Below are 55,703 nucleotides of genomic sequence, written 5' to 3'. Positions count from 1 at the left end.
TGGGAATTAATAACTCTGCAACAAGCATCTGTGCCGGTGACTGAGCGAGTCGGGCAAAGGAAACTGACGCCCGTGAGCATTTCTGCGGGAATTGGATTTGTGCCACAGGCCGAGAAGTTCGGCCGGGACATCTCGGGCAACCAATACCAACTCTACACTTTGGTCAGCGACGGCGACTTCGTTTACAACAAGGGGAACTCGCTAAAATTCCCGCAGGGTTGCGTTTACCTTTTACAAGGATGGGGTCAGGTAGCGGCACCAAATGTATTCATTTGTTTTCGCCTAAAAGATGGTTACTCGAATGTTTTTTTTCAGAACTGCTTCGAGCAAAATTTGCATGGCAAGCAGCTCAAGAAGCACATCACGAGCGGGGCGCGAAGCAATGGCCTGTTAAATATCAGCAAGGAGAATTTCTTTAGCGTAGAAATCCCAACGCCAAGTCCCCCCGAACAACAAAAAATCGCCGACTGCCTCGCTTCCCTCGACGAACTGATCACCCTGGAGGCGCAACAGCTTGACACGCTCAAGACTCATAAAAAAGGGCTGATGCAGCAGCTTTTCCCCGCTGAAGGCGAAACTCTGCCCAAACTTCGCTTCCCCGAGTTTCGGGATGCGGGGGAGTGGCACGCCGATACTTTAGTGCGAATTGCAAAATTTCGCCGCGGAAGTTTTCCTCAGCCTTATGGTTTGCCGGAGTGGTATGACGATGAGAATGGTGTGCCATTTGTACAGGTTTTTGATGTTGATGAAAATTTGCGATTAAAACCTAAAACAAAGAACAAAATTAGCAAGCTAGGTGCGGAGCAAAGTGTTTTTATTGCGAAAGGAACTTTGATTGTTACTTTACAGGGTTCAATTGGGCGGGTGGCAATCACCCAATATGATGCCTATATCGACAGGACGTTACTAATTTTTGAGGAATTCTTTAAGCCAACCGAAAGGTTATTTTTCGCTTATGTAATTCAAAATCTCTTCGAGATAGAAAAAGAAAAAGCTCCTGGTGGAATAATTAAAACTATTACAAAGGATTCACTTAGTGATTTCGTCGTTAGGTTGCCGAGCCCAGGCGAACAACAAAAAATCGCCAATTTCCTCGCTTCCCTCGACGACCTCATCACCGCCAAAACCCAAAAGCTTGCCGCGCTCAAGACCCATAAAAAAGGCCTGATGCAGCAGCTTTTCCCGGTGCTGGGCGAGGTTGCCGCATGACGCAGCTCATTCTCTACACCAGCGAAGACGGCCAAAGCCAGGTGCAACTGCGGGCCGACCGGGGCACGGTCTGGCTCACGCAGTTGGAAATGGCGGAACTGTTCAATGCCAGCAAGCAGAACATCTCGCTGCATCTGAAGAACCTGTTTGAGGATGGGGAGTTGCACGAGGAGTCAGTTGTCAAGGAATCCTTGACAACTGCGGCGGACGGCAAGGCGTACCGGACCAAGCTCTACAACCTGGACGCTATTCTGGCCGTCGGCTACCGCGTGCGCTCGCCGCGCGGGGTGCAGTTTCGCCGCTGGGCCAGCACGGTGCTGGCGGAATACCTGAAGAAGGGTTTCGCCATGGACGACGAGCGGCTCAAGAACCCCGATGGCCGTCCGGACTATTTCGATGAGATGTTGGCGCGCATCCGCGACATTCGCGCCTCGGAAAAGCGCTTCTATCAAAAGGTCCGCGATCTGTTCGCGCTGGCTGCCGATTACGACAAGACCGATCAGGCCACTCAGCAGTTTTTCGCCACGGTGCAAAACCTACTACTGTATGCGGTGACGGAACAGACCGCCGCCGAAATCATTCTTGCCCGCGCCAACCCTGACGATGCCCATTTTGGTTTGCTCGCCTGGAAAGGAGCCCAGGTGCGCAAGCAGGACATCCTGGTGGCGAAGAACTACCTGACCGAGGAAGAAATCGACACCCTCAATCGCCTGGTGGTGATCTTTCTGGAAACCGCCGAGCTGCGCGCCAAGCGGCAGACCATCACCCACATGGCCTTCTGGCGCGAGAACGTCGGGCAGATCATCGCCGCCAACGGTTTCCCCCTGCTGGCGGGCGCGGGCTCGGTCAGCCATGCTCGGATGGAGCAGCAGATTACCCCGATGTTTCTGGACTACGACCAGCGCCGCAAAGCCCAAGAGGCGCAAGCGGCCGATGCGCAGGACGAAGCTGAGCTGAAGGCGCTGGAAAGCAGGATCAAGCACCGCAAAGGGAAGATGTCGTGACCGTGTCACAAGATTTTGACGATCTGCCCGCCCTGGCCGCGTCCCTGCGGAACGAGCTGGAAAGCAAAAAATTTATCCTGCTCTACGCTTACAACGGCACCGGTAAAACGCGCCTTTCGATGGCCTTCAAGGACATCGGCAAGCAAGGCGACGCAAGGGATACGCTCTACTTCAATGCCTTCACCGAAGACCTATTCACTTGGGACAATGATCTGGACGGCGACAGCGCGCGGGTGTTGAAAATGAACGCAGCTTCCCGTTTTTTCGCGGGACTAGAAACGTTGGAGATGGAAACCCGCATTCGCCCCTTCCTGCACCGTTACGCCGATTTCGATTTCAGTATCGACTACAATGACTGGACTATTCGGTTCTCGTGTGACGTTCATGCGGGAGAAACTACGCAAACCTTTGAAAACATCAAGGTGTCTCGCGGTGAAGAGAACCTGTTCATCTGGTGCTTTTTTCTGGCCATCGTACAGCTCGCCATGGATGGCGCGGAAGCCTATCAGTGGGTTAAATACATCTACATCGACGATCCTATCTCTTCGCTGGACGAGCACAACGCCATTGCGGTGGGCAATCATTTGACGCAATTCCTGAAACGAAAAGATCACTCTATCAAAACGGTGATTTCATCTCACCACACGCTTTTCTTTAACGTGTTATGGAATGAGCTGCGCGAAATTGATCGTAAGAAGTTCGCCCCGCACTTCCTGTCGCATACTCGAAAGACCGGCCAGTACCATCTTTCTTATACCGGCGACACGCCTTTCTTCCATCATCTGACGCTGCTCCAGGAGATTTGGCGGGCAAAAGAGTCTGGAGAAATCTACACGCATCACTTCAATGCCCTGCGTAGCCTGCTTGAAAAGTCATCCATCTTCCACGGCCACAAGAAATTCACGGTCTGCATAAAGCAGCAGGATGATGACCCGGATGACACCCTTTACGGCAGGCTCGTCAACATCCTGAGCCACGGCAATTATTCGTTCTATGACCCAGTGGAAATGCTCCCGGAGAACAAGGAGCACTTTGAAAAAATACTGGCTGACTTTCTTGAGTTCTATCCCTTCAATCCAGAGCTGACTCCCGAAACGCAAGAACAGGTAACTACTTCATGACCGATCAAGACCAAAAACAACTCGGTAATACCCTCTGGGGGATTGCCGACCAACTACGCGGCGCGATGAACGCGGACGACTTCCGCGACTACATGCTCTCCTTCCTCTTCCTGCGCTATCTGTCCGACAACTACGAGACGGCGGCGCAAAAGGAGCTGGGGCCGGATTACCCCAAGCTGGCAGCAAACGACCGCCGCACGCCGCTGGCGGTTTGGTACGGGCAGAACCCGGACGACACCGCCGAGTTTGAAAAGCAGATGCGCCGCAAGACGCATTACGTGATCCAGCCCGCCTATCTCTGGGGCAGCATCGCCGAGATGGCGCGCACCCAGGACGGGGAATTGCTGCGTACCCTGCAAAAGGGTTTCAGCTACATCGAGAACGAATCCTTTGCCAGCACCTTCGGCGGGCTGTTCTCCGAGATCAATCTGAATTCGGAAAAGCTGGGCAAGGGCTACGAGGCCCGCAATGCCAAACTCTGCACCATCATCAAGGCCATTGCCGAAGGTCTGGCGCAGTTTTCCACCGACAAGGACACCCTGGGCGACGCCTATGAATACCTGATCGGCCAGTTTGCCGCCGGTTCCGGCAAGAAAGCGGGCGAATTCTACACGCCGCAACAGATTTCCAGCATCTTGTCCGGCATCGTCACGCTGGACAGCCAGGAACCCGCCACCGGCAAAAAAAAGCAACTGGAGAGCGTCTTCGACTTTGCCTGCGGCTCGGGCTCGCTGCTGCTCAATGTGCGCCACCGCATGGGGCCGCACGGTATCGGCAAGATCTACGGACAGGAGAAGAACATCACCACCTACAACCTGGCGCGCATGAACATGCTGCTGCATGGGGTGAAGGATTCCGAGTTCGAGATTTATCACGGCGACACGCTCACCAACGACTGGGACATGCTGCGCGAAATGAACCCGGCCAGGATGCCGAAGTTCGATGCGGTGGTCGCCAATCCTCCCTTCAGCTACCGCTGGGAGCCGAGCGAGGCGCTGGGTGAGGATATGCGCTTCAAGAATTACGGCCTGGCGCCCAAGTCAGCCGCCGATTTCGCCTTTTTGCTGCACGGCTTTCATTACCTGAAGCCCGAAGGGGTCATGGCGATCATTCTGCCCCACGGCGTGCTCTTCCGAGGCGGCGCGGAAGAACGCATCCGCACCAAGCTGCTGAAAGACGGCAATATCGACACGGTGATCGGTTTGCCCGCCAACCTCTTCTTTTCCACCGGCATTCCGGTCTGCATTCTTGTGCTGAAAAAGTGCAAGAAGCCGGATGACGTGCTCTTCATCAACGCCGCCGAGCATTTCGAGAAGGGCAAGCGGCAAAACCGTCTATTGCCGGAGCACATCGACACGATCCTCGACACCTACCAGTTCCGTCGCGAAGAAGCGCGGTATGCTCGCCGCGTGTCGATGGAAGAGATCGAAACCAACGGCTACAACCTGAATATCTCGCGCTATATCAGCACCGCGCAACCGGAGGAGGAAATCGACTTGCAGGCAGTCAATGCCGAACTGGTCACACTGGCAAAAAAATCGAGATGGCAAGGGACAAACACAACGCGTTTCTTAAAGATTTAGGCTTGTCGATCTTGCCGTAATGTGGCCAGGCCAGGAGCTATGGGGCCGGGGGAGATTTGCCATACAACGTACCCTGATAAGTTTCCGGGACAGCACATTCAAGGTCTTTTTTACGAAAAATCGCCCGAATCAAAGCCTGACCTGCGGCAGCTCTTCGGCAATCTCCAGAAAACGTCCGGCATTCCCTTTGATCTTTTCGATCAGCTCTCGGGCAAAATCCTTTTCTTCCGTGCTCCAATCATTCCCCAACGGCAAATCTTCCATGCGCTTCAGGATCGCCGTGCCGAGATTTTTCAGACGGGTCGCCACCTGGCGCGGCGGCAGCCGGCAGGTATCGCAGAATTCCGCCAGGTCATAGGGTAGAACCTTCTCGGCGCTGAACTCGTCGCCGACGGCCATGGCCAGGTCCCGCTCGAACTCATCCCCATAGATGTCGATGTTCAACAGGTCGTAGCTCGGCGCCAGGTCGAGCCCCGCCTTGCCGACGAAGAACGAAATGTTCTTGCCGTGCGCGTCGCTGTTGCCGATCAGCAACTGGAACAGCGTCCAGTTCAACAGATCGCGGATGGCCAAGGCCGGAACGCGGCAGTCGCGACAGGCGGCAAAGAGCTTCGGCAGACTGGCGCCGGTGCGGATGCGGGCTCCTTCGCCGGACTTGCCGAAAGGGCGTTCGTACTTGTAGGTCGGCGGCAGATCGAGCATCTGGCAGCCGTCGATCAGATGCAGCCGGTCGACCCTGTCCCCAAGCCGGCGCCGGTCGAACCGCTCGACGACCAGAACCGGTTCGCCGAAACGTCGGAGCGAGACCCCGGCGACCGGCAGCTTGACCAGTTCCGCCAGTTTCATGCAGAGAAACTCGTTGATCATCATGTGCATGTCGGGCCGCCGACCGAACTTCAGGATATGCGTCGATGCCAGCTCCCCCTCGCCGAACCCCATGCTGCCGTCGGGCCGGATCAGGATCGGCAGCTTGTCCTGTACGCCGGCGATGGAAAGGCGGGGTTTGCCGTCCCAGGTGGCGATGGAGAGATGTTGGCGCTGAGCGATCCGCTCCGTCAATTCCCCGGCGCCGACTTTGCGGAATGCGGTCGGTCGAGGTTTCTCGCCGCCGTCATAGCGAAAAGTCAGCGCGCCGGTCGTCTCCGCGCCAAGCAAGGCAATCAGGCCAAAGATATTGCCCTTCGAAATCTGGTGGTCGACCGAAAGTTCTTCCAGCCACTTTCCTTCCGGCAAGAGGTTGGCGAGAAAGCGCTTCACCTGCTCGGATCCACACGCCCCCGGTTGCAGGTGCGGCGATACGGCATACCCCTGGCCGTCGAGCCAAGTCGTGGCGTACTCCAGCCCGTAGCGATCGTCCTTTCCCTCAAGGGTCAGCCGGCCGAGCGGCTCGCGATTCAGAAATACGGAGAGGGTCTGCGCCATTATCCCTCCCAGGGCTCAACCATGAGACGGATGCCGAGCATGCGGCAGACCGTCAGGATGCTGGAGAGCTTGACGTCGCCCCTGGCCGTCTCGATCTTGGTCAGGGTATCGACGGCGACTCCGCAAAATGCCGCCGCTTCGTGTATTCCCAGCCCCGATTGGGTCCGGCGGGCACGTATGAACTTGCCCAGGGTTTCGGCATCGAGTGGTCCGCTCTGCTCGGGAGTAGGCATCGGCTTGATCGTTTTGGGCATTTGTCTCTCCATCAAAATACTATTTAAGCAGTATTTATGATATGGAGATACGTTCGTCAAGCATTAAATATCGCCCGGGCAGTATAAAAAGACCTGAGGGGTTTTGAACGACAATAAATACTATTGAGACAGTATTTATTGTCGTTGTTGTTGGCGAATAAGGTTGGGTGGGGATCGGCGCGAGCGAAAGGGCCGATCATGGGCGGGGATCAAGATGCCGGGCGGGGAAGTAGAGAGCGGGAGGTGTCGGAGCCGTTGTGGGCGCTCGGACAGATGGCGCCTGGTTGCCCGACGAAAGAGGGGGGACGCTTGCGTCCCCCCCCTCGTTGTTTACAGCCCGGCTTTTTTCAAGGCTTCGAGCAGTTCTTTCTGTTTTTCGGTCAACTGTTTGGGGACGGTTACGTCGATGGTGGCGTAGAGGTCGCCCTTGGCGCCGCTGGAGCGGGGGACGCCGAACCCGGCAAGGCGGATCTTGCCGCCGGCGGCGATGCCGGGGGGGACTTTGACGCGTTTGGGACCGTCGAGGGTCGGCACGTCCACCGTGGTGCCGAGACAGGCGCCGGTGAAGGGGATTTCCAGGCGCACGTGCAGGTTGTCCCCCTCGCGGCTGAAGACCGAATCGGCTTCGACTTCGATTTCCAGAAAGAGGTCGCCCGCCGTGCCGCCCATGGGGCTGCTGCCCCCCTTGCCGGCGACGCGCAGGCGTTGGCCGTTTTCGACTCCGGCGGGAATCCGCACTTGTAGCTGCTCGACCGTGCCGTCGCGGCGGTAATCGACGCGACGCTCCCCGCCGAGGACGGCGAGGCGGAAGGGGATGGGCAGGCGCATGACGAAATCCTGTCCCTTGACCACGCGGCTGCGGGAGGTGCCGCCGCCGAAAGTGCTGCGCCGACCGCCACCGCCGAAGAGGTGGCCGAAGATGTCGTTATCCCCCAGGCCGAATTCCCGGAAGAGATCGCCCACGTCGAAGTTTCGATAGATGTCTTCCTGGCTGAAGCGCTGATGAAAGCCCGATTCGCCGAACTGATCGTACTGGCGCTTCTTCTCGGGATCGGAGAGGACGGCGTAAGCCTCGGTGATCTCCTTGAATTTTTCCTCGGCCTTTTTATCGTCGGGGTTTTTGTCGGGGTGATATTTCAGCGCCAGCTTGCGGTAGGCTTTTTTGATCTCATCCGCTGAGGCGTCTTTTTTCACGCCGAGCTGGGCATAGTAATCCTTGGCCATTGGTTCTCTCCTGGTTGGGGCGCAAATGCGTTGACAATATAGTGACGGCGCGGGCTCGCGTCAAGGGGCGCCGCGCCTTTGCTGGTTCGGGCGGGCCAAGGCCAGGCCCGAGAGGAGGGCGCCGCCGCCAATGGCGAAGATCAGTTCGAGCCCGCCCCATTCGCCGAGGTAACCGAGAATCACGGCCCCGGCGAAGGCGCCGGTGTCGATGCCGCCGGTGAAGATGCCGGTGATCTTGCCCCGATTCTGGGCCGGTTCGTCGCGCAGCGCCAGGGCGTTGAGGGTGGGAAAGAGCAGCCCGTGTCCGGCGCCGGCGAGAAAGCCGGCGGCGAAAAAGGCCGGACCGCTTTCGACGAAGATCAAGGCGAGCAGGCCGCCAGCGGTGATCACCAGGGCGTAGGGAAGGATGCGACCCTCGCCGATGCGGTCCGCCAGACGCCCCCCGACCAGACGGATGAGGACGGCGGCAGTCGAGTAGGCGATGAAGTAGAGGGAGACGAGGGGCAGGTTTCGCGCCTGGGCGAGGGGGGCGACGAAGTTGCCCGAGGCCGCCAGGCCGAAGCCGAAGAGCAGCGAGAGCAGGGCGATGGCGAGGTGCTTGCGCCGCCCGAGCAGGGTAAAGAAGCCGGGCCCGGGTTGCTCTTCCCGAGGGGCGTAGGTATCGGCGAGGCTCAGGGTGATGAGCAGGGCGACCAGGGCGGGCAGGCCGGCGGCGATGAAGAAGGCGTCGAAACCGTAGCGGCGCAGGACGATTTCACCGATCAGCGGGCCGATGGCCGTACCGATCAGCCCCGAGGCGCCGAAGATGCCGATCCCTTCGTTGAGCCGTCCCGGGGGGATGATGTCGGCGACGAAGGTGAAGATGGCGGTGAAGCAGATGGCCAGGCCGACGCCGTGGACGATGCGCACAACGAGGAGCGGCAAGTAGAAGCCCGCCAGATTTCCGGCGAAGGTCAGATAGAAGAGGGGCATGACGGCCATGATCAGGCAGCCGATGAGATAGCTCTTTTTGCGCCCCAGTCGGTCGATCATGTCCGCCACCCAGGGGCGGCAGAGGGCCGAGGCGAGGGCGAAGCCCCCCATGATCAGGCCGATGTCGCTTTTGTCGCCGCCATGCTCGGTGATGAAGAGGGGGAAGAGATAGAAGGCGCCGAAGCTCGAGACGGTGCAAAAGTTGGCCAGGAACATGGCCACGAAAGCGGGGGTGTAGAGCATACGCAGTGCAATCCTCAGGAAAAGCCGTGTTCGGCCACTCTTTATAGGCCTTGCCTCCGCCGCCGTCAATAGCCAAGACCGCCGGTGCAGACCAAGTACACCTTGGCGAATGCCCGGGAATGATGTTATGCTGGTGCGCGATTTTAACCCGGCCCAAGCGGGCCGCTCACGGAGCCGAAAAACGACTTTTATGAAGAGTGAAAAGCCAGAAAAGAAGAAAGAAGACAAGGGCTTGTTCAGCGGGGTCATGGTCGCCTACCTGGTCCTGCTGCTGCATGTGTTGCTGCTGGTGCTGGTGGCGGTGGCGGTCGTCTTTTTCCGGGGGGTGGTCGAATACATGCCCTGGATTCTCGGCGGCGGCTTCGCCCTGATCCTCCTCTCCGGCTACCTCTTTTTTCGCAAGTTCCGCAAGAACGCCGAAAAACTCCGCGAGGTCCTCAGCGATCCGGTCTTTCGTGATCGGGCGGTGGAGGTCAAGCTCTTCGGCGGCGTCGCCTCGTTGCGGCTGGGGCAGCCGGTGGCGAGCGGCAACCCGGCGGAACCGATCCTGCTCGATCGGGTGCCGGTGATGCAGCTCGAAGATCCCGAAGCCCAGCGCCTGCGTCGTCTCGACCAACTGGTGCGCCTGCTCGATCAGGGGCTGATCAGCCCCGAAGAATTCGGTCGGCTGAAGAACGAGCTCCTTGCCGACCCGACGATGCCCATCATCAATCCCTGACCCGCCTTCCCGAATCCCGAGAGGGGACGAAGGGCGGCCTTTTTCCGAGGAGCGTCGACATGACCCGCGTTGCGATTATCGGGGCCGGAATTTCCGGCCTTTCCGTTGCCTATGCCATCGAACAGGAAGCCCAGGCCGAAGGTCTGGAAGTGAGCACGGTGGTGCTCGAAAAGAAAGAGCGCACCGGCGGCAAGGTGTTGAGCATTCAGGAAGAGGGATTTCTCTGCGAGTGGGGCCCCAACGGCTTTCTCGACAGCAAGCCGATGACCCTGGAGCTGTGCGACAAGCTCGGCATCCGCGAGCGCCTGCTGCGCTCCGACGACAACGCCCGCAAGCGCTTCATCTATTCGGGCGCCGAACTGCACCGGCTGCCGGAAAATGGCCCCTCCTTCCTGAAATCCAAGCTCATCTCCTGGCCCGGCAAAGTGCGTCTGGCCGGGGAGCTGTTGGTTCCCACCGCCACCGGCGACAGCGACGAGACCCTCGCCGACTTCGGTCGCCGTCGGCTCGGCGCCGAGGCCCTCGACAAGTTGATCGCGCCGATGGTCTCCGGCATCTTCGCCGGCGACCCGGAAACGATGAGTCTGAAAAGCTGCTTTCCCCGCATCTATCAGCTGGAGCGGGAATACGGCGGTCTGCTCAAGGCGATGGCCAAGATGGCCAAAAAGAAACGGGAGGAACGCAAGGCGGGGAAGGTGGTGGCGAGCGCGGCCGGTCCCGGCGGGGTACTGACCTCCTTCACCGGCGGGATTCAGGAGTTGACCGACCGCACGGCCGCCGCTCTGGCCGGCGAGGTCCGTACCGGCGCGGGGGTGGTTGCGATCGTTAAAAAGGCCGACGGCTTCGAACTGAAGCTGGCCGATGGTGGCAGCGTCGACGCGGAAATCGTCGTCAGCGCCGCCCCCGCCCATGCCCTGGCGGGGATGGTGGAGGAACTCGATGGGGGGATGAGTGAGATCCTGCGGGCGATTCCCTACGCGCCGATGAACGTGGTCTGCTTCGGCTACGAGCGGGAGAAGATCGCCCGCGACCTCGATGGTTTCGGCTATCTCATTCCCAAGAAGGAAGGCAAATCGATTCTCGGCACCCTCTGGGATTCGAGCATCTTCCCCAACCGGGCCCCGGCGGGCAAGGTGCTGCTGCGTTCGATGATGGGCGGGGCGACCAATCCTAACGCCATCGCCCTGAGTGAGGAGGAGGTCAAGTCCCGGGTGATGGTCGATCTCAAGGAAATTATGGGGATCACCGTCGCGCCCGATTTCGTGCGCATCTTCCGCCACGAACAGGCGATTCCCCAGTACACCGTCGGCCACGCTCGGCGCCTGGCGGCGCTGGACGAGCGCCTGGCCGCCTGTCCGGGGCTGGTCTTCACCGGCAATTCCTTCTACGGCGTCGGCCTCAACGACTGCGTCAACGCTTCGAACCAGGCGGCGGCCAAGGTGCTGCCCCTGCTGCGGCGAAAGTGATGCTGAGGCTCAGCGGTTTTTGCGGCGGAAGACGTCGGTCTTGAGGTTGGAAACGCGGTCGAGAAAGAGCATGCCGTCGAGGTGATCGAGTTCGTGCTGGATGGCGACCGCCTCGAAGCCGCTGGCGCGGAACACCTTGTCCTGCCCCTCGCGGTCGGTGAACTGGACGAGGATATTCTGCGCGCGCGTCACGTTGCCGGTGAAGTCGGGGACGCTCATGCACCCCTCGCGCATCGTTTCGCAGCCTTCCCGTTCGAGGATTTCCGGATTGACCATGACCATCAGGCCATGGTTGTTCTCCTTGCCGAGCTTGCTGTGGGAGACATCGACCACCACCACTCGGCGGCAGTCGCCGATCTGTGGCGCGGCCACTCCCACCGAGTGACCGGCAGCGACCATGGTGTCGATGAGATCCTGTATCAATGATTGCACGTCGTCCAGTTCCGCGACGGGGGCGCAGACGGTTTTAAGCCGGGGATCGGGGTAGGTCAGTATCTCTTGTACAGCCATGAATCAGAGCTCCACCGGGGTGATGGAGCGGACCGAGATGTCCACGTGCAGCTCCCCTTTCAGGCGGTTCATGATCTCTTTCAGCTCAGCTTCTTCCAAGTCGGCCGGCAGCACCACTTCGAGCATCATCACGTAGACCGGACGGGCTTCCGTGCCGATCAGCTTGGTGTTGAGGTCGGTGATGTTGACCTGGCGGTCGCCGAGTTCCTTGGCGACGCGGTAGACGATCCCCGGTTTGTCGGCGCCGTAGACGGAGATCAGGCAGATTTCGCCGGGCAGTTGTGGGCGCTGTTCGCCGCCCGGCTTGAGGGCGCGGATGAAGACCGACAGCCCGCTCTCCTCCAGGGGGGCGAAGGCATCGCCAAAATCGCTCTTGTCCTTGATCTCCGGATTGGAGATGATGAGGATCATGGAGAACTGGCCGCCCAGGATCGACGAGCTGGAGTCGGCGATGTTGCAGCCGAGATGGTAGAGGATTTCGGTGACTTGCGAAACGATGCCGGCGCGGTCGCGGCCGATGATGGTCAGGGCGAAATGGCTCATGGCGTCTCCGTGAAAAGGGGATGGGGGCCGGTTAAAGTCGACGAAGGCTTGTCCTGTGAAGTCTTTTCTTCTAGCATGGATCCCGAAAAATTGCCAGCGGGAGGGTCGAAGTGACGGACGAAACCCCTGTGTACGAGGAAAAAGATCTGGTCATCAGCTACTTCAAGTCCTCCGGACCGGGCGGACAGAAGAAGAACAAGACCGAATCGGCGGTGCGTATCCAGCATCTGCCCAGCGGCATTATCGTCACCGCCACGGAATCCCGTTCGCAGCTGACCAATCGCCAGACCGCCCTGGCGCGCCTGCGCGAGCGGTTGCTCGCCCTGCGCCGGCGGCGCAAACAGCGGGTGGCGACCAACCCGACCCGGGCTTCCCGGGAACGGCGGCTGGAGGGGAAAAAACGCCAGGCCGCCATCAAGAAAATCCGTAGAACAACCGTGCGGAGCGAGGAATAGGACATGGATGAATTGCGGCAACGAGTCGATGAACTGGAAATCCGCTACACCCATCAGGGGCGGATGCTGGAGGAACTGAATCTGGTGGTCGCCGAAAGCGCCCAGCGGATCGCTCGGCTGGAGCGGGAACTGGTGCACTATCGCGAGATGCTTGGGTCGCTTGCGCCCGGCATGATCGAGTCCCCGGACGAATGAGGTGTTTATGATCCCGGGAATCCGGACCATGGTAATTGAGGCCGGCGTGATTTTCGCGATCGGCGTGGTGCTCGGCCTTTCCTTCAATGCACGGGTGGTGCTGGATGCCTTTGCCGGTCGTCTGAGCACAGTCGCGGCGCCGTCTTCCAGCGGCGAAGGGGTGCAATCCACCGTGGAGTTCCAGGCATTTCCCCTGCCGGTGATGTTGGAGGAAGTCCGCGAACTTCTGGCGGGTGGCGCCTTGGCGGTCGATGCCCGAGCCGCCGAAGTGTACGCCGAAGGGCATCTGCCCAAAGCCTTCGTCTTTCCCATTGGGGAATATGAGCAGATGTTGCCGGAATTTCTCGAGCGGGTGCCGAAAGATACGACACTGATTCTCTATTGCAGCGGTTTCGGCTGCCCCGACTCCTTCGATCTCGGCGAACGGTTGCTGGCCGAAGGCTACCTCGACGTGCGGGTGTACGAAGGGGGCTTCCCCGAGTGGCGGGATGCCGGGCTGCCGGTGGAAAAGGAGGCGCCATGAGCCGCGCCGGTACCTATTTCTATCACTTCTGTCGATTGGCCCTGGGCGGGGTCTACCTCTATGCCGGCATCGTCAAATCCGCCGATGTCGTCGTCTTTGCCCGTGACGTCGCCAATTATCAGCTCCTTCCCTATGCCTGGAACTATCTGGTGGCGGCGACTCTCCCCTACGTGGAGACGGTGGCCGCGCTGCTTCTTCTCTGCAACCGTAAGGTGCGGCCGGCGGCGCTGGTTCTGACCGGGCTGACCCTGGTCTTCATAGTCGCCTTGACCACCGTTCTGGCGCGGGGGCTCGATATCGACTGCGGCTGTTTCAACCCCGGCCAAGGCCATACCTCCGCCGGGATCGCCCTGCTGCGCGATGCCTTCCTGCTCATTCCGGCCCTGGTGACCCTGCGTCTGTCGGGGAGAATGTCGAAGTCCTAAGTGGATGTGCTGCTGATCAACCCGCCGGCGGGCAAGCCCAGCGAGCCCCCCCTGGGACTGGCGGTGCTCCTCGGCCATCTGCGCTCCCAGGGCCTGACGGCCGACGCCATCGACGCCAATCTCGACGCCTGCCTTTTTCTGCTTGATGAAGACCGCTTGCGCCGCGCCGCCGGAGCCAACCCACCGACGGCGTTGCGCCGGGCGGTCAAGCATGCCGCTCGCTCCCTGGCCTTGCTTCGCTCCCCCGCCGCCTGCGTCCTCTTTGACCGCTACCAAAGTGCCGTCCACCACCTCGATGGGGCCCTCTCGGCCTATCGCGGCGCCGCCGGCGACGAGCGTTACAGCCTCGGCGATTACCGTCACGGCGGTCTTTCCGAGTTCGTCCCGGCCGATCTGGAGCGGGGCTCCCGGGGGGAGGTCGGAACGCTCTTTGACGACTATTTTCGGGAGGTACTCCTCCCCCGGATTTCCGCAGCGGCACCGCGTCTGCTCGCCATTTCCGTCAACTATCTGCATCAGGCGCTGCCGGCCTTCGCCCTGGCCGGATTGTTGCGTCGCGTCTTCCCCGACATTCCGGTAGTCGGCGGCGGCGGCCTGTTCAGTTCCTGGCGGAGCCTGCTCCGGGAACAGAATCTCCGTTTTTCCGCCTTTTCGCGCATCGTTTTCGGCCCCGGCGAGGCGAGTCTCAACGCCCTCGCCGAAGGGCGGGTCGGCGCGGACTATTTTCTCGAAGATGGCGCGGCCCTCGCCTTCGCGCCCGATTTCAGTTTCGCGGATCTCGCCGCCTATCTCTCCCCGGTGCCGGTGCTGCCGGTGAGCGCCAGCCGAGGCTGCTACTGGCGACGCTGCCTCTTCTGCCCGGAAGCGGCCTCGCCGACCCACCCCTACGGCGCTTACCCCGGCGCCTTCGTCAAACTGCTGCGGGGGCTGGCCACGCGCTACGGCGTCCACCATTTTCATCTCACCGACAATGCCCTGCCAGTCGGTATCTTACAGGAGTTGGCCGCCCAGCCGCAGGCCATGGCCGGACTCGGCTGGCACGGCTTCGTTCGTTTCGAGCAGGAACTGCTCGATCGCGATTTTGTTCAAAAACTGGCCGTGAGCGGCTGCCGCATGCTGCAGCTGGGGCTGGAGAGCGGCTCGCAGGCGGTGCTCGACCGGCTGCAAAAGGGCACCCGCGTCGAACAGGTGGCGCGGATGCTGGAGAATCTTCATGGGGCGGGGATTCGCACCTACGTCTATGTCATGCTCGGCACCCCCGGCGAGACGGAAGAGGATGCGGAACGGACCCTGCATTTTCTCGAAGCGCAGGGGGAGATGATCGACTATCTCAATATTGCGATCATGAACCTCCCCCGCGAGTCGCAGCTGCTTGCCGACCCGGCCGCCGCCGGCATTGCCGCCTCGGCGCCACTGGCCGAGGATGCCCCTTTGGGGCTCTATCGCTCCTTTGTTTCATCCACCGGTTGGGGACGGAGCGAAGCCCGGCGCTTCCTGCACAGGCAGCTCCTCGGCTCGCCCATCATCCGCGCCGCCGTCAACCGCGTTCCATCCGGCTTCACCTCGAACCATGCCTTTCTGTTCAATGGTTGAGGGGCGTTGTGATAGTGGGTCGATTTTAATCGTAAGGGCGCAGCATGCTGCGCCCTTACATGGCTACGCGATACGCATATTGAACCCGGGCGACCCATGGGTCGCCCCTACCGCGAAATCCTCTTGAATCGTTACATTGAGGCCCATTCCACAAGGGGCGCAGCATGCTGCGCCCTTACATGAAAGTTTGATCCGTTCATGGAAGACTGGCAAAAAAATCTGGCGCAGAGCCTGACCACTCCCGAGCAGTTGGCCGCCCATTTTCCTGTGGATGTCGCCACTCTCGCCCTGGTGGTGGAGCGCTACCCCATGCGCATCACCCCCCATTATTTCCGCCTGATCCGCGCGGTCGGCGACCCGATCTGGCGGCAGTGCGTTCCCGATCCCCGGGAGTTGGACGATCTCGATCAACCGGAAGACCCCCTGGCCGAGGAATCCCTTTCCCCCGTTCCCCATCTGGTTCATCGTTATCCCGATCGCGCCCTCTTTCTCGTTTCCGGCACCTGCGCCGGCTATTGCCGCTTCTGCACCCGCAAGCGCAAGGTCGGCTGCGCGACGATGCGCGTGACCATGGGGGATGTTCGCGCCGGGCTCGACTATATTGCCCGCACCCCGCAAATTCGCGACGTCATCCTCTCCGGCGGCGATCCGCTACTGATGTCCGATCTGCTGCTCAAGGAGATTCTCGACGGCCTGAGCCGTATCCCCCATCTCGACCTGGTTCGCATCGGCAGCCGGGTGCCGGTGATGTTGCCGGAGCGCATCACCGAGCGCCTCTGTGCGCTGCTGCGGTGCTGCTGTCCCCTCTATCTCAATACCCACTTCAACCATCCACGGGAAATCACCCCCGAGGCGGCCGAGGCCTGCGCCCGGCTCGCCGACGCCGGGGTGCAGCTCGGCAATCAGACGGTGCTGCTCAAGGGGGTGAACGACGACCCCGAAGTGCTGCGCGAACTCTTTCGCGGGCTGCTGAAAATCCGAGTGCGACCTTATTATCTCCATCATATGGATCTGACCCGGGGCACCGGCCACTTCCGTACCGCCATCGCCGACGGCGTCGCCATCCTCGAATCGCTGCGCGGCACCCTTTCGGGTTTGGCCATCCCCCAGTACGTCATCGACCTGCCCGGCGGCAAGGGCAAGGTGCCGGTCTGCCCCGACTATGTGCAACGGATGGGGGATGAAGTCTGGGTGCGCACGCCGGAGGGTGGGCGCATTCGCTTTCCGGAGGTGCGGGGATAACGAGGGGTTACGAGCAGGGCGAGGCGGGAGTCTCGCCCTGAGTCGTTCAGGGGGCGCGGGGGGGCTTTGGGGAGATTTACAGATCTTCCGGGGTGAAGGCGACGACTTCGTCGATGGTTTGGGCGCCGGTGAGGAGCATGACCAGGCGGTCGACGCCGAGGGCAATGCCGGCGGCTTCGGGGAGGAGGGCGAGTTCGGAGAGGAATTTTTCGGGGGTGGGATAGGGGGTTTTGCCGAGGCGGCGGCGCTCGGCTTCTTCCTGCTCGAAGCGGCGGCGCTGCTCGTCGGGGTCGGTCAGTTCAGAAAAGGCGTTGGCCAGCTCCATCCCTTGGATATAGAGCTCGAAGCGCTCCGCCAGTTGCGGATTCTCGGGCTTGCGTCGGGCGAGGGCGGCGTGGGTCGCGGGATAGTCGAGGAGGAAGGTCGGGCGTTCGGTTCCTAAGCGCGGTTCGATTTCGAGGGCGATGATTTCGTCGAAACGCTCCGTCGCCAGGGCCTCGTCCAGGGGCAGCGAACCGTAGCGGGTGAAGGCCTCGGCGACGGTCAGTCGCTCCCAGGGCGAGGTCAGATCGATTCCGGCCAGTTGCCCTTCCGGGCAGAGGCTGGCGAAGAGCGCTTCGCAATCGTCCATCAGCGCCCGGTAGTCGCAGCCGCTGCGATACCATTCGAGCATGGTGTATTCGGGGAGATGGCGGCGGCCTCGCTCCCCCTGGCGCCAGCAGCGACAGATCTGGAAGAGGCGGGGGTAGCCGGCGGCGAGCAGGCGCTTCATGCACAGTTCGGGGCTGGTGTGCAGAAAGCCGTCGTCGCAGGCCAAGGCGTCGATGTGTAGCTCCGGGGCGTTGCCGGGAATCCGGTGCGGCGTCTCCACTTCGAGAAAATCCCCGGCCACGAAAAAGGCCCGGATCGTCTGCACGATCCGGGCACGTTTTTCCAGGGTGGGCCGTTTTCTGGCCAGGGCCCAGTTGGGTTCCATCTTATTCCTTGACCCGGGTCACGTATTCGCCGGTGCGGGTGTCGATCTGGATCAGGTCGTCAGTTTCGACGAAGGAGGGCACGGCCAGGTTGTAGCCGCTCTCGACGGTCGCCGGTTTGTTGTTGCCGGCGGCGGTGTCGCCTTTGACCCAGGGATCGGCGTGGGTGACGCGCAGGTTGACAAAGTTGGGGAGGGTGATGCCGATGCCCCGGCCGTTGAAGAGCAGGATCTTCACTTCCATATTGTCTTTGAGAAAGTAATGATCGTCCCCCAGGGTCTCTTCGCTCAGGGATACCTGCTCGTAATTCTTCGTGTCCATAAAGACGTAGCCGCTGTCGTCCTGGTAGAGGTATTGCATCTCTCGGTCTTCCAGGGCCGCCGGCTCGAAGCTCTCGCCCGAGCGGTAGGTGCGGTCGTAGATGTTGCCGGTGATCATGTTGCGCATCTTGCACTTGTAAAGAGCCTGCCCCTTGCCGGGCTTGGTGAAGTCGAATTGGGTGATAACGTAAGGCTCGCCGTCGACCATCAGCTTAAGCCCTTTTTTCAGATCGGCGCAGGTGTACATGGTGGAGCTCCTTCTATGTGAGAATGGGATTGGTTGCCAAAAGGGGCATATTAAAGCACAGGGGCAAGGCCTTTGTCATGGAAAAATTCGCGATTGGCGATTGTCTCTCTCCCCCATTTTGTGCTAATTTCTTGCGCCCGTTTTTATAAAGCCCCCTCGTCAAGGAGATTTTCCCATCATGCTTACGACTGCCGATTTCAAGCGCGGACTGGTGATCCAGCTCGACAACGCCCCCTGCCTCATTCTCGACTACACGACCCAGTCCCCCTCGGCCCGGGGCGGCAACACCCTGGTCAAAGCCAAGTACCGCAACCTGCTCACCGCCCAGGTGCTGGAGAAGACCTTCAAGGCCGGCGACAAGGTCGACGAGGCCGATTTCGAGCGGCGCAAGGGCCAGTTCCTTTATCCTTCCGGCGACGGCGGCGTCTTTATGGATCTGGAAAACTACGAGCAGTACGAGATCGGCGAGGAACTGTTCGAGCCGATTCAGGGCTATCTGCTCGAAGGGGCCGATGTGCAACTCGGCGTCTTTCAGGGGCGGGTGGTGAGCATCGATCCGCCGATGATCGTGGAACTGAACGTCACCGAAACCGCCCCGGCGATCAAAAACGCCACCGCCACCGCCCAGACCAAGGAAGCCCTGCTCGAAACCGGTCTGCGTATTCAGGTACCGGGCTACCTCGAAACCGGGGAACGCATCAAGGTCGATACCCGTGAAGGGCGTTTCGTCTCGCGGGCGTAATTCCCCGGTGGAAATATTGGCAGCAAAAAGGGCGGAGCTCCCACAGGGTGTTCCGCTTTTTGCATTTATCCTGCTGACTTTGCTTGAGGGCGATTTAACCCTTTGCGCCGATCGTCCGGCTGTTGTATAAACGGCCATTGGGGTCGGTTTAAAACATTATTTTGTGAGTTGTTATGCTCGATTTCGTTTGGATTCTTCCGGTTTTCTGGGGCGTGGTTTTGCTTGTGTGGCTGGCCCTGCAGCGGCGGAAGGCCGCACGGCGCACGGCGGAGGCCTCGGTGAAGGATGCGCGGAAGTTTCCTCGCGGTGACGTCCACTGGCCGGTTTCGATCGAGACGCGTACCGGCACCCGCCAGGGGGTGACGGGCAATGCCTCCCCCTCGGGGCTCTTTATCTGTCTCGACCCGCCCCTGGAATTGGGCCAACTTTTCTCGATGACGATCCTGGGACCGAGGTCGCGGGAAATAAAGGTCAAGGCCCGGGTCGTATGGTCGCTGTCGGGGACAAAGGAAAGCGAAGCCCAGACGGTCCCCGGCATGGGCATCATGTTTACCGAAATTTCGCAGGAGGACCGGATTTTTCTGCGGACTCTCGGCGGAACGGCGGATTAATGAGCTCGCCGCGGTCGCGTCAGAAAAGAGTTGACAGGCGCTGCCGTCTTCGATATAAAGGCCGCCTTTACAGTTGGAACAGGCACGTAGCTCAGTGGGAGAGCACTACCTTGACACGGTAGGGGTCGGCGGTTCAATCCCGCCCGTGCCTACCAGCTGAATCAGGCTGGAAACTACAAAAGACACCTTCGCGGGTGTCTTTTTCCGTTTCTGGGGTTATATCGGGTATACTCTATGGGTTTTTAAGGCCGGAAGGTTCGCACAGTGAACCGATGTTATTGAATTAACCCTGTCGATATCCCAAAGGATCGCTTTTATGGCCAAGAAAATCTTTATCGCTTCGACCGGACAGAATTCAGGCAAGACCACCACCAGCATTTCCCTTATCCATCTGGCGAAACAGAAATACGGGAAGGTCGGCTTCATCAAGCCCTTCGGTCCCAAGCCGACGGTCTTTCAGGGGCGGACCATGGACAAGGATGCCGCGCTGATGGCCGGGGTTTTCGAGTTGACCGATGATCTCGATTTCATGTCGCCGGTGGTGTTGCACGGCGATTCGACCCGCCGCGTTCTCGATGGGGAACTCTCCGCCGATGCTTTCCTCGCCGATATTCGCAACGCCGTGGCGGAGTTGGAAAAGCGCTGCGATTTTCTGGTAATCGAAGGCTCCGGACACAGCGGCGTCGGTTCGGTGATCGGCATGAGCAACGCCCGTATCGCCAAGGAGGTACAGGCGCCGGTGATGATTATCGCCGGCGGCGGTATCGGTAATACCTTTGACTCGGTGAGCCTCAACCTGGCTCTCTTCCGCCAGGAGCAGGTGGAGGTCAAGCTGGTGCTGCTCAACAAGCTCATTCCGAGCAAGCGCCAATCCAGCCTCGATTACCTGCGCCGTGCTTTCGGCCCCCAGCCCTTCCGTGTCGACGGCGGCTTCAACTATTCGCCGGTGCTCGCCAACCCGACCTTGTTGCGCATCGCCAAGATTCTTGACGCCCCCTTGCGCGGTGATCTGCGTGAGGCGACCCGTATCGCCCACCATGTGCAGTTGGGCGCCGCCTCAGCCCAGCGCGTCGCCGATCTGCTCAAGGATTCGAGTCTGGTGATGGTCAACAGCTCCCGCGATGAACTAATGGTGATGCTCGCCTCGCTCTACAAGCTGCCCGAGTACCGCAAAAAGATCGCCGGTCTGGTCATCCCCGGGCTGGCGCCGGTGCAGGCGATCACCCAGAAGATTCTCGACGACAGCCATGTCCCCTACATTCGCACGGAGATGACCAACTCCGAGGCCTTTCTGCGGGTCACCAGCGACGTTTCCAAGATTACCGTCGAAGACCGGGAAAAGATCGATCTGATCAAATCCCTCTCCGAAACGGAGATCGACTTTGCCGCCATCGACGCCCTTTTGTAACTTCGCTTGGTTTTTTCCCGGCACAAAAAAACGGCCCCCCATTTCGGGAGGCCGTTTTTTTGTCTGCAAGCCGGATTTTTCGACGGCGTTACTTCTCCGCGCGGCTTTTGCCGGTGCGCAGGGGGTCGCCTTCGTAGCCCAGAGCCTTCCAGTCCATGCGTGCCTGGTCGCCGTGGCAGTCGAGGCAACCGAGTGCCTCTTCCTTGGGCGAAACCATGTGGTTGATGGCCCAGTACATCTTGGTTTCGGCGAAGCCGATGTCCCCGCTGAAGGGGAGATTGCTCGCGGCCATGCCGAGTTTGGCGGCCTGGTCCCAATCGTAGGTCTTCCAGAAACCGTCGTCGCCGAAGACCTTGGGGGTAATCAGGATGTTGTGCTTTTTATCGTAGGGCTGCTTACCGGTATGGACCTTGAACGGGAAGATCTTCGCCTTGGCGTCGGTGATCTCCCCTTTCGGGTAGCTCAGCAAGGTTTCCTTGCTAGGATCCATTTTGTCGCCAAGGAGGTAGGCGCCGGCCGAACCGTTATACCAGGCATAGGTGGGAACGATCTTCTTGCCCCAGGTGAAATGCCCTTTGGCCTTGGTGTAGGTCGAGCGGCCGTACTCGTCCTTCTCTTCCTTGAAATCCTTCCCCGCCGTCGACCAGTCCCAGGACGTTTTCGTCGCCTCTTCCTTGGCGAAGACGGGAATATGGCAGGTCTGGCAGGCGACTGCCGCGCCGTGCTGGTTGAGGACGCTTTCCTTGTGCGGCGCTTCGGTGTGGCATTTTTCGCAGCCGATGTGCGACGCGTTGCCCGGGGAGACGACCATGGCGTTGCCGGTGATGTGATGCCCGGAGGTCTCATGGCAGGTCTGGCAGGTGAAATCGTTGCCGTCGGCGGCCATGTGCACATCCACGGACTTCTCGGGATATTCCATGCTCGAATCGAGATCGCCGTGCTTCACGGCGTCGCCGCCGCCGCCGAAGAAGTGACAGCTGCCGCAGTTTTCCCGCTTGGGTGCACCGACGTTGCGGGCGACATACATCAGATCGACAGCTTCATCGGGATGCCCGGCGCCGGTCGCGGTCTTTTTATAGGAACCGGTGGTGTCGTGGCAGACCAGGCAGTCGATGTTTTCGGCCTTGGTGAAATCGAAAGAGGCGTCTTTCCAGCCGTAGCCGATGTGACAACTGGTGCAGCGCGGCCAGTTGGCGTTGACTGAAACGCAGAAATTGTTGATCGCATTCGTTTTGCCGCGATTGACTTTTTTGCCGTCGATTTCCTGGGGGGCCGACCAGGTCCAGTGGCTCGACTTCATCACCTCGGTGGCGGCATCTTCATGACACTCGAGGCATTTGGCCGTCACTTCCGGCCCGCTCTTGAAGGGCTTGTCGAAAAACTCGCTGTGATCGGTGGCAAAGGCCGCCGTGGCAGTCGCCGCAACAAAAGTCAGGGCCAGTAGCAGGGTGTGTGGCAATTTGACGTTCCTCATCCATTCCTCCGTGGTTTAGGGCGGGGGCTGTGCCGCCGCCGCGTTCCCTGGCGGGAAGAGATCCCCCTCCCCATCGTATATTTTAATCTTTATAACTCAGCCCAGATTGGCCAGTCAATCCCTATATTCAGATAAAAATATAAATTAAAACAATGATATTTATCCGTTTTCATCCTGTTGTGGAATGAACCTTGGGAATCACGACAAGGAGGGCGGAGCGGGGAAGGATGGAGTGGGGCGGGAAAACGCGGGGGGAGCAGCCTAGAGGCATGCTCCCCCCGTGGGAAATGGGTCAGTTTTCCGTAAGGACATGTTCGTCGTAGATCTTCTCGATCTTGATCTTATGCCCCTTTTCGACGTCGGCGAAGACGTTGAGCACCTTTTGCAGTTGCGGATCTTCGACGGAAGCGGCCGCGTTGGTGTAGAGCTGATAAGCGTTTTCCTCGGCCTTCATGGCGTAGATGAGGATTTCCTGATAAGTCATGTCCGGTTTGAGGGGAACATCGGCCAGGTACTGGCTGATCTTCAGGTCGGAAATTTTGATCTTTTTGTAATGTTCGGCCTTTTCCACACTCATCTTGCCGAAGACTTCCTTGTGCCCCGCTTCCTCGCGAGCCATTTCCTCGAACATTTTCTTGGCCGAGATGCTTTTGGAAATCGCCGCGGCATTTTTGTAAAGATTGTAGGCCGCCTCTTCCTGTTTCACGGCGAATTTGATGATATCGTCCATGGTTACGAATGACATGCGCATCTCCTTTTTTAATTAAAACAAGCTATTCTTCGACTTCTTCGAAATTATCCTTCCCGGCGCCACATTCAGGGCAAGTATCGGGGGGCTCGGATCCTTCGTGAATATAGTCACAGATAACACAACGCCATTTTTTCATCTTTCCTCCTTGTGATTGTTCATGGGCACGATGGTTCCTGTTGGCCGGGACGGCGCCATGCCGTTCAGGCAATCGGGACAGAGTCCGGTGAATTGGACGGAGTAATTCAGCAGGCGAAAACCATGGCTGTCGCGGGGAGTCTGCATCAGGTCGCGGTCTTCGAAACCGTCGAAATCGATGAGCAGTCCGCAGCCGACGCAGATGAGGTGGGCGTGGCGGCTGGTGTCGGCGTCGAAACGGGCGCGGGATTCGTGGGTACTGATTTTTTGCGCCACGCCAATTTTTACCAGGGTTTCGAGAACCCGGTAGACCGTCGTCCGGGAAATCCCGGGGATCAGCAGCTTGACGTCCTCGAAGAGTTCGTCGGCGCTCGGATGATTGTCACGGCGGGCAAGGGCTTCGAGGACCGCCTGTCGTTGTGGGGTTACGGGGAGCCCGTTAAGTCGACAGGCCTTGGTCAGTTCCTGGATTTTCAGATAAGCATAATGGGTCTGATGATTTTTCATGGATGCTACAATATTGCAATAAGGTGGGGCTGTCAATGGCAAATCCGCCGGTTTTCAGAGGGTATTGAGCAGTTTGCGGAACTCCTCGGCGGGAACGGGTCGGCTGAAATAGTAGCCCTGCACTTCGTGGCACCCCTGCTGGTGGAGGAAATCGCGCTGATCGTTGGTTTCGACCCCCTCGGCAATCACGCGTAAGTCCAGGTTGTGGGCCATGCCGATGATCGTTTTGATGATTGGGGCCGCGTCCTTTTGTGTCGCCAGCCCCTGCAGGAAGCTGTGATCGATCTTGAGCCGGTCGATAGGCAGCCGTTGCAGGTTGCGCAGGGATGAGATCCCTGTGCCGAAATCGTCGATGGCGATGGAGATGCCGATGCGTTTCAACTCCTCGAAGCGTTCGGCGGCGGTAGGAAGATCGCTGCTGATGATATTTTCCGTGACCTCCACTTCCAGATCCCGGGGGGAAAGACCGGTCTCGTCGAGAACCCGGCAAATCGTTTCAACGAGCCGGAAATGCTTGAGCTGCCGGCCGGAAAGGTTGACGGCTACACGGGGGGCGGGGAGTCCCGCCTCCCGCCAGGCGCGGAGTTGGGTGCAGGCATTGCGTAGCACCCATTCGCCGATGGGCAGGATCAGCCCGGTTTCCTCGGCCAAGGGGAGGAAATCGGCGGGACGCAGCAGACCCAGTTCCGGATTCATCCAGCGCAGAAAGACCTCCATGCCGACGATTTTCCCGGAATGCAGTTCGGTCTGCTCCTGGTAGCAGAGGTGGAACTCGTCCCGTTCCAGGGCTTGCACCAGCCCTTGTTCGAGGGTGATGCGCTGTAACACCTGCTGGTGCATTTCCGCCGAGAAAAAATGATAGGTGTTGCGCCCCCCCTCCTTGGCCCGGTACATCGCCATGTCGGCACAACGCAGCAGGCTGTCCGCTTCCTTGCCGTCATCGGGAAAGAGGGCGATGCCGATGCTGGTCGAAGGGAAAATTTCCTGTCCTTCGATGGTGACTGGTCGGGAGAGGGTCTGGAGGATCTTGCGGGCAATCTGCGTCAAGCCCTTGGTTGCGGGCGCCGGTTGCACCAGGACGACGAACTCGTCACCGCCGAGGCGGGCAACGGTGTCACTTTTACGCACCGTTTCTCGCAAACGCTCGGCTACGATCTTGAGCAATTTGTCGCCGGCGGCATGCCCCAGGCTGTCGTTGACGAGCTTGAAGCGGTCGAGATCGAGAAAAAGGACGGCAGTACGCAGATCATCCCGTTTGGCGGCGATCAGGCCCTGGGTGAGGCGGTCGAGCAGAAGCATGCGATTGGGCAGGCCGGTCAGGGGGTCGTACTGGGCGAGGCGCTGAATGGCCTGTTCGGCCAGCTTCAGTTCGGTGATATTTTCATGGGCAATCACGATACGAACAGGTCCTTCTCCGGAAAAACGGCTGACCCGACCGTTGAACCAACCCTGGTGGTCGGGAGTGTGACAGGGATATTCGAGGGAGAACTCGATGAGGGAACCGTTCATGACGGCGCGGATGCCTTGCGAGTAGGCTTCGGCCTCCTGGGCGCCCTGACCGGTGGCGCGGTCACAGACCTGAAGGTAGTTGACCCCTTCGCACAGACGCTCGGGCTGGGAGCTGTGGGCGGCGGCGAAGTCCCGCCAGGCCTTGTTGACGGCGATGATCGTTCCTTCTTCATCGAGAATGGCGATATTCTGCGGCAGGGCATCGACGATATCGCGAGAGAAGCGCTCCGATTCCAGCAAGGCCCACTCCAGCTGCTTGCGTCGGGTGATGTCTTCCATCAGAACGAGGATGCCTGCGGCATTGCCGTCGCCGTCGGGCAGCGGGGAGGCCGACCAGCTGACATCGATCAGCCCGCCGGATTTGGTGGGATGGCGTTTTTCCTGGTTGGTCAAGGTTTCGCCGGTCAGGGCGCGGGAAAACTCCTGATCGTAATGATGGTGAGAGTCGCCGTGCAGTTCCGCGCCGGTCCGCCCGAGAACTTCCGCGGCACGCCAGCCGAGCATTTTTTCAGCGGCACGATTCCAGAGAAGGATGTGGCCCTCGGAATCAAAACCGATCATCGCCAGGGGCCAGGCCTCCAGCAACTCAAGCAGGGCCGTGTGCAGTCGCTCGTGAAGTAATCCCGCCGTTTCTTTCATGTACCGACCCTGGAGCCGCGATTCGGTAAACTTCGTCGAACCGACCCCGTCAAGAGGGAAGAAAGATGATAGTCGTGATCAAGTATAACATTCTTCGGAAACGGCGCATGTGTATGGCAATCTATTCATGAAGGTAGGGGCCGGAGGAGCCTTCCGGCTCCCCGGCTTGGCACCGCTGGTGGTTACTGAAGTGAGTCGGGAGAAATGAGCCGCAGCAGGTCACGGGCCGCGTTTTCCGGCGCGGGGGCGGCGAGGACGGCACCGATGCAGGCAGCGCGAGAACAGCCGGCGGTAGTCAGTTCAGGGATGCGCGCGGCGTTGACGCCGCCGAGGGGGAAGACGGGGAGGGGGGCGTCGGCACAGGCCTGGCGCAAGGCATCGAGACCGACCGGCGCGCCGTAGGGGGCTTTGGAGGGAGTGAACCAGACCGGGCCGAAGGTGACGAAATCGGCACCTTCGCGAGCGGCGCGGGAGATTTCCTCTTGGTGATGGGTGGAGAGGCCGATCAGCTTCGTTGGGCCGAGGAGGGCGCGGGCCTCGGCGACGGGCAGGGAGTGGCCGCCGAGATGGACGCCGTCGGCCGCCACCGCCAGAGCCAGGTCGATGCGGTCGTTGATCAGCAGTTTCGCGCCGAATTCGCTGGTCAGGCTCCGCAGTTCGCGGGCCAGGGGAAGCAGCTCCCGGGCGGTGAGATCCTTCTCCCGCAACTGCACGGCCCGCACCCCGCCGCGCAGGGCGGCGCGCACCGCGGAAAGCAGATCGCCGCCGGGAACCTGGCGGCGATCGGTGATCAGATAAAGGTTGAAATCGACGGGATTGGCCATGATTGATTGTTTTCCGCGGGAGGGGGCGGCCACAGGGGGCCGCCCCTACACCGCCTTGCTGTGGTCGAGAAAGGCGCCGTCCCAATCCTTCCACACCGCCTCGTAACCGCTGGCACGGATCAGCCGGCAGACTTCCTCGGGGCTGCGGTCGTCGTCGATGGCGAACTGCTGGGTGCTCAGATCCTTGTCGGCATAGCCGCCGGGGGCGGTGCAGGAACCGGCGCTCATCTGGGTGATCCCCAGGGGGAGCAGGTTGTTTCGCAGGGCCGCGCTCTCGCGGGTGGAAAGGACCAGCCCGGCGTCGGGCAGGAGCAGGCGCAGGGTGCAGAGCAGCTGGACGAAGTGGCGATCGGAGACCGGGTGCAGGGGCTGGAAACCGCCGTCCGCCGGGCGGATGCGGGGAAAGGAGACGCTCACCTGGGTACGCCAGTAATGGCGGGAGAGGTGCAGGGCGTGCAGGCCGAGGAAGAAGGCTTCACTGCGGAACTCACCGAGGCCGAGGAGAAAGCCGAGGCCGATGCGGCGCAGACCGGCGGCTCCCCCGCGCTCGGGGGTGAGCAGACGAAAATCGTAGTCGCGTTTCTTGCCGAAGGGGTGCATTTCCTGGTACAGAGCGCGGTCGTAGGTTTCCTGGTAGACGGTCAGACCGTCGACCCCCGCTTCGACCATCTGCCGGTAGCCTTCGGTTTCCATCGGGTAGACCTCGATGGAAATCGAACTGAACAACGGCTGAATGCGACGTACGCAGGCGGCCAGGTAGTCGTTGTCCACCGCCTTCGGCGATTCGCCGGTGACCAGCAGGATATGGCGGAAACCGAGATCGTACAGCACCTTGGCCTCGGTCCAGACCTCGTCGAGGCTCAGGGTGCGGCGCGGCACCTGGTTGCTGGCGGAAAAACCGCAGTAGCGGCAGCCGTTGGTGCAGAGGTTGGAGATGTACAGCGGGGCGTACATCAGGATGTTTTTCCCGAAGCGCTGCAAGGTCAGCCGGTTGGCGCGGGCCGCCATCTCTTCGAGATAGCCGGCGGCGGCCGGCGACAGCAGCGCCTGCAAATCGTCGGGCCGCAACCGCTCCGCCGCCAGCGCCCGCTCCACGTCGCTAGAGGTCTTGGCCTCGATGCTTTCGCGCACCTGCTGGGGATCATACTGGTTGATAATGTCGAGAAATGTCATTTTGTTTAACACCTTAAAATCGGCCTCGCGCCCGCTCCTTACAGTCGCTAGAGCTCGCAGAGGACACAGAGAAAACCCTAAAGCTTTAAGGTCTTGTTTTTACTCTGCGCTCTCTGCGAACTCTAGTGAGCGCAGCGAACGGGCGAGAGACGCCTATGTTTACTCCCGCAGAAACCCGGTCAGCGGGCTCGAGGCTTCGGCTTTCTGACGCTGTTCGCCGAGACCGGCGAGGAAGGCTTCGCGTCCGGCTTCCACGCCTTTTTTGAAGGCCGCCGCCATCTTCCCGGGATTGGGCGTTACCGCCAGGGCGGTGTTGACCAGGACCGCGTCGGCCCCCATTTCCATGGCCAGGGCGGCGTGGGAGGGGGCACCGAGACCGGCGTCGACCACTACCGGGACGATCGCCTGCTCGATGATGATGGCGATGCTGTCGGCGGTGCGCACCCCCTTGTTGGTACCGATCGGCGCGCCCAGGGGCATGACGGTGGCGGTGCCGACTTCCTGCAGGCGCTTGGCTAGCACCGGGTCGGCGTTGATGTAGGGAAGGACGGTGAAGCCCTCCTTGACCAGGATTTCCGCCGCCTTCAGGGTTTCGATGGGGTCGGGGAGCAGATAGTAGGGGTCGGGGGTGACCTCCAGCTTGATCCAGGGCTCGCAGCCGGCGGCCCGGGCCAGTCGCGCCAGGCGCACGGCCTCCTCGGCATCCCGGGCGCCGCTGGTATTGGGCAGCAACAGGTATTTTTTCGGGTCGATGTGCTTGAGCATGGCATCCCCGGGATTGTCGATGTCGACCCGGCGCAGAGCGACGGTGACGATTTCGCAGCCCGATTGCTCCATGGCTAGGGCCATCAGTTCGTTGGAGGCGAATTTGCCGGTGCCGACCAGCAGGCGCGAGTTGAATTTGCGCCCGGCGATAATCAGTTCATCCATTGTCTTTATCCTCATGTGGGGGCGAACCTTGTGTTCGCCCTAATCTGTTTTGCTCGAGTTGCCGATACTTACCCGCCGCCGACGAACTGAACGATTTCCAGCACGTCGCCATCGCGCAAAGGGGTGGCGGCAAAATTCCCCATCAGGAGCACGACCCGGTTGTGTTCGACCGCGACCCGGTTCGGATCCAGGTTCAGACTGTCGAGGAGGGCGGCGACGGTGGAAATGTTGTCGAGCGAGCGGGGCTTGCCGTTGAGGGTGATGTTCATGATGGTTTTCCTTGTTTCAGGCCGGTTCTTCGCCGAGCAGCAGACGCAGCACGGCGTTGGCCTGGTGATGGGCGGCGATGCCGACCCGCGGCGCCATCAGCCCTTCGCCGGGGCGGGCGGCGGTTTCGCCGTCGCCGATCAGGTAGAGGTTGGCGGCAGCGCGGCGGGTAAGGATGGTGTTGGACGGGCCGAAACCGGCCATCCCCGAGCCCATGACCAGTGGCTTGCCCGGCACCTTGCTCAGAAAAACTTGGGCAAGCATCGCTTTCTGGTCGGCGGCGTCGAAGGCTTCGACCAAGACATCCACTGCGGCGAAGCGGGCGGGAATGTTCTCCGGCGTCAGTCGTTCGTTGTGGGCCGTGACCCGGACGTAGGGGTTGATCCGCGTAAGGTTGTCGCGCAAAGCCAGAACCTTGGGCAGGCCGATTTGGTCGACGAAATACTGCTGACGGTTGAGGTTGGAGGGCTCGACCACATCGAAGTCGGCGAGAATCAGATGCCCCACGCCAGTGCGGGCCAGAGCTACGGCGATGGCCGAGCCGAGGCCGCCGCAACCGGCGATGCCGACCGTCGCACTCTTGATCCGGGCATGGACGCCGGGGGTGTGGCGGGCGGCGAGCAAGGCTTCCAGGTCTTCGGCGGCGGGAATTTCCCCGCGGCGGATGAAGACCACGCGGTCGCCGGGGGCCAAAGAGACGTCCTCCCTTTCCGGATGGCCGTTGCGGATGCAGAGGTCGGCCTCGGGCTTGACGGCATCCCGCAGTTGCGCCAGGGTGGTGCCGGCGGCGATCTCGGTGGGGCGTTCGTTGATTTCAATCTGCATAACGTAAAAAAGCCGCTCGATGAAAGCGGCCTTGGCCGGGAGATTGCTCTCTCGGTGGGCGCCGCTTCCCTACGCCGGTATAATCCGGATCAGGTTCAAAGGGTCATCCTGTTGCCAGGACTCTCAGTGGTTCACTCCCCTAGGGCGTTACAAATTGTGCTTCGCACGCTAACAGAAGCGCAAAGCCGAGTCAACGGTTTTCCGGTGGAAGGTTTTCGTTGTTTTCCCGGGGGGATTTAACTAGTATGGTGCCCTTGCAACCCGGAATCAGCGGACTCCGGAAGGTCAGCTAAGGAGCATAGTCGATGAGCATTTCCGATCGTTATAGAGAATTGGTGGTAGATGTCCAGGCCGTGTTGGCGGAGATGACCGGCGCGTCCGGCGAAGAGGAAGGGCGGGAGCTGCGGGAGGTCCGCAGGGCGACGGAAGGGATTTCGGAACTCTACGAGGCGGTGGGAGAAATTCCCCGTATTCGTCTGGAGGCCGATCTGACCCCGGTGCTGCTGAAAGCCCACAATCAGCTCGATCGCGCCCGCCTTCTGCTGGAAGAACAGGGCGCTGCCGACCGCGCCGCCGGCATCTGGGAGCTGGAGCAGAAAATTTACCGGTTGCTCAACGACCTGTAGGGACAGTCCCCCCGTGGCTGCCCTACAGCCCCTGAATAACCCGGTTCCAGCGCGTTAGCAGCTCGGTGCGCATCGATTCCGGCATGGTCGGCAGGAAGGGTCTTTCTTCCTGCCGGCTTTGTTTCAGGGCTTCGGGGTCGGGCCAGAAGCCGACCGCCAGCCCGGCGAGGAAGGCCGCGCCGAGGGCGGTGGTGTCGAGCAGGGCCGGGCGGATGACCGGCGTTTCAAGCAGATCGGCCTGCAACTGCATGAGCAGATTGTTGCCGGCGGCGCCGCCGTCGACTTTGAGGTGGCGCAGAGGGTGGCCGAGATCCTCGCTCATGGCCCGGACCAGATCGTGGATCTGCAGGGCGATCCCTTCGAGGGTGGCGCGGGCCAGATGGGCGGAGGTCGTCCCCCGGGTGATGCCGTGGATGACGCCGCGCACCTCGCTCTTCCAGTGCGGGGCGCCGAGGCCGGTGAGGGCGGGGACGAAGACCAGTCCGGCGCTGTCCGGCACCGAGGCGGCCAAAGGTTCGATCTCCGCCGCGTTCTGGATCAGGCCCAGGCCGTCCCGTAGCCATTGCACCGCCGCGCCGGCGATGAAGGCGCTTCCTTCCAGGGCGTAACGAGCCTCCTCCCCGATCTGCCAGGCGACGGTGGTGAGCAGGCCGTTGCGGCTCACGACCGGCCGGTTGCCGGTGTTTTCCAGCAGAAAGGCGCCGGTGCCGTAGGTGCATTTGGCCTCCCCCGTCTCGAAGCAGAGCTGGCCGAAAAGGGCCGACTGCTGGTCCCCGGCGATGCCGGCGATGGGGATGCCGTCGGGAAGGACGTCGAGCCCCCGGGTATGACCGTGGATGTCGGCGGAAGGGCGGATTTCCGGGAGCAGTCGCGGGGGGATGTCGAGAATCCCCAGCAGTTCCTCGTCCCAGGCTAGGGTGTGCAGATTCATCAGCAACGTGCGCGAGGCGTTGGAAACGTCGGTGAGATGGCAGGCACCGCCGCTCAGGCGCCAGGCGAGGAAGCTGTCGACGGTGCCGAAGGCGAGCCGGCCGCTATCGGCCTGCCGTCGCAGTTCGGGAAAGCGGCGCAGCATCCAGGCGAGCTTGGTGCCGGAAAAGTAGGGGTCGAGAACCAGCCCGGTCTTTTCGCGAAAGAGCGGCTCAAGCCCGCGTTCCTTCAGTTCCCGGCAGATTTCGGCGCTGCGCCGGCATTGCCAGACGATGGCGTTATGCGCCGGTCGGCCGCTGTCCCGCTCCCAGAGCAGGGTGGTTTCCCGCTGGTTGGTGATGCCGATGGCGGCGATCTCTGTCCCGCCGATTCCGCTTTGCCCCAGCACCCGGCGAATCGCCTGGATGACGGAAAACCAGATTTCCTCTGGATCGTGCTCGACCCAGCCCGGTTGGGGGTAGTGTTGGGGAAAGTCGACGGTCGTCTTGCCGCGCACCTGAAGGTCGCGGTCGATGAGCAGGGCGGTGGTGCCCGTCGTTCCCTGGTCGATGGCGAGGATGTATTGGCTCATCGGTCCCTCCCGGCGCTGGGGGTGAAAGGTGCGAAGAGCATATAATGGCGGGATTGAAGCGTCAAGGTGGCATGGTTGTTGCTCAAAATGTGGGCTCTGGGCGACAAGGACCGCAGGGTAACCAAGACAGGAGATTTGTTCGATGCATCGCAAACTGACCAATATTTTTTACGAAGTGCGTGACCCGGTCCTCGGCTGGGACGACATCGGCGGCTATGCCGACGTCAAGGAGACCCTCAAGGAGATGGTCTGCCTGCCGCTGAAAAAGCCGGAAATGCTCAAGCTGCACAACCTCGGCATTCCCGCCGGGGTGATGATGTGGGGGCCCTTGGGCACCGGCATCACCATGCTCGCCGAAGCCTGTGCCAAGGAGGCGGGGGTTTCCTTTGTCTACATCTCCGGCCAGGAGATGCTCGGCAAGGGGCCGGAACTGGTCGAGGCCTTCGACTGCGCCGTGCACGAGGCTCCCTGTGTCCTCTTCGTCTCCGACTGCGAATGGCTCTGCCCCCGAGCCGGCTGCGATTACGAGTGGAGCCCCGGCAACCTGCGGGCGATCCCGCCGACCTTTGCCGACAAGGAACTGAACCGCCTCTTCATCGAGCAGATCGACCGCATCAATCAGGTGCCGAACGTCATGCTCCTCGGCTCCTGCTACCGCATCGACACCGTCGATCAGGCGTTGATCAAAGAGAAAAAACGGTTCAACCGCAAGGTCTTCGTTCATCCCCCCACTGCCATCGACCGCCTCGGCATGCTCAATATCTACATGGATAAAATGCCCAATCTCGCTCCCGGTATCGATCGGCGCGAGTTGGCGGAGCGAGCCGAGGGCTACGTCGGCTGGGATATCGAGAGCCTCTGCAAGCGGGCCACGGTCAACGCCATCAAGGAAGATTCCGCGGTGGTCACCCAGGAGCATTTCACCCGGGCGCTGAAGGAGGTTCGTCAGTTTCTGACTCCGGACATGACGGCTAAATATTTTGAAATCCGCGAGCAGGACTGTCCGCATCACTACGAGTTTTGAATGATGAATGATGAATGATGAATGATGAATGATGAATCGGGTGGGCGGGAAAGTGAGATGTCGATAGGCCGGGAATTTTTCGCGGATATCTATGCCCTTCACGGGCATCGTTGCCCGATGAGCACCCTCGGCGGGCGACTCGGTCGGGCGGCGACGGCGCATGTCGATTCCCTGCGGCGGCGGGCGGTCTACCATATCGACACCTGCGCCCTTGACGGCATTCGCGTCGCCACCGGCTGCCATGAAATACGGGTAGTCGACGAGGGGCGGCATGTGCTCGATCTGTTCGATGACCGCAACGGCCGGGGCGTTCGCGTCGCCTTGCGCCCGGAGGCGTTGGCCATCGCCGGGGAGTACCGCCGTCTCGACGATGCCCTCGACCGCGACCGCGCCGGGCTCGACCCCACCACCCTGGCGGCGCGGCAGTCGGAAGTGAACCAAGTGCTCGATAAGGTACTGGAACAGCTCTGGACGCTCCCCGATGAGGTGCTGCTGGAAATTGCCCCGACCGAGCTCGATCCCGTCACCCTGCTGGAGCGCTGAGCCCGATGCCCGATTCCATTCTGTTACAGATCCTCACCGTCATCTGGGAAGAAATCACCCGCATGTGGTGGTTTTTTCTCCTCTCCATCGTCCTGGTCGGGTTGATCAAGGGCTACCGTCTCGATCTGCGTATCCGCGATTCCATCAACCGCGCCGGGGCTTACGGCATCGTCCTGGCGGTAGCCGTCGGCATGGTTTCCCCTCTGTGCGCCTGCGGCATCCTGCCCATCGTCATTTCCCTGGCGCTGATGGGTACCCCCATCGCGCCGCTCATGGCCCTGCTTACCACCTCGCCGGTGATGGGGCCGGACGCGTTGCTGCTGACCTACCGTGGCCTGGGGATGGAGTTCGCCGTGCTCAAGGTCGTCGGCGCCGCCGTCCTCGGCCTGGCCGCCGGCTTTGTCACCCAGGCGCTGGTGAACCAGGGGTGGCTCGCCGGGAATCTGGTGCGCCTTAAACCGATCTACCGCGATGACGGCAGCCTCGCCCCGGCCGCCGAGATCGGCGCCGCCGCCGGCATCGAGGTCAAGACCATGCGCATTGTCCCCCGGGCGAGCAAGCTGCGTTTCATCCTCGACCGCACCCTCGACGCCGGCCTCTTCGTCGGCAAGTTCCTGCTCTTGGCCATCGTTCTCGAAGCCCTCATCGTCACGTTGGTGCCGATGTCCTGGATTACCCTGCTGGCCGGGCAGAAGAGCGTCTTTTCAGTGCTGGTCGCCGCCGTTGTCGGCCTGCCGCTACCGACCAACCAGATTCCCATCATCCCCATCCTCCACGGCCTGCTGGAGCGGGGGATGGATCGCGGGGCCGCCTTTACCCTGCTCATGGCCGGGCCGGTCTCCAGCATCCCGGCGCTCATCGCCCTCTTCGGCCTCTTCCGCAAACGGGTGGTGCTGACCTTTCTCGCCGTGGGCCTTTCCGTTTCGGTGCTGCTCGGCTGGCTGTATCAGCTGTTTGCGTGAGGTAAGAGGTTCCCCCCCCTTTGAAAAAGGGGGGCGGGGGGGGGATTTGACCCCCTCGTTTTTGATGAACTTTCGCCCGCCGGTTCCCTGTTGTCGACGGTTTTCCGCCAGTTTTCGCGAGGTCTCCGTGCGCTTGCTTCTGCTTTTGATCCTGCTCTTCGGTGCCTGTGCCCCGCAATCCCGCCCGCCTCATTCGCCCCCGCCGCAGGTCTTCGCCAATCTGGAAATTCATCAGGACACCGAATGGTGCGGTTCCGTCGTCATCGACGGCTCCGTCAAAGTTTTCAAAGGGGCAACGCTGCGCATCCAGCCGGGAACGGACATCGCCTTTGTCCGCCGGGACGACGATCGCGACGGACTCGGCGACGGCGTGCTGATCGTCGAGGGGCGCCTGCTGGCTGAGGGGACGAGCGCCGCGCCGATCCGTTTCCGCAGTGCCGCGGCCGCGCCCCAGCCCGGCGACTGGCTGGAAATCCGTGTCGATTTTTCCCGGGAGACGGTGCTGCGCCATTGCGAAATCGCCCATTCCGCCTACACTCTGCACGCCCACTTCACCAAGGGCCGGGTCGAAGACTGCGTCATCCGCCACAACATCGACGGAAGCCGCCTCGGCCAGGCCCGTTTCGTCTTTGCCCACAACCTCATCGAGCACAACGAGGGGAAGGGGATCAACTTCCGCAACTCGACGGTGGAAATCACCCGCAACATCATCCGCCACAACGGCTCGGGGATCTTCCTCTTCGAGAACGATCGCGCGCTCGACATCCGGCACAACAATTTCTACGGCAATCTCGAAAACTTCCGCCTCGGCGATTTTTACACCGGCGATGTGCATCTGCCCGACAACTGGTGGGGAACCGCCGATCCGGAAGAGGCGGCGCAGACCATCTATGATCGCAAGCAGGATCCGGCCATCGGCACGGTGACGCTTGTCCCCGCGCCCGCCTGGATCGAAGGGACCGGTCCGCGCGACGCCCTTATTTTCAAGGAAACCTGGACTTTGGAAACGGGCGGTTTCGTCGATGCGCCGGTGGTCCAGGACGGGGATGAACTCTACGTCGGCGGCTGGGACGGCACCCTTTACGCCCTCGATAGCCGGGGCAACCTCCGCTGGCGGCAAGACCTGGGGGAAGTCATCGACGGCGGCGCGGCTCTCGATGGGGAAAACGTCTACGTCCAGACCTGGGGACGGCAGGTCGTCGCCCTCGACCGAGACCACGGCCAGGTGCGCTGGCGCTTCGACTATCCGCCGTCGACCGCCGATGATCACCGCCAGGGCGGATTGACGCGCGTCGGCGATCTGCTCCTCGTCCCGGCCTGGAACGGCGCCCTCTATGCCCTGGCGGCCAAAAGCGGGGAGTTGCGCTGGGTGCGGGAGATCGGTCGGCCGTTGCGCTGCGCTCCCGCTGTGGCCGGGGAGCGGCTTTATGTGGCGAGCGGCGACGGCACCCTGGCCGCCGTCGGCCTCGACGGCACCCTGCTCTGGCGGGTGAACCACGGAAGTCCGCTGCTCGCGACCCCGGCGCTGGCGGAGGGCGGGCCGCTGGTGGTCGAGCGGGCAGGTCGACTGAGCGCCTACGACGCTGACGGTCATTTGCGTTGGCGACGGGAACTGGGGGAGCCTTGCTACTACGCCGCGCCGCTGGTTGCCGACGGGGCGGTCTACCTGGCCACCGCCGGCGGCACCCTGTGGAAGCTCAATGCCGTCACGGGGACGGTGATCTGGCGCCGCGCCGGGCTGGGCCCGGTCTACGCCACCCCGACCCTTCATGACGGGCGGTTGCTGGTCGGCGACAACGACGGCGTTTTGCACCTCATCGGCGTCGACAGCGGCGAGGAGGTAGCGAACTGGACAGTCGGCGGCGCCATTCAGTCTCCGCCTCTGGTGGTCGGCGATCAGGTTATCTTCGGCGCCCGTGACGGTCGGGTGCATGGGGTGCGTCTGGAGCGGGCGGAAGCTACGGTTGGCAGGTAGGACGAAGGTTTGCGGATGCTGGTGCCTTCATGATGATGCGGTTCCTGCGTCACCGCATCCTACGGCAATTTTGGAAAGGATTCGTCATTATGCGTCCTCTGCTGCTTTTCTTGCTATTGAGCCTATGCGCCTGCGAACCGCAACGGCAGGAATCCGCCGCTCCGGATACGAATACCGCCGTCGTTGCCGAAATCCCCCCGCGAAGCTTCACCGCGCTGCTGAAAGAACCCGCCGAACCCCGGCTGGTCGAGTCGCCGAGCGAGACCCTGGCCCTCTGGCGGCCGATGGGGGATGAGCGCCCGGCGCTCTTGCTGCTGGCCAACGATCCGTTGTTGCGCCCCTTGCCGCCGTCGTTGGCCGATGAGATTCTGCGCCTGACGCGGGAAGGGAGCCCGGACGAACTCCGTCGACGGGGGACGGCACGGGTTCCCGATCCCCTGCTGTTGCCGGAAATGACCGTGACTGCCGCCTTGCGGGCCGATTTTTTCAGTCGTCTGATCTGGGTGTTGCCTCTGGCGGCGGAAGGGGAAATGAATCTCGACACCCTGCGCGCCCAGTTGCGGGAGTACGGGGCGCTGACCGAGGAGGAAGCTGCCGCGCTGCGACTCGAAGCGGGGGGCGCAAGCGGCACGGCGCAGGGAATGCCGCTACGGATCGTGCCGCTGACGGCATTGACAGCCCCCACCGAGCCGGTCGTGCTGCACATCGACCTCAGCTATTTCCGCCCGCTTTATAAAGGGGAGATCAAAACCCCCCTCTATCCCCTGCTCGGGCAGACCCTGCAACAGTTGCGGGAGTTGGGGGTGAGGGCCGGGGCCGTGACGATTTCCCGTTCCAATCTCGACGGGGGCCTACCCCTGGAGACGCGCTTCATCGGCGGCGACCTGGCGGAACTGTTTCGCCGTCCGGAACAGCTCGATTCGCCCCTGCCCGAACTTTGGGATCAGCGTTCCCGCTCCCTCTACCTGGCCAACTTCTTCCAGAAGGAGTGGATTCGCGAACTGTTGGAAGAGATGCGGCAAAAGGCTCCCGAGAACGCTTCCGTGGCTTACGCCTATTATCAGATTCTGCGCCAGTTCCGCGAGGGAAGCGCCGCCCTCGCCGAACTCGAACGGGCCGTCGCCCTCGATCCCGCCTACGCCCGAGAATATCTCGACCTCGTTCCCCTGGCCTTGGAGAAGGAACAGCCGGAGGAGGCCCTGCGTATGCTCGATCTGGCGGCCAAGGCCTTCCCCGACGATCCCTTCATCCCCCTGGATCGCGCCGGGCTGCTGCTCCAGGCGGGGCGCGGCCGGGAGAGCCGGGAAATTCTGCAACGGCTGCAAAAACTTCCCTGGTCGCCGGTCTATTATTCCGAGTTGCCCCAGCGGCTGCAGGAGATGGCCGAAACCTCCGAAAGGCCCAACGTACCTACGCAATGATCCATGAATTTATTCGGTATTTTGGTCTGGTCAAACAAAGATTTGCGTGCTTAAATGAGGCGGTTTTCTCTTTCGCTAGGGAGTTATCCCATGGACCTGTCCCCTGGTCAGAAACGCCTGATTTATACGCTCTTTGCCCTCTCCGGCTGTGTTGCCCTGGTCTACGAGGTACTCTGGACCAAGTACCTGATTCTGACCTTCGGCGCCACCATCGAAGTGGTCAGTCTGGTGACCGCCACCTTCATGGCGGGGCTTGCCGGCGGCAGTCTGTTGCTGGGTCGTTACGCCGACCGTAACCGGCGCCTGCTGCTGGTCTATGCCCTGCTCGAAGGGGGCATCGCTCTCTTCGCCCTGACCTTTCCGCAAGCCCTCGATCTGGTCGAGGCGGTCTACATCCGCTCGCGCCAGGCCTTGCCCGATCATCCCGGCTTGACGACCCTGCTGCATTTGACCCTGGCGGCGCTGCTGCTCTTGCCGCCGGCGGTCTGCATGGGCGGCACCCTGCCGATCATGTGCCGCTTTTTCGTCAAAAGACGCTTGAGCGGCGAAATCGGCAAGCTCTACGCCCTCAACACCCTGGGGGCGACCCTCGGCGCTTTCGGGGCGGGCTATCTGCTGATTCCGTATTTTGGTCTGTCTTTGACGGGGTATCTCGGGGTCGCGGTCAATGGGCTCATTGCTCTTCTCGCCTGGCAGCTGGCACGGAAAATCTGCCGGAGGGCGGAAGGGGTCGCTCTTCCCCCGGCTCCGGAGACGCCCCTGCAGCCGCTGACCGGTTTCGCCTTTCTGCTGGTCAGCGTCATGCTCATCGGCGCTTACGGTTTGGCTTACGAAATCCTCTGGACGCGGGTGCTGCTCCTCTTCCTCGGCAACACCAGCTACGCTTTCGCCACCATGCTCAGCGCCTATCTGGTGGGGATCGCCCTGGGCGGCGCCATCTACGCCCGGCGGATTCGCCGAACCACGAACATCCCCGCGCTCTTCGCCCTGCTTACCGTCGGCATGGGCGCCTCGGTGGCTTTGACCGTCCCTTTCTATGACCGCCTCGCCCACGTTTTTCTTGCCGCGCACGATCTGGCGGGGGAGCACTGGTGGTTTCTGACCCTCGGCTATTTCCTCATCGCCTTTGCCGTCATGTGCGTACCGACCCTCCTTTCCGGCTCCCTGCTGCCGGCGGCGGTGGCCATGCTCGCCCCCGGCCCCGAGCAGACCGGGCGTGGCGTCGGCCTGATCGTGCTGCATAACACCCTGGGGGCGGTCCTGGGCAGTCTCCTCGCCGGCTTTGTCCTCATTCCCCAGCTCGGCATCCAGAACAGCTTCCGCCTGCTCGCCGCCCTCAATATCCTTTCCGGGCTGGCGCTCTTTGTCCGTTTCCGGGCCTGCCGCGCCGGGCGTCTCGCGGTACCGGCCCTGGCCTTGGCGGGATTCTCCGCCGTGGCGTTGCCGGCCGCCTGGAATCCGGCCTGGATGAACAGCGGCATTTATTGCTACGCGGAAAAATACCTGGAGATGGGCGGGCTGGAGAAGGTGCTGAGCGAGGAGCGAATCATCGACGTCATCGAAGGGACCGACACGACCGTGGCGGTACATGAAAGCCTGGATGGGCAGATGCGTTTCTTTACCGTGAACGGCAAGACCGACGGCGGCACCGGGCGCGATATGGGGACGCAGCTCCTGGTCAGCCACCTGCCCATGCTTCTTCATCCGCAGCCCCGGCGGGCGTTGGTCATCGGCCTGGGGACGGGGATCTCCTTGCGCGGACTTTCCGCCCACCCGACGGAGGCCATCGACTGCGTCGAGATTTCGCCGGAAGTGGTTAAAGCCTCGGCGTATTTTGCCGAGGCCAACGGCCGGGTGCTGGATGATCCCAAGGTGCGCCTGCTGGTCGAGGATGGGCGCAACCTGCTCCTCACGGAACGGCAAAGTTACGATGTTATCGTCTCCGAGCCCTCCAATCCCTGGCAGACCGGCAATGCCAATCTCTTCACTCTCGATTTTTACCGGCTGGCGGCACGGCGGCTGGCGGCGGACGGCATTTTCTGCCAGTGGCTCGGCCTCTACGACATCACCACGGAAAATCTGCGTATCGCCTGCCGCACCTTTCTCCAAGTCTTTCCCCACGCCCTCGTTTACACCTCGGGCTCGGACCTGATTCTGGTCGGCTCGCGGCAACCGCTGGTCATGGACTATCAGCGCCTGGCGCAACGCCTGGCGGTTCCGGCTATCGGCGCGGCCCTGACGCTGGCCCAGGTGGAGAGCCCGGGAGAGTTGGTGGCCGGACACTTCCTCTTTACCGAGGAGGCGCTGCGTACCTTCAGTGCGGGGACGGTGCTCAACACCGACGACCGGTCGATTCTCGAATATTCCGCCCGGCACAATATCGGGAAAAATACCCTGGGCCGGTTCCAGCGGGAAAACATGCAGGCCTTGAAATCGGCCGCCGAAAAGATTTTCCTCCCTCTTGACAACCTCGGCGCAAATCGCACCGCCGTCGCCCTGGCCCTGCGCGACCTCGCCGGCGGCTACGCCAAGGTCGGCCGCAAGCAGGAGGCGGAACATTTCATGAAAATGGCCGAGGAGTTATAGCTTGAAACCGTGAGGAGTGAGGCGTTAGGTGTGAGGAGAAGATCTTTACCCCTTACCCCTCACTCCTTACCTTTCTTCGTCTTCGAGGGGGGGCAGTGGTAGCAAAGGCAGGCGGTTCGCTTCAGGAACCGCCTTTACTTTTACTGAGCTGTTTCTGGCGGGTGAGGACGCGGCGCAGTTGTTCTTTCAGTTCGGGATCGTCAAGGGAGCCGAGGGTGGCTTCGATCTCCGCCCGATCGTTGTCATCGAGCGCGACCTTGAGCCAGGCGGGCGGGGCTGGAGGGACGGGCGGGGGGACGACCGGCGCATTCTTCCCCTGGCGCAGGAAGAGGTCGCGGAGCACCGCGCCCCCCAGGCGGTCATTGAGACGGCCGAGGAGCATCGGCTTCATCAGCTGCAACTGTTGCATCCATACCGGCTGGTCGACGCGGATTTCCAGCACCCCGTCGCGGATGCGCACCGGTCGGGCGCGGGCGGCGATTTGCGGGCCGACGGTTTCATCCCAGATCAGCCAGGTGCGGTATTCGCGGATCTTGTCCTCGAAACCCCGGGCGTGAAGGACATCCTCGACCAGGGCGCCGATGCGGGCGGCCCGGCGCATGCGCGGGCGGCTTTCCCGACTCACGGCCGGCGCCTGCGCTTGATGCTCCCCCCCAGCATTTGCCCGGCCAGGGCGCAGGCCAAGGTGAAAGGGACGGCCTCCCAGCCGAAGTCATAGCTGATGCGCATGGCCAGAATGAAAGGGATGGAGATGTGGATGTAGACGAACCAGCGCAGAGAGAACTTGCGGCTCGATTCGCGCAGGTAGCCCAGGGGCAGGTTGGCGAAGAAAGCGAAGCAGAGCAGGTTGGTCAGATGCATGGCCTGGGCGGATATCAAGTGCGATCCTCTCAACCCATCAGGATAACGGGCGACGGACGCGGCCGTAGACGGCGGCGAGCCGGGAAAGACGTTCGGCGATTTCCGGCTTGAGATCCCCGGGACGGTAGCGCCAGCCCCAGTTGCCGGTGGCCAGGCCGGGGGTGTTCATGCGGGCGTCGGCGCCGAGACCGAGAAGATCCTGCAGGGGGAGGATGCAGAGTTGGGCGACGCTCGCCTGGGCCAGGCGGATCAGATCCCAGGGCATCTCCCGCCCGCCGTGGCCGAGGTACTCCCGCACCCGGTCCCGTTCGGCCTTGGCGAGGGATTTCCACCAGCCGAGACTGGTGTCGTTGTCGTGGGTGCCGGTGTAGACGACGCAGTCGCGGGTCAGATTGTGGGGCAGGTAGGGGTTGTCGGCATCGCCGCCAAAGGCGAAGTGCAGAATCTTCATTCCCGGCAGGCCAAAGCCGTCGCGGAGCGCTTCCACCTCGGGGGTGATGATGCCGAGATCCTCGGCGATGAGCGGCAGATCTTCACCCAACTCCTGGCGCAGTCGGTTGAAGAGCGCCGTCCCCGGCACCGGCTCCCAACTCCCGTTGACGGCGGTCGGCTCCTCGGCGGGAATCGTCCAGCAGGCCTCGAAACCGCGAAAGTGGTCGATACGCACCAGGTCGGTGAGGGCGAGGTTGGCCCGGAAACGGGTCAGCCACCAGGCGAAGTCGTCCTCGACCATCCGCTCCCAGCGATAGAGGGGATTGCCCCAGCGCTGGCCTGTTTTGCTGAAGTAGTCGGGGGGCACCCCGGCGACGACCGTCGGTTGCTCCGTTGCATCGAGATGGAAAAGCTCAGGATTGGCCCAGACGTCGGCGGAATCGAAGGCGACGAAGATGGGGATGTCGCCGATCAGGCCGACGCCCTTGCGGTTGGCGTAATCCTTGAGGATGTGCCACTGCTCGAAAAAGACGAACTGGGCATATTTGTGGACATGGATCGCCTCGGCCAGCTCCGACCCCCAATGATGCAGGGCGCTCTGCTCGCGGCGGCGGATCCCTTCCGGCCAGCGGCTCCAGGACTGATCCTTGAACTGGCGGCGCAGAGCCTGGAAAATGGCGTGATCGTTGAGCCAGAAAGCCTGGTCGAGACAGAAGCGGTCGAAGGCGTCCCGTCGGGGTCTCGGGGCCTCGGCGGCGAAGGTCCGGGCGGCCTTGCGCAGCAGGCGCTCCTTGAGCCCCTGGACGAAGCCGAAATGGGCGACCCCTTCGGCCATGGCGATACCGCCGATGTCGGCCGCCTCCAGTTCGCCGCATTCCACCAGCCGCTCCAGGCTGATCAGCAGGGGATTGCCGGCGAAGGCGGAGTAGGCGCTGTAGGGGGAATGGCCGTAACCGGTGGGACCGAGAGGCAGAATCTGCCACCAGCTCTGCCCGGCGGCGGCAAGAAAATCGACAAAAGCAAAGGCTTCTCCGCCGAGGTCACCGAGACCGAAGCGGCCGGGCAGGGAAGTGGGGTGAAGCAGAACGCCGCTGGAGCGGGGAATGGGCATGGCTGGGACTCGTTATGGAGAGGGAAGGTGAGGCGTTAGGAGTGAAGTGTGAGGGGTGAGGAGAAGGTCTTTACCCTTCACTCATCATCTCTTACCCCTCACGACCGTTCCTTCAGGCTCAGTTTGCAGTGGACGCAGTGGCTGCCCCAGGAGGTGGAGAGCCCCTTCATGTGAAAGCGGTTACCGCAGCGCGGACAGAGGCTGAAGCTGACCATCACCCCGCCGATGGAGGCGAGGATCAGCCAGAATATGCCGACGCCGATGGCCAGCCCGTCGCCGCCGATCTTCAGGGCGATCCAGATAACCGGGATGTAGCTGAAAAAGACCGACCAGAGGAACTTTCGGCGCAGGCGGATGCCGGCCAACCGTTCATAGAATTCCTGGGTAGTAAATTCCGCCATGCCGACCTCCTTGGTGAGTTTTTCGAGTGGTCAATGATACCTTTCGCGCCCCCCGTGGTCAACGTCAATCTCCGTGTTTTCTGAAGGGTTTGGCCATCTCGCCGATTGACGGAGCGCCCCGGCTTGTTGTATTATTTCACGCTGCACGGGCTGCCTAGCGGCCCGCTTTTTGTTTGTCCCGATCGTTTCACCTTTGTTCATGGAGTACGTTTTGCAGAAATACAACCAGCAGGAAGTCGATTGCCGTCGCACCTTCGGCATTATCAGTCACCCCGACGCCGGGAAAACCACCCTCACGGAAAAACTGCTCCTTTTCGGCGGCGCCATCCAGATGGCCGGGGCGGTCAAGGCGCGCAAGGCCGCCCGCCACGCCACCAGCGACTGGATGGCGATGGAGCAGGAGCGCGGTATTTCGGTTACCAGCTCGGTGATGAAATTCAACTACCGCGATTACGAGGTCAACCTCCTCGATACCCCCGGCCACCAGGATTTCTCCGAGGACACCTACCGGGTGCTGACCGCCGTCGACTCGGCGCTGATGGTCATCGACAGCGCCAAGGGGGTCGAAACCCAGACCCGCAAGCTGATGGAAGTCTGCCGCATGCGCAACACCCCCATCATCACCTTCATCAACAAGCTCGACCGGGAGGGGCTCGAACCCCTCGATCTGCTCGCCGACATCGAGGAAACTCTGCAGGTCGAATGCGCGCCCCTCTCCTGGCCTATCGGCATGGGCAAGCGCTTCAAGGGGACCTACAACCTCTACCGCAAGGAGTTGCTCCTTTTCTCTCCCGGGAAGGAAACCCGCGGCAGCGACCTTTTGCGCATCACCGACCTGAGCGATCCCCAGTTGGATCAGCTGCTCGGCAGCCAGGCCGAAGAGTTGCGTCACGACATCGAGCTGCTTGAAGGGGCGGCCAATCCCTTCGAACTGGAAGAGTACCTGAAGGGCAACCAGACCCCGGTCTTCTTCGGCAGTGCCATCAACAACTTTGGCGTGCGCGAACTGCTCGACGCCTTCGTCGAGCTGGCTCCGGGTCCCAGCGCCCGGCAGACGACCACCCGCGAAGTTTCCCCCTACGAAGAGGCCTTTTCCGGTTTCGTCTTCAAGATCCAGGCGAACATGGACCCGATGCATCGCGACCGCATCGCTTTCATGCGCATCTGCTCCGGCAAATTCACCCGGGGGATGAAGATGCGCCACCACCGCATCGGCAAGGATATCAACGTCTCTAACGCCACCATCTTCATGGCCCAGGACCGCAGCAATGTCGAGGAGGCCTACCCCGGCGACATCATCGGCGTGCATAACCACGGCACCATCAAGATCGGCGACACCTTCACCGACAAGGAACCCCTCAAGTTCACCGGCATCCCCAGCTTCGCCCCGGAACATTTCCGTCGGGTTCGGCTGAAGAATCCGCTCAAGGTCAAGCAGCTGGAAAAGGGGCTGGTGCAGCTCGCCGAGGAGGGGGCAGTGCAGCTCTTCCGGCCGTTAATCTCTTCCGACTACATCCTCGGCGCCGTCGGCGTCTTGCAGTTCGATGTCATCGTCTCGCGTCTCAAAAACGAATACGGGGTCGACGCCCTCTACGAAGGGATCGAATACGCCACCGCTCGCTGGATCGAGTGCGCAGACAAGAAGAAGCTGGCCGAGTTCGAGAAGAAAAACCAGGGCAGCCTGGCCCTCGACGCCGAAGGCAATCTGACCTACCTCGCCTCCAGCGATTGGCGCCTCGGCCACGTCGCCGAGCAGTGGCCGGAGGTGAAGTTCCACAAGACGCGGGAGCATAACTGATAAGGGCAAAAGCGGCCTCGCTCCCGTTCGCTTCGCTCTCTTGAGCACGCAGAGGACGCAGAGAAAATCTTCAGAAATTTCGGGGTTCTCTGTGTTCTCCGCGTGCTCTAGCGACTGTAAGGAGCGGGCGAGAGGCCGCTTTTTCTGCCGCGATTTTTCTGCAAAGGAGTCGGCTAATGACGACGATATATCCGCCTCGGACCCGGATTAAGGACGCCCTGGCTGCCGAGCGGGAGGTTTCCGAACTCTGCGTCAAGGGCTGGGTGCGGACGGTACGCCGGAGCAAGGAGGTGGCTTTTCTCGCCCTCAACGACGGCTCCTGCTTTGCCTCCATCCAGATCGTGCTGGAGCCAACCATGGCTGGTTTCGAAGAGGCCGCCCGCCTTGGCACCGGCGCCTGCGTCGCTGTCGCCGGCACGCTGGTGCCGTCGCCGGCGTCCGGCCAGCGCTGGGAGGTGAAGGCGGCGCGGGTCGAGATCCTCGGCGATGCCGATGAAGAGTACCCTCTGCAGAAAAAGCGCCACAGCCTCGAATACCTGCGCACCATCGCCCACCTGCGCCCGCGCTCCAATACCTTCGGCGCGGTCTTTCGGGTGCGCAGCGCCCTCTCTTTCGCCATCCACAACTTCTTCCGCGAACGGGGCTTCCTCTACGTTCACACCCCGATCATCACCGCCAACGACTGCGAAGGGGCCGGGGAGATGTTCCGGGTCACCACCCTCGATCCCCTGAAGCCACCCGTCAAGGAGGCGAAGGTCGACTGGGCCGAGGATTTCTTCGGCGAAAAGGCCGGATTGACCGTCAGCGGCCAGTTGCAGGGGGAACTCTTCGCCACCGCCTTTGCCGACATCTACACCTTCGGCCCGACCTTTCGTGCCGAAAACTCCCACACCAGCCGCCACGCTTCGGAATTCTGGATGATCGAGCCGGAGATGGCCTTCTGCGATCTCGCCGGCGACTGCGCCCTGGCCGAGGATTTCCTCCGCTACCTGGTGACCTTCGCCCTCAATGAATGCGGCGAAGACCTTGCTTTTTTCGACGAGCGGGTCGAAAAGGGGCTGCTCGCCAAGCTCGAAGCCCTGGCCACGGCCCGCTTCGAGCGCATCAGTTACAGCGAAGCGGTCGAGAGGCTGCAAAGCTCCGGCCAGAGCTTCGAATTTCCGGTGGAGTGGGGCTGCGACCTGCAATCGGAACACGAGCGCTATCTGACGGAAAAAGTGGTGGGCGGGCCGGTCTTCGTCACCGACTATCCGGCGGCGATCAAGGCTTTTTACATGCGCCTCAATGACGACGGCAAGACCGTGGCGGCCATGGACCTCCTCGTTCCCCGGGTTGGCGAGATCATCGGTGGCAGCCAGCGGGAGGACCGGCACGACGTGCTGTTGCAACGCATGGCGGCGTGTAAGATCGTGCCGGAAAGCCTCCCCTGGTACCTCGACATCCGCCGCTGGGGGAGTTGTCCCCACGCCGGTTTCGGTCTCGGCTTCGAGCGCCTGATCATGTATCTGACCGGTATGGAAAACATCCGCGACGTCATCCCTTTTCCGCGCACCCCGGGCAACGCCAAGTTTTGAAAATCCTTCTCGATGGATTCAACGCAAAAATCCCCTCGCGGCACCGGCCGGAGGGGATTTTTGCGTTGGGCAAAGGGGTTGATCTACTTTTCGCCCTTGGCCACCGGGAAGCCCGCTTCGTCCCAGGCCTTGATGCCGCCAGGGCAGCGGTAGACATTGGTGTAGCCGAGTTTGACCGCCCACAGGGCGCCGTTGTGGGAGCGGGTGCATTTGGTGAAGCCGCAGTAGAAGACCAGAGGGCGATTCAGATCGGGTCCGAGCAGTTCCAGGAATTTGGCCTGGGTCGCCTCGTCGATCTCGGTCATTTCCGGGATGGGGAACTCGAACTGCGTCGCGCCGGGTATGTGCTGCTTCACGTAGCTGTCGGCGAAGGGCATGGTGTCGATGATGAGCATCGCCTTGTTTTCCTTGACCCAGCCGTTCAGTTCATCGGTGGTGACGATACCGTAGCCGCCGCGCGCGACTTCACGGGCGAAGGTCGCGGCAATTTTTTCCGTTTCCACTTCCTTTTTGCCCCAGGCGGCCTGGGCGGGAGCGGTGGCGGAAGCGCCGAGAGCGACGGCGAGAAAGAGGATGGCAGCCAGTTTTTTCATGTTGGTCTCCTTGGGATGGGGTTGGGTTCGTGGCCGGCTGTGCCGGTAACGGACGTACAGCAGATAAAAGGCCAAAGCCAGCAAGAACCAGTCGCGGATGAAGGCTTCGCGCAGACCGTCCTGTTCACCCAGTTCGGCGCTGGAAAAACAGCCGCAGTCGATGTCGAGATTGTGCAGGATGCCGAACCAGAGGACGGCGATGAAAAGGAGCAGCATGGCGACGATCCCCTCCAGTCCGCCGCGCCGATTCAGGGCCGTCGCCAGTCCCGCCAGCACTTCAAGCAAAGGGAGGCCGATGGCGACAACCGGCAGTAAGGGTTCGGGCACCAGGTCGTAGCGGGAGATAACGGCAGCGAAGGCTTTTGGATCGGCCAGCTTGACCACCCCCGACCAGAGGAACAATCCCCCCAGAAAGAGGCGCAGGAGAAGATTGGCCAGGCCCGGCAAGCGGGATGAAGACATGGTGTTTCCCCGGGATGAAGTCGAATCGAGAACGGGCGCAACGCTAACCGAACCGGCGCCGGGAAGCAAATAGGAAATCGTGAAAGAAATGATGCTTGCGATAGGTAAAAGCTATTGCGGGGGCGTTCTGTCGATGTGGGCGAGGCTGACGACGCGTGGGGCTCTAGGGGTGGGCCGGAAGGAAATCGAGGAAGGTTTGCGCCAGGGGGGTGAGTTGGCGATTCTTGCGCTGAACCAGATAAAAGGGGCGGGTCATGGGCACGCCGGTTAGGGGAATCCGCACCAGGGCGCCGTTTTTCAGATCCTCTTCCACTGCCAGGTTGGAGAGGATGGAGAGGCCGAGCCCGGCTTTGATCCCCTGCCGGATGGCGTCGCTGCTCCCCATCTCGGCGACGACGTCGAGCCGCGCCGGGTCGAACCCCGCTTCGCCGAGGGCGCGGGTCATGACGTCGCGGGTGCCGGAACCTTCTTCCCGCATCAGGAAAGGGTGGCGGCAAAGGTCGGCGGGGGCGACTTTCTCCTGCCGGGTCAGGGGGTGGCCGGGGGGCGCCGCCAGGATCAGTTCATCGGCGAAGATTTCCCGGGCCGTCAGATCCGGATGTCTGCCCTGGTCGCCGATAATCGCCAATTCCAGCTCGCCCTGAGCCAGGTCCTGGCGAATCCGGCCGCTGCCGGCGATACGCAGGGTCAGGCGGATCTCTGGATGCTCTTCCTTGAAACGACGGATCAGCGGCGGCAGCAGGTAGGCCCCGGGGATGGTGCTGGCACCGATGGTCAGATGGCCGGAGAGTTTTCCGCGAAAGTCGGCCAGGGCCTGCACCGCTTCGTCCCGCAGTCGCAGCATGCGGCGGGCGTAGCGGTAGAGAATGTCACCGGCGGGGGTGGGCAGAACCTGGCGGCCGAGGCGGTCGAGGAGCTTTTCGCCGAGGGATTCTTCCAGCAGACGAATGTGCTCGCTCACCGTCGGCTGTGCCAGCAGGGTCGCCTCTGCCGCCTTGGTGAAGCTTTGCTGTTCGACGACCCGGCAGAAAATTTCCAGGCGGCGAATGTCGATCAGCGCGCCGTCGCTCATACCGATTCGGGGGGCGACGCTTTAGGCCATTTGAGCAGAACCTTGAGCAGCCCGAGGAGTCCGACGCCGAAAAAGAAGAAGCCCCGCCATTTGCCCGGTTCTTTGCCCTCGGAAACGAAAAGGATGTTTTCCGCCACGGGCGTGCCGAGTTCCTGGGTCAACTTCACGAGCTTGTCGCGGTTGCCGCTGGCGATCAGGCCGCCGACTTTGGTGCCGGTCAGGTCGCGGCGGATGGTGAAGCGTTCACGGTTTTCTTCAAGAAAACGCCGTTGCTCCGTTTCCGAATCCTGGCGGAAATGATAGGTGCCGAAGAGGTCGAGCAGGGCCGGGTCGCGGGTTTCGACCAGCACCTGAAAGCCAGGGGCGGCGGGGTCGCTCTTTAAGGGAATGAGCAGGGCGTCGAGTTCGATGCTCCCCGAGGTGGAAATTGCCCCGAGAAGATCGAGGCTGCCGCCGGTGATATGGAGCCATTCCCGGGTTTCGGCGCCTTGTTCCAGTTCGGTGATGGTCACCGCCAGGGGTGCGCGGTTGCGCAGAAAGAAGGAAATCTCCGTCCAACCGAGAAAGAGGAGGACCAGGCAGATGGCGAGCAGAGTAAAGCGAAAACGTTTCATGGGCAATCCTCGAAAAAAAGTGGGCCGCCTTGAGGGCGGCCCACAGTATGGCAAATCGCTGGGTTGCTGACAACCCCATTTAAAATCAGGCGGTTTCGGCCGCTTCTTCGGGGACCACGTCCTTCTGGGTCATCAGCGAGACGATCACCAGGGCAAGGAAGCTCAGGGGGATGGAAATCGCCGCCGGGCTGTTGAAGGAGATCGGCGCGTCGCTGGGGAGCAGGCCGTAGCGGATGTACATGTCAGGGCTGATGAGAATCAGGCCCATGGCCGAAACCAGGCCGACGCCGATCGACCAGGCCACACCCTTGGCGGTCGTCTTCTTCCAGAAGAGCAGCATCAGGATCGCCGGCAGGTTGGCGGAAGCCGCCAGGGCGAAGGCCCAGCCGACGAGGAAGGAGACGTTCATCCCCTCGAAGACGATGCCCAGGTAGATGGCGATGCAGCCGACGACCACGGCCGAGATCTTGCCCGCCAGAACCTTGCCCGTGTCGGTCATCTTCATGCCAAGGAAGTTGTCCATCAGGTCGTGGGCGACAGCGCCGGAGGCGGCGACGATCAGACCGGAGACGGTGCCGAGGACGGTGGCGAAGGCGATGGACGAGATGATCGCGAAGAGTACCACGCCGAAGGAAAGAGCCAACAGCGGGGCGGACATGTTGTTGTCCATGATGTTGATGACGCCGTTGGTCATGGCGCCGATGCCCATGAAGACCGTGAGGATGTAGAAGAAGCCGATGGCGGCGATGGCGACGATGGTCGACTTACGGGCCGCAGCCTGGCTCGGCACGGTGTAGTAGCGGATCAGGATGTGGGGCAGGGCGGCGGTACCGCAGAAGAGCGCCAGCATCAACGAGATGAAGTTGAATTTCTGGGAGAAGGTGGCGTTATCGACCTTGAACTTCAGGCCCGGGCGCAGCACCTGGCTGCCGGGAGTCGGCTTCTGGTAATAGATGGTGTAGGTGTCGCCGGCGTCCTTGATGATCTTCGATCCCCAGAGAACGACGGTGCTGTTCTGCATGGTTTTGAGGAAGGCGAAGGGGCCGATGGCGCCGGTCTCGGCGACGGTTTCACCTTTGTAGTTGATTTCCTTCATGTGGCCGACGGGGAAGAACTTGCCTTCTTCGGCAGTGCCGCCGTTGTAGGAGGTTTCACCATTGGCGAGGGTCGCCTTGTAGAGGGTTTCCTCCAGTTCGAAGGTGCCGGCGCTGGTCTCTTTCATTACCCAGATGCTGGGGATGCCGTCCTTGGTCAATTTAACGAAACCGGCTTCGCGCAGGGCCGAAGAATTCCAGTCGGCGGCAGGGGCGTAGCCAGCCTCGGAAACTTCCAGGCTGCCGCTTTCGGTCATCGTCGCCTGCAGGGTGACGAAGTTGTGGTAAGGCTTGTCGCCGCCCTGGTCGGGAGCGGTGGAGAGGCCGCGAGTGAGGACGGCGATGACCAGGATGGTGGAGAAGATAATCAGCAGACCGCCCTTCATGAACTGCACGTAGGTGGTCGAGGCCATACCGGCGGTGGCGACGATGATGGTCACGACCACGCCGACGATGATGACGCCGGCGGCATGGGGCAGGCCGAGGAGCGGGGTCACCAGGGTGCCGGCACCGACCATCTGCGGAATCAGGTAGAAGACCGAGACGATCAGGGTGCTGATGGCGGCCATCAGCTGGATGCCCTTGCTGTTGAATTTGGAGTCGAGGGCGTCGGTAAAGGTGTATTTACCCAGGCGCTTCATCGGCTCCGCGACCAGGAAGAGGGCGACCATCCAACCCGCCAGGTAACCGATGGCGTACATCCAGCCATCATAACCGGCGGTGGCGATCATGCCGCAGATGCCGAGGAACGACGCGGCCGAGAGGTAGTCGCCGGCGAAGGCTATACCATTGGTGAACCAGTGGATGTTGCCGCCGGCGGCATAGTAGCCGGCTGACGAGGTGGTGCGGCGCCCCAGGTAGAAGGAGAGGCCAACGACAAAGAGAACGAAACCGAGAAAGAGGGCGATAGCCAACGGAGACTGTGCGTAGATCATTGGTTAAATCCCCCTTATTTATTCATGCGCGTCTCTGCCGCGGTGCAGAGACGGTTGTAGATCATGGCCAGGATGAAGGCACAGACGATCAGGCCGAGGCCGTAGATGATCGCCAGGTTGACGCCGCCGATGGTCATTTCCATGAGTGAGGGTTTGACCGTGTTGATGAGCATGAAGCCTGCGTAAAAGAGGGTGTAGAAGATGAACATTTGCACGCCCAGGCGGGTTTTGTAGGCCGAGGCGTTGTCTTTGCCGAGTTTGACTGCTGGTCCGTGTCCCATGGTTACTCCTTTTTGAAACGATGAGGAAAAGTCGGGTGGTTTTGGTTCGAGGGCCCCGACTGCTTTCGAGGGTTTGCAGATAGAGGTAAGGGATCCGCTGCCGGTTTTGCTGCTTGATTTCACCTCCTTTTTTGGCCGATATGCCCTCCCCGAGGGCGGGGGAGGGCAGCGGAATTACCTATGATCAAACATTTTTTGATAAGTATGGATTTTTTCGTCATCCCTTGGTAGATTTTGCCATCCATTGGGTGTTTCGGTCCGCGCTATAATACGTCGTTATAAAATCATGTCAATATAAATTTTTTTGAAATATCGCACTTTATCCCAGGCCGATGGGCGAGTTTTCTGCGCTATAGAGAAATTTTTCAGGTTGAAAAACAAACTGTTAATTTTTTAAAAAGGCGTTACGAAAAGGCGTTCCTGCTCCGTCGCTCTTATTCTTTTGGGGGGATAAAGGGCTGTTTCGGCAGAATTTTTACCGAATGCGGGCGGAGGGAGGACGGAAGGGGTTGCCTGGGAGAGGGGCTTTCGCGATAAGATAAGTCCGGGAACCGGACAGGGAGGGAATGGGTATGGCGACACTCGAATACAAGGTCATCGAAGAGTCGGTGGTCACCGACGAGAATCTGGAAGCTATTCTCAATCGCTGGGTCGCCGAAGGCTGGCGCTACGACGGCATGCAGTTTGCCATGCGCGAGGGGAGCAAGCGTCCGGCCATGGCTTTCGTTTTCTTTACCCGGCAGCGGGAGGACTGAAGACTCAGTCCTCCCGCGTTTCGACATCCTGGTAGTAGAGGGTTTTGCGGGGATCGGAGGAGGGACTCGCGCCGCAGCGCCGGCAGACCGGTTCGTCGACTTCATCTTCGCTGACCGGAGTGGTCGGGATTTCCAGTTCCAGCGGGGTGCCGCCGCAGGTACAGAACCATTTTCGCTCAACGCCCATGGTGTCCTCCCTTTCTCGGTGAGTTCCGTTTCGCGTCGCGCTCGCCTCCCCATTATGCCAGAGCTCACCCCGGTCTCAAGGGCGGCGGGGGATTTCAGTAGGCCAGGCCGGTTTTCTTGCGCACCTTGCGCAGGGTTTTCAGCGCCGTGTGGCGGGCCTTCTCCGCCCCTTGCGCGAGGATGCTCCGCAGTTCATCGGTGTTGGCCAGCAGTTCCTTGCGCCGTTCGGCATAGGGGGCGAAGAAATCCCGCACCGTCACGAACAGCTCTTCCTTGACCTCGCCGTAGCCCATCCCCCCCGCTTCGTAGCGGCGGCGAAGGTCAGCTTCCTGCTCCTTGTCCATGAACAGCCGGTAGATCTGGAAGACGTTGCAGGTGTCGGGATTTTTCGGCTCTTCCACCGGGGTCGGGTCGGTGACGATGCGCATGATCTGCTTGCGCAGGGCCTTTTCCTCCTGAAAGAGGTCGATGGTGTTGCCGTAGCTCTTGCTCATCTTCTGCCCGTCGAGCCCCGGCACCGTGGCGACGTCCTCGTCGATCTCCGGTTCCGGCAGGGTGAAGATGTCGCCATACTCGTTGTTGAACTTGATGGCGATATCGCGGGTCACTTCCACGTGCTGTTTCTGATCCTTGCCTACCGGCACCTTCTCGCTCTGATAGAGCAGGATATCCGCCGCCATCAGCACCGGATAGGCGAAGAGACCGTGGTTGGCGGCGATGCCACGGGAGGTCTTGTCCTTGAAGCTGTGGCAGCGCTCCAGCAGGCCCATCGGCGTGAAGTTGGAGAGCGCCCAGGTCAGCTCCTGCACTTCGGGGACGTCCGACTGCACCCAGAAGATGCTCTTTTCTGGGTCCATCCCCAGGGCCAGGAAGTTGGCCGCCGCCTCCAGCGTCCCCTTGGCCAACGCCTTGCCGTCGGAGACCGAGGTCATGGCGTGGTAGTTGGCGATAAAGCAGAAGAGTTCGTGGTTTTCCTGGTGCTCGATCATCTTCTTCATCATGCCGAAGAAGTTGCCCAGGTGCAGGGAGCCCGAAGGCTGGATGCCGGATAAGACGCGCATGTCGTTACCTCTGTTTAATTGGTGATTAGTGATTGGTTGTTGGTGATTGGTCAAAGCGGCCTCGCGCCCGTTCGCTTCGCTCTCTAGAGCACGCAGAGATCGCGGAGAAAGTCTTTTAAAGTCTTGTTTTGTGGTTATCTCTGTGCCCTCTCCGAGCTCTAGCGACTGCAAGGAGCGGGCGAGAGACGATTTCAACAAAAAAAGCCGCGGTTTTTGGCCGCGGCTGGTGCTGGTTCATTCGTTCCGCGACCTGGTTCGGTTCGCGGCATGATGCAATATGATCGACGCGCGGACCGGCTAAAAAGAGGCCCAGCGCCACCAATTCTTCGTGCTGTTCAGGTTTTCGAAGGTCAGCGTTTTCATGGCCGGCAGATTAACAACTCCGCATCGATCCGTCAACGGGGAAAATCACAAGCCGGCAAGGGGAGGGCTGGGTTATACTGGCATGATTTTGGATACCGGAAAAAGGGGATGGGCATGAGCAGAGCCGGGTGGATTTTAACGGTGTGTATGTTGGCGGCGCTGATCGGAACTCCGGTCGGGGCGGCCAAGAACGATGCCCGCCCCGGCGGGCTGGTGGCCGCCTCCTTCGGTCCTGCCGGGCTCGGTTTGCCCGTGGGCAAGCTGGTGACGACCTTGCATTATCGGTACATGGAGACGGACGGGGTGCGCTACCACCGTGACAAACTGAACGGCAACGGAAAGCTAACCAAACACATCGGCGTCATTAAGCTGCGCTACGGTCTCGCTCCGGGGTTGGACATCCGTTCGTCGGTGACCCTTTACGACATCGAACGCAAGAACCGCAAAACCGGGGATTCCGAGGATCTGGGTTCGGTTGGCGACGCCATCCTCTGTCTGCATGCGGTCCTTCTCGATCAGAGTAAAGGGGCGCCCTTCAGCCTGGCCGTGGATACCGCCGCCGTTCTGCCGACGGCGAACGTCAGCGACAAAAGCGTCGATTCCCTCGGTAACCGCGCCTGGGGCGCGGGCTTCGGTCTCGGGCTCACACGCTTTTTGCGTTCCCACCGCTTCGACCAGGAACTCCATTACTTCACCTTCACCGAAGGGGAACACGACTACCGCAATCCCGACCGCCTTCGCTGCAACACCGCCTGGACCTGGGCCTTGAACAAATATGTCGACGTCGGGGTGGAATCCCTCTTCGAGTGGAACGGCGAAAGCGAGCGGAACAATCAGCGACGGGACGACTCGAAGCGGGAATGGTACGTCGGCCCGAAACTTTCCTTCAAACACCAGCCGACGGCGATCAACGCGGGCGTGCTGATCACCTACCCCGTCTACCGCTGGTACGAAAACCCCAAGGGCACCCCCTCGGACGGCTATCGCTTCGAGATCAGGCTGAGCAAGGTGTTTGATCTGTTCTGAAAATTTTTGCGGGCGCGGGAAGGGCGGCGGGGTTGGCCTATGTCACCTTCGGTCCCCATCAGAAAACCTCCGGTTGTTTCGGACCCTTCTTCACAAAATTGTTGCCGACGGGCTTTTGGCCAAGATTTCCTGGGGGGTATGATGGCGGCGTCGAGGAGTTGGGGGGCGCGTTTTTTCAGCAGGACGCTGTCATCGACTTTTTGGCGGATGGCACCCTGAACCGTGAGAATATGTCCATCGCGTACCCGCATTGGAAAGATGTGGGTATGTTTTTAAATTTTTGTAACTATTCAGCAGGGCAGTGAAAAAAGTTCTTGACACGGTTTTTCAGCAAAAAGCTGAAATCGGGGGTGCGTTGGCCTAGCTCCATGAAAGGCACGGTGCAGGCCTCTTCGCTGGGCCTGGTGC

At 61.2% G+C, this 55,703-nt stretch carries 56 protein-coding genes, 1 tRNA gene, 1 pseudogene and 1 riboswitch (1 of these 59 running past the window's edge); of the genes and pseudogenes, 28 read left to right on the top strand and 30 right to left on the bottom strand.

All coding sequences use genetic code 11. The features are described from left to right. From BQ4888_RS15945 to BQ4888_RS15930, 4 genes and pseudogenes are all read left to right on the top strand, one after another. Positions 1-1,209, top strand: the 3' portion of a protein-coding gene (locus tag BQ4888_RS15945) for a restriction endonuclease subunit S (protein ID WP_092058478.1). Its footprint begins 69 nt before the window's first position; 1,209 of the gene's 1,278 nt are visible here — the last part of the coding sequence; the start codon falls outside the window, past its left edge; it ends in the stop codon at positions 1,207-1,209. After that, positions 1,206-2,213, top strand: coding sequence for a virulence RhuM family protein (locus BQ4888_RS15940; RefSeq protein WP_092058476.1), 1,008 nt, complete (start codon positions 1,206-1,208; stop codon positions 2,211-2,213). The genes BQ4888_RS15945 and BQ4888_RS15940 overlap by 4 nt, the downstream gene beginning before the upstream one ends. Beyond that, a complete protein-coding gene (locus tag BQ4888_RS15935) occupies positions 2,210-3,334 on the top strand; it encodes an AAA family ATPase (RefSeq protein WP_092058474.1) in 1,125 nt (374 codons plus the stop codon). Before BQ4888_RS15940 ends, BQ4888_RS15935 begins: the two co-directional genes overlap by 4 nt. After that, positions 3,331-4,937: pseudogene (locus tag BQ4888_RS15930) on the top strand (type I restriction-modification system subunit M). The gene BQ4888_RS15935 and the pseudogene BQ4888_RS15930 overlap by 4 nt, the downstream one beginning before the upstream one ends. A gap of 109 nt (positions 4,938-5,046) precedes the next feature. On the opposite strand, the gene BQ4888_RS15925 reads toward BQ4888_RS15930, so the two are convergent. The 4 genes from BQ4888_RS15925 to BQ4888_RS15910 form a co-directional block, all read right to left on the bottom strand. Then, positions 5,047-6,339, bottom strand: a complete 1,293-nt coding sequence (locus BQ4888_RS15925) for a HipA domain-containing protein (RefSeq protein ID WP_092058472.1) — start codon at positions 6,337-6,339, stop codon at positions 5,047-5,049. Then, complete coding sequence (locus BQ4888_RS15920; RefSeq protein WP_092058470.1) at positions 6,339-6,593, bottom strand: helix-turn-helix domain-containing protein; 255 nt, start codon at positions 6,591-6,593, stop codon at positions 6,339-6,341. Before BQ4888_RS15920 ends, BQ4888_RS15925 begins: the two co-directional genes overlap by 1 nt. Before the next feature lie 330 nt (positions 6,594-6,923). Continuing rightward, the gene (locus tag BQ4888_RS15915; RefSeq protein ID WP_092058468.1) at positions 6,924-7,817 is read right to left on the bottom strand and encodes a DnaJ C-terminal domain-containing protein; all 894 of its coding nucleotides are present in this window, start codon (positions 7,815-7,817) and stop codon (positions 6,924-6,926) included. Positions 7,818-7,877: 60 nt separating this feature from the next. Next, a complete protein-coding gene (locus BQ4888_RS15910; RefSeq protein WP_092058466.1) occupies positions 7,878-9,032 on the bottom strand; it encodes an MFS transporter in 1,155 nt (384 codons plus the stop codon). A 190-nt stretch (positions 9,033-9,222) separates the two neighbouring features. Between BQ4888_RS15910 and BQ4888_RS15905 the strand changes: the two genes are divergently transcribed. Further along, a complete protein-coding gene (locus tag BQ4888_RS15905; protein WP_140396689.1) occupies positions 9,223-9,750 on the top strand; it encodes an SHOCT domain-containing protein in 528 nt (175 codons plus the stop codon). 59 nt (positions 9,751-9,809) lie between these two features. Beyond that, positions 9,810-11,216, top strand: a complete 1,407-nt coding sequence (hemG, locus tag BQ4888_RS15900; protein ID WP_092058462.1) for a protoporphyrinogen oxidase — start codon at positions 9,810-9,812, stop codon at positions 11,214-11,216. A 9-nt stretch (positions 11,217-11,225) separates the two neighbouring features. Here the strand turns inward: hemG and def are convergent, their stop codons facing one another. Both def and BQ4888_RS15890 read right to left on the bottom strand, forming a co-directional pair. Then, positions 11,226-11,726, bottom strand: coding sequence for a peptide deformylase (gene def / locus BQ4888_RS15895; protein ID WP_092058460.1), 501 nt, complete (start codon positions 11,724-11,726; stop codon positions 11,226-11,228). 3 nt (positions 11,727-11,729) lie between these two features. Beyond that, on the bottom strand, positions 11,730-12,269 hold the full coding sequence (locus BQ4888_RS15890) for a glycine cleavage system transcriptional repressor (RefSeq protein ID WP_092058458.1): 540 nt from the start codon (positions 12,267-12,269) through the stop codon (positions 11,730-11,732). Positions 12,270-12,379: 110 nt separating this feature from the next. Here BQ4888_RS15890 and BQ4888_RS15885 point away from each other — a divergent pair, with 110 nt between their 5' ends. The 6 genes from BQ4888_RS15885 to BQ4888_RS15860 all read left to right on the top strand — a co-directional run bounded on the left by BQ4888_RS15885 (position 12,380) and on the right by BQ4888_RS15860 (position 16,702). Further along, positions 12,380-12,724, top strand: coding sequence for a peptide chain release factor-like protein (locus tag BQ4888_RS15885; protein ID WP_240746369.1), 345 nt, complete (start codon positions 12,380-12,382; stop codon positions 12,722-12,724). Between the two features lie 3 nt (positions 12,725-12,727). Further along, complete coding sequence (locus BQ4888_RS15880) at positions 12,728-12,919, top strand: SlyX family protein (protein ID WP_092058456.1); 192 nt, start codon at positions 12,728-12,730, stop codon at positions 12,917-12,919. Between the two features lie 28 nt (positions 12,920-12,947). After that, on the top strand, positions 12,948-13,442 hold the full coding sequence (locus BQ4888_RS15875; protein ID WP_170232909.1) for a rhodanese-like domain-containing protein: 495 nt from the start codon (positions 12,948-12,950) through the stop codon (positions 13,440-13,442). After that, on the top strand, positions 13,439-13,867 hold the full coding sequence (locus BQ4888_RS15870) for a MauE/DoxX family redox-associated membrane protein (protein WP_092058452.1): 429 nt from the start codon (positions 13,439-13,441) through the stop codon (positions 13,865-13,867). Before BQ4888_RS15875 ends, BQ4888_RS15870 begins: the two co-directional genes overlap by 4 nt. Then, positions 13,868-15,460 (top strand): B12-binding domain-containing radical SAM protein, encoded by a 1,593-nt coding sequence (locus BQ4888_RS15865; protein ID WP_092058450.1) that lies wholly within the window; start codon positions 13,868-13,870, stop codon positions 15,458-15,460. It abuts the gene before it with no gap. 198 nt (positions 15,461-15,658) lie between these two features. Next, positions 15,659-16,702: a KamA family radical SAM protein gene (locus BQ4888_RS15860; RefSeq protein ID WP_092058448.1), complete on the top strand. Its 1,044-nt coding sequence runs from the start codon at positions 15,659-15,661 to the stop codon at positions 16,700-16,702. Between the two features lie 76 nt (positions 16,703-16,778). Here BQ4888_RS15860 and BQ4888_RS15855 read toward each other — a convergent pair whose 3' ends face one another. Both BQ4888_RS15855 and efp read right to left on the bottom strand, forming a co-directional pair. Next, the gene (locus BQ4888_RS15855) at positions 16,779-17,678 is read right to left on the bottom strand and encodes an EF-P lysine aminoacylase GenX (protein ID WP_092058446.1); all 900 of its coding nucleotides are present in this window, start codon (positions 17,676-17,678) and stop codon (positions 16,779-16,781) included. 1 nt (position 17,679) lies between these two features. Continuing rightward, entirely contained in the window at positions 17,680-18,243 is a 564-nt protein-coding gene (efp, locus tag BQ4888_RS15850; protein WP_092058444.1) for an elongation factor P, read from the bottom strand. A gap of 178 nt (positions 18,244-18,421) precedes the next feature. On the opposite strand from efp, the gene BQ4888_RS15845 reads away from it, so the two are divergent. The 4 genes from BQ4888_RS15845 to BQ4888_RS15830 all read left to right on the top strand — a co-directional run bounded on the left by BQ4888_RS15845 (position 18,422) and on the right by BQ4888_RS15830 (position 21,004). Next, entirely contained in the window at positions 18,422-18,985 is a 564-nt protein-coding gene (locus BQ4888_RS15845; protein ID WP_092058442.1) for an elongation factor P, read from the top strand. A 173-nt stretch (positions 18,986-19,158) separates the two neighbouring features. Further along, positions 19,159-19,596 carry a PilZ domain-containing protein gene (locus BQ4888_RS15840; RefSeq protein WP_092058440.1) on the top strand — a complete coding sequence of 146 codons (438 nt, stop codon included), beginning with the start codon at positions 19,159-19,161 and terminating at the stop codon, positions 19,594-19,596. A gap of 80 nt (positions 19,597-19,676) precedes the next feature. After that, positions 19,677-19,751 (top strand) — tRNA-Val (locus BQ4888_RS15835). 161 nt (positions 19,752-19,912) lie between these two features. Beyond that, positions 19,913-21,004 (top strand): AAA family ATPase, encoded by a 1,092-nt coding sequence (locus BQ4888_RS15830; RefSeq protein ID WP_092058438.1) that lies wholly within the window; start codon positions 19,913-19,915, stop codon positions 21,002-21,004. A gap of 88 nt (positions 21,005-21,092) precedes the next feature. Here BQ4888_RS15830 and BQ4888_RS15825 read toward each other — a convergent pair whose 3' ends face one another. The 10 genes from BQ4888_RS15825 to thiF form a co-directional block, all read right to left on the bottom strand. Further along, positions 21,093-22,478 carry a tetrathionate reductase family octaheme c-type cytochrome gene (locus BQ4888_RS15825; protein ID WP_092058436.1) on the bottom strand — a complete coding sequence of 462 codons (1,386 nt, stop codon included), beginning with the start codon at positions 22,476-22,478 and terminating at the stop codon, positions 21,093-21,095. A gap of 292 nt (positions 22,479-22,770) precedes the next feature. Beyond that, the gene (locus BQ4888_RS15820) at positions 22,771-23,223 is read right to left on the bottom strand and encodes a ferritin-like domain-containing protein (protein WP_092058434.1); all 453 of its coding nucleotides are present in this window, start codon (positions 23,221-23,223) and stop codon (positions 22,771-22,773) included. A 28-nt stretch (positions 23,224-23,251) separates the two neighbouring features. After that, on the bottom strand, positions 23,252-23,365 hold the full coding sequence (locus BQ4888_RS17915) for a rubredoxin-like domain-containing protein (protein WP_092058432.1): 114 nt from the start codon (positions 23,363-23,365) through the stop codon (positions 23,252-23,254). Further along, on the bottom strand, positions 23,362-23,871 hold the full coding sequence (locus BQ4888_RS15810; RefSeq protein WP_092058430.1) for a Fur family transcriptional regulator: 510 nt from the start codon (positions 23,869-23,871) through the stop codon (positions 23,362-23,364). The genes BQ4888_RS17915 and BQ4888_RS15810 overlap by 4 nt, the downstream gene beginning before the upstream one ends. 54 nt (positions 23,872-23,925) lie before the next feature. Continuing rightward, complete coding sequence (locus BQ4888_RS15805; RefSeq protein WP_092058428.1) at positions 23,926-26,019, bottom strand: putative bifunctional diguanylate cyclase/phosphodiesterase; 2,094 nt, start codon at positions 26,017-26,019, stop codon at positions 23,926-23,928. A gap of 182 nt (positions 26,020-26,201) precedes the next feature. After that, entirely contained in the window at positions 26,202-26,843 is a 642-nt protein-coding gene (gene thiE / locus BQ4888_RS15800; RefSeq protein ID WP_092058426.1) for a thiamine phosphate synthase, read from the bottom strand. A 45-nt stretch (positions 26,844-26,888) separates the two neighbouring features. After that, positions 26,889-28,016: a 2-iminoacetate synthase ThiH gene (gene thiH / locus BQ4888_RS15795; protein WP_092058424.1), complete on the bottom strand. Its 1,128-nt coding sequence runs from the start codon at positions 28,014-28,016 to the stop codon at positions 26,889-26,891. 159 nt (positions 28,017-28,175) lie between these two features. Next, complete coding sequence (locus BQ4888_RS15790; RefSeq protein WP_092058422.1) at positions 28,176-28,946, bottom strand: thiazole synthase; 771 nt, start codon at positions 28,944-28,946, stop codon at positions 28,176-28,178. A gap of 68 nt (positions 28,947-29,014) precedes the next feature. After that, on the bottom strand, positions 29,015-29,215 hold the full coding sequence (thiS, locus tag BQ4888_RS15785) for a sulfur carrier protein ThiS (protein ID WP_092058420.1): 201 nt from the start codon (positions 29,213-29,215) through the stop codon (positions 29,015-29,017). Between the two features lie 16 nt (positions 29,216-29,231). Continuing rightward, entirely contained in the window at positions 29,232-30,038 is an 807-nt protein-coding gene (gene thiF, locus BQ4888_RS15780) for a sulfur carrier protein ThiS adenylyltransferase ThiF (protein WP_092058418.1), read from the bottom strand. A 49-nt stretch (positions 30,039-30,087) separates the two neighbouring features. Next, a riboswitch (TPP riboswitch) is annotated at positions 30,088-30,189 on the bottom strand. Between the two features lie 154 nt (positions 30,190-30,343). Here thiF and BQ4888_RS15775 point away from each other — a divergent pair. After that, positions 30,344-30,664 (top strand): hypothetical protein, encoded by a 321-nt coding sequence (locus BQ4888_RS15775; RefSeq protein WP_092058416.1) that lies wholly within the window; start codon positions 30,344-30,346, stop codon positions 30,662-30,664. A gap of 22 nt (positions 30,665-30,686) precedes the next feature. Here the strand turns inward: BQ4888_RS15775 and glpK are convergent, their stop codons facing one another. After that, complete coding sequence (gene glpK, locus BQ4888_RS15770) at positions 30,687-32,165, bottom strand: glycerol kinase GlpK (RefSeq protein WP_092058415.1); 1,479 nt, start codon at positions 32,163-32,165, stop codon at positions 30,687-30,689. A 142-nt stretch (positions 32,166-32,307) separates the two neighbouring features. Between glpK and BQ4888_RS15765 the strand changes: the two genes are divergently transcribed. From BQ4888_RS15765 to BQ4888_RS15740, 6 genes are all read left to right on the top strand, one after another. Further along, positions 32,308-33,189 (top strand): AAA family ATPase, encoded by an 882-nt coding sequence (locus BQ4888_RS15765; protein WP_092058413.1) that lies wholly within the window; start codon positions 32,308-32,310, stop codon positions 33,187-33,189. 57 nt (positions 33,190-33,246) lie between these two features. Continuing rightward, positions 33,247-33,732: an FmdE family protein gene (locus tag BQ4888_RS15760; RefSeq protein WP_170232908.1), complete on the top strand. Its 486-nt coding sequence runs from the start codon at positions 33,247-33,249 to the stop codon at positions 33,730-33,732. Positions 33,733-33,737: 5 nt separating this feature from the next. After that, the gene (locus BQ4888_RS15755) at positions 33,738-34,694 is read left to right on the top strand and encodes a permease (protein ID WP_092058408.1); all 957 of its coding nucleotides are present in this window, start codon (positions 33,738-33,740) and stop codon (positions 34,692-34,694) included. A gap of 127 nt (positions 34,695-34,821) precedes the next feature. Continuing rightward, positions 34,822-36,669: an outer membrane protein assembly factor BamB family protein gene (locus BQ4888_RS15750; protein ID WP_170232907.1), complete on the top strand. Its 1,848-nt coding sequence runs from the start codon at positions 34,822-34,824 to the stop codon at positions 36,667-36,669. 89 nt (positions 36,670-36,758) lie between these two features. Beyond that, the gene (locus tag BQ4888_RS15745) at positions 36,759-38,090 is read left to right on the top strand and encodes a tetratricopeptide repeat protein (RefSeq protein ID WP_092058404.1); all 1,332 of its coding nucleotides are present in this window, start codon (positions 36,759-36,761) and stop codon (positions 38,088-38,090) included. Positions 38,091-38,180: 90 nt separating this feature from the next. After that, positions 38,181-40,676, top strand: coding sequence for a spermine/spermidine synthase domain-containing protein (locus tag BQ4888_RS15740; RefSeq protein WP_170232906.1), 2,496 nt, complete (start codon positions 38,181-38,183; stop codon positions 40,674-40,676). 121 nt (positions 40,677-40,797) lie between these two features. Here BQ4888_RS15740 and BQ4888_RS15735 read toward each other — a convergent pair whose 3' ends face one another. From BQ4888_RS15735 to BQ4888_RS15720, 4 genes are all read right to left on the bottom strand, one after another. Then, entirely contained in the window at positions 40,798-41,301 is a 504-nt protein-coding gene (locus BQ4888_RS15735) for a DciA family protein (protein WP_092058400.1), read from the bottom strand. Then, positions 41,298-41,555: a hypothetical protein gene (locus BQ4888_RS15730; RefSeq protein ID WP_240746368.1), complete on the bottom strand. Its 258-nt coding sequence runs from the start codon at positions 41,553-41,555 to the stop codon at positions 41,298-41,300. Before BQ4888_RS15730 ends, BQ4888_RS15735 begins: the two co-directional genes overlap by 4 nt. A 19-nt stretch (positions 41,556-41,574) precedes the next feature. Next, on the bottom strand, positions 41,575-43,080 hold the full coding sequence (malQ, locus tag BQ4888_RS15725) for a 4-alpha-glucanotransferase (protein ID WP_092058398.1): 1,506 nt from the start codon (positions 43,078-43,080) through the stop codon (positions 41,575-41,577). A gap of 98 nt (positions 43,081-43,178) precedes the next feature. Continuing rightward, a complete protein-coding gene (locus BQ4888_RS15720) occupies positions 43,179-43,481 on the bottom strand; it encodes a hypothetical protein (RefSeq protein ID WP_092058396.1) in 303 nt (100 codons plus the stop codon). A 211-nt stretch (positions 43,482-43,692) separates the two neighbouring features. Between BQ4888_RS15720 and BQ4888_RS15715 the strand changes: the two genes are divergently transcribed. Continuing rightward, a complete protein-coding gene (locus tag BQ4888_RS15715; RefSeq protein WP_092058393.1) occupies positions 43,693-45,279 on the top strand; it encodes a peptide chain release factor 3 in 1,587 nt (528 codons plus the stop codon). Positions 45,280-45,455: 176 nt separating this feature from the next. Then, positions 45,456-46,853, top strand: a complete 1,398-nt coding sequence (asnS, locus tag BQ4888_RS15710) for an asparagine--tRNA ligase (protein WP_092058391.1) — start codon at positions 45,456-45,458, stop codon at positions 46,851-46,853. Between the two features lie 83 nt (positions 46,854-46,936). Here the strand turns inward: asnS and BQ4888_RS17735 are convergent, their stop codons facing one another. From BQ4888_RS17735 to BQ4888_RS15685, 5 genes are all read right to left on the bottom strand, one after another. Next, complete coding sequence (locus BQ4888_RS17735; protein ID WP_092058390.1) at positions 46,937-47,908, bottom strand: MauE/DoxX family redox-associated membrane protein; 972 nt, start codon at positions 47,906-47,908, stop codon at positions 46,937-46,939. Positions 47,909-48,071: 163 nt separating this feature from the next. Further along, complete coding sequence (locus BQ4888_RS15700; protein ID WP_240746367.1) at positions 48,072-48,980, bottom strand: selenium metabolism-associated LysR family transcriptional regulator; 909 nt, start codon at positions 48,978-48,980, stop codon at positions 48,072-48,074. Beyond that, on the bottom strand, positions 48,977-49,594 hold the full coding sequence (locus tag BQ4888_RS15695; RefSeq protein ID WP_092058387.1) for a hypothetical protein: 618 nt from the start codon (positions 49,592-49,594) through the stop codon (positions 48,977-48,979). The genes BQ4888_RS15700 and BQ4888_RS15695 overlap by 4 nt, the downstream gene beginning before the upstream one ends. An 85-nt stretch (positions 49,595-49,679) precedes the next feature. Further along, entirely contained in the window at positions 49,680-51,623 is a 1,944-nt protein-coding gene (locus tag BQ4888_RS15690) for a sodium/solute symporter (RefSeq protein WP_092058385.1), read from the bottom strand. 14 nt (positions 51,624-51,637) lie between these two features. Further along, positions 51,638-51,904 carry a DUF485 domain-containing protein gene (locus tag BQ4888_RS15685; RefSeq protein ID WP_092058383.1) on the bottom strand — a complete coding sequence of 89 codons (267 nt, stop codon included), beginning with the start codon at positions 51,902-51,904 and terminating at the stop codon, positions 51,638-51,640. 572 nt (positions 51,905-52,476) lie between these two features. Here BQ4888_RS15685 and BQ4888_RS15680 point away from each other — a divergent pair. Further along, a complete protein-coding gene (locus BQ4888_RS15680) occupies positions 52,477-52,659 on the top strand; it encodes a DUF4177 domain-containing protein (protein ID WP_092058381.1) in 183 nt (60 codons plus the stop codon). A 4-nt stretch (positions 52,660-52,663) separates the two neighbouring features. Here BQ4888_RS15680 and BQ4888_RS15675 read toward each other — a convergent pair whose 3' ends face one another. Then, on the bottom strand, positions 52,664-52,846 hold the full coding sequence (locus BQ4888_RS15675; protein ID WP_092058379.1) for a hypothetical protein: 183 nt from the start codon (positions 52,844-52,846) through the stop codon (positions 52,664-52,666). 94 nt (positions 52,847-52,940) lie between these two features. Next, on the bottom strand, positions 52,941-53,906 hold the full coding sequence (gene trpS / locus BQ4888_RS15670) for a tryptophan--tRNA ligase (RefSeq protein ID WP_092058377.1): 966 nt from the start codon (positions 53,904-53,906) through the stop codon (positions 52,941-52,943). A gap of 477 nt (positions 53,907-54,383) precedes the next feature. Between trpS and BQ4888_RS15665 the strand changes: the two genes are divergently transcribed. Together BQ4888_RS15665 and BQ4888_RS17440 are read left to right on the top strand one after the other, a co-directional pair. Continuing rightward, complete coding sequence (locus BQ4888_RS15665; protein WP_092058651.1) at positions 54,384-55,295, top strand: transporter; 912 nt, start codon at positions 54,384-54,386, stop codon at positions 55,293-55,295. A gap of 32 nt (positions 55,296-55,327) precedes the next feature. Beyond that, positions 55,328-55,600 carry a hypothetical protein gene (locus BQ4888_RS17440; RefSeq protein WP_140396687.1) on the top strand — a complete coding sequence of 91 codons (273 nt, stop codon included), beginning with the start codon at positions 55,328-55,330 and terminating at the stop codon, positions 55,598-55,600. The last annotated feature ends 103 nt before the right edge of the window (positions 55,601-55,703 follow it).

The organism is Desulfuromonas acetexigens, assembly GCF_900111775.1.
GTDB lineage: Bacteria > Desulfobacterota > Desulfuromonadia > Desulfuromonadales > Trichloromonadaceae > Trichloromonas > Trichloromonas acetexigens.
The sequence above is the reverse complement of the archived record's forward strand: the minus strand, read 5'-3'. Positions and strand labels throughout refer to the sequence as shown.

Coding starts and splice junctions, on each gene's coding strand:
- BQ4888_RS15940 (WP_092058476.1), top strand. CDS start 1,206: ATGACGCAGCTCATTCTCTACACCAGCGAAGACGGCCAAAGCCAGGTG.
- BQ4888_RS15925 (WP_092058472.1), bottom strand. CDS start 6,339: ATGGCGCAGACCCTCTCCGTATTTCTGAATCGCGAGCCGCTCGGCCGG.
- BQ4888_RS15920 (WP_092058470.1), bottom strand. CDS start 6,593: ATGCCCAAAACGATCAAGCCGATGCCTACTCCCGAGCAGAGCGGACCA.
- BQ4888_RS15915 (WP_092058468.1), bottom strand. CDS start 7,817: ATGGCCAAGGATTACTATGCCCAGCTCGGCGTGAAAAAAGACGCCTCA.
- BQ4888_RS15910 (WP_092058466.1), bottom strand. CDS start 9,032: ATGCTCTACACCCCCGCTTTCGTGGCCATGTTCCTGGCCAACTTTTGC.
- BQ4888_RS15905 (WP_140396689.1), top strand. CDS start 9,223: ATGAAGAGTGAAAAGCCAGAAAAGAAGAAAGAAGACAAGGGCTTGTTC.
- hemG (WP_092058462.1), top strand. CDS start 9,810: ATGACCCGCGTTGCGATTATCGGGGCCGGAATTTCCGGCCTTTCCGTT.
- def (WP_092058460.1), bottom strand. CDS start 11,726: ATGGCTGTACAAGAGATACTGACCTACCCCGATCCCCGGCTTAAAACC.
- BQ4888_RS15890 (WP_092058458.1), bottom strand. CDS start 12,269: ATGAGCCATTTCGCCCTGACCATCATCGGCCGCGACCGCGCCGGCATC.
- BQ4888_RS15880 (WP_092058456.1), top strand. CDS start 12,728: ATGGATGAATTGCGGCAACGAGTCGATGAACTGGAAATCCGCTACACC.
- BQ4888_RS15875 (WP_170232909.1), top strand. CDS start 12,948: ATGGTAATTGAGGCCGGCGTGATTTTCGCGATCGGCGTGGTGCTCGGC.
- BQ4888_RS15870 (WP_092058452.1), top strand. CDS start 13,439: ATGAGCCGCGCCGGTACCTATTTCTATCACTTCTGTCGATTGGCCCTG.
- BQ4888_RS15860 (WP_092058448.1), top strand. CDS start 15,659: ATGGAAGACTGGCAAAAAAATCTGGCGCAGAGCCTGACCACTCCCGAG.
- BQ4888_RS15855 (WP_092058446.1), bottom strand. CDS start 17,678: ATGGAACCCAACTGGGCCCTGGCCAGAAAACGGCCCACCCTGGAAAAA.
- efp (WP_092058444.1), bottom strand. CDS start 18,243: ATGTACACCTGCGCCGATCTGAAAAAAGGGCTTAAGCTGATGGTCGAC.
- BQ4888_RS15845 (WP_092058442.1), top strand. CDS start 18,422: ATGCTTACGACTGCCGATTTCAAGCGCGGACTGGTGATCCAGCTCGAC.
- BQ4888_RS15840 (WP_092058440.1), top strand. CDS start 19,159: ATGCTCGATTTCGTTTGGATTCTTCCGGTTTTCTGGGGCGTGGTTTTG.
- BQ4888_RS15830 (WP_092058438.1), top strand. CDS start 19,913: ATGGCCAAGAAAATCTTTATCGCTTCGACCGGACAGAATTCAGGCAAG.
- BQ4888_RS15825 (WP_092058436.1), bottom strand. CDS start 22,478: ATGAGGAACGTCAAATTGCCACACACCCTGCTACTGGCCCTGACTTTT.
- BQ4888_RS15820 (WP_092058434.1), bottom strand. CDS start 23,223: ATGTCATTCGTAACCATGGACGATATCATCAAATTCGCCGTGAAACAG.
- BQ4888_RS17915 (WP_092058432.1), bottom strand. CDS start 23,365: ATGAAAAAATGGCGTTGTGTTATCTGTGACTATATTCACGAAGGATCC.
- BQ4888_RS15810 (WP_092058430.1), bottom strand. CDS start 23,871: ATGAAAAATCATCAGACCCATTATGCTTATCTGAAAATCCAGGAACTG.
- BQ4888_RS15805 (WP_092058428.1), bottom strand. CDS start 26,019: ATGAAAGAAACGGCGGGATTACTTCACGAGCGACTGCACACGGCCCTG.
- thiE (WP_092058426.1), bottom strand. CDS start 26,843: ATGGCCAATCCCGTCGATTTCAACCTTTATCTGATCACCGATCGCCGC.
- thiH (WP_092058424.1), bottom strand. CDS start 28,016: ATGACATTTCTCGACATTATCAACCAGTATGATCCCCAGCAGGTGCGC.
- BQ4888_RS15790 (WP_092058422.1), bottom strand. CDS start 28,946: ATGGATGAACTGATTATCGCCGGGCGCAAATTCAACTCGCGCCTGCTG.
- thiS (WP_092058420.1), bottom strand. CDS start 29,215: ATGAACATCACCCTCAACGGCAAGCCCCGCTCGCTCGACAACATTTCC.
- thiF (WP_092058418.1), bottom strand. CDS start 30,038: ATGCAGATTGAAATCAACGAACGCCCCACCGAGATCGCCGCCGGCACC.
- BQ4888_RS15775 (WP_092058416.1), top strand. CDS start 30,344: ATGAGCATTTCCGATCGTTATAGAGAATTGGTGGTAGATGTCCAGGCC.
- glpK (WP_092058415.1), bottom strand. CDS start 32,165: ATGAGCCAATACATCCTCGCCATCGACCAGGGAACGACGGGCACCACC.
- BQ4888_RS15765 (WP_092058413.1), top strand. CDS start 32,308: ATGCATCGCAAACTGACCAATATTTTTTACGAAGTGCGTGACCCGGTC.
- BQ4888_RS15760 (WP_170232908.1), top strand. CDS start 33,247: ATGTCGATAGGCCGGGAATTTTTCGCGGATATCTATGCCCTTCACGGG.
- BQ4888_RS15755 (WP_092058408.1), top strand. CDS start 33,738: ATGCCCGATTCCATTCTGTTACAGATCCTCACCGTCATCTGGGAAGAA.
- BQ4888_RS15745 (WP_092058404.1), top strand. CDS start 36,759: ATGCGTCCTCTGCTGCTTTTCTTGCTATTGAGCCTATGCGCCTGCGAA.
- BQ4888_RS15740 (WP_170232906.1), top strand. CDS start 38,181: ATGGACCTGTCCCCTGGTCAGAAACGCCTGATTTATACGCTCTTTGCC.
- malQ (WP_092058398.1), bottom strand. CDS start 43,080: ATGCCCATTCCCCGCTCCAGCGGCGTTCTGCTTCACCCCACTTCCCTG.
- BQ4888_RS15720 (WP_092058396.1), bottom strand. CDS start 43,481: ATGGCGGAATTTACTACCCAGGAATTCTATGAACGGTTGGCCGGCATC.
- asnS (WP_092058391.1), top strand. CDS start 45,456: ATGACGACGATATATCCGCCTCGGACCCGGATTAAGGACGCCCTGGCT.
- BQ4888_RS17735 (WP_092058390.1), bottom strand. CDS start 47,908: ATGTCTTCATCCCGCTTGCCGGGCCTGGCCAATCTTCTCCTGCGCCTC.
- BQ4888_RS15700 (WP_240746367.1), bottom strand. CDS start 48,980: ATGAGCGACGGCGCGCTGATCGACATTCGCCGCCTGGAAATTTTCTGC.
- BQ4888_RS15695 (WP_092058387.1), bottom strand. CDS start 49,594: ATGAAACGTTTTCGCTTTACTCTGCTCGCCATCTGCCTGGTCCTCCTC.
- BQ4888_RS15690 (WP_092058385.1), bottom strand. CDS start 51,623: ATGATCTACGCACAGTCTCCGTTGGCTATCGCCCTCTTTCTCGGTTTC.
- BQ4888_RS15685 (WP_092058383.1), bottom strand. CDS start 51,904: ATGGGACACGGACCAGCAGTCAAACTCGGCAAAGACAACGCCTCGGCC.
- BQ4888_RS15680 (WP_092058381.1), top strand. CDS start 52,477: ATGGCGACACTCGAATACAAGGTCATCGAAGAGTCGGTGGTCACCGAC.
- BQ4888_RS15675 (WP_092058379.1), bottom strand. CDS start 52,846: ATGGGCGTTGAGCGAAAATGGTTCTGTACCTGCGGCGGCACCCCGCTG.
- trpS (WP_092058377.1), bottom strand. CDS start 53,906: ATGCGCGTCTTATCCGGCATCCAGCCTTCGGGCTCCCTGCACCTGGGC.
- BQ4888_RS15665 (WP_092058651.1), top strand. CDS start 54,384: ATGAGCAGAGCCGGGTGGATTTTAACGGTGTGTATGTTGGCGGCGCTG.